The sequence below is a fragment of the Pseudomonas sp. BF-B-30 genome, assembly GCF_019956305.1.
GTDB classification, from domain to species: Bacteria; Pseudomonadota; Gammaproteobacteria; order Pseudomonadales; family Pseudomonadaceae; genus Aquipseudomonas; species Aquipseudomonas jessenii.
In genome coordinates, this window is the sequence record NZ_JAHBDG010000019.1 from 1 (window position 1) to 56,920 (window position 56,920).

General features: G+C 58.4%; 53 protein-coding genes and 2 pseudogenes (1 of these 55 cut by a window edge). 36 read left to right on the forward strand and 19 right to left on the reverse strand.

Annotated elements, in window-relative coordinates; translation table 11 throughout:
• Positions 1 to 308: 308 nt before the first annotated feature.
• Positions 309 to 1,319 carry a DNA-binding protein gene (locus KGB29_RS11880; protein ID WP_150814109.1) on the forward strand — a complete coding sequence of 337 codons (1,011 nt, stop codon included), beginning with the start codon at positions 309 to 311 and terminating at the stop codon, positions 1,317 to 1,319.
• Here the strand turns inward: KGB29_RS11880 and gorA are convergent.
• A complete protein-coding gene (gorA, locus tag KGB29_RS11885) occupies positions 1,316 to 2,674 on the reverse strand; it encodes a glutathione-disulfide reductase (protein WP_090455468.1) in 1,359 nt (452 codons plus the stop codon). The genes KGB29_RS11880 and gorA overlap by 4 nt on opposite strands.
• 130 nt (positions 2,675 to 2,804) lie before the next feature.
• Positions 2,805 to 3,644: a UTP--glucose-1-phosphate uridylyltransferase GalU gene (gene galU / locus KGB29_RS11890; RefSeq protein WP_007975949.1), complete on the reverse strand. Its 840-nt coding sequence runs from the start codon at positions 3,642 to 3,644 to the stop codon at positions 2,805 to 2,807.
• Between the two features lie 288 nt (positions 3,645 to 3,932).
• Between galU and KGB29_RS11895 the strand changes: the two genes are divergently transcribed.
• Entirely contained in the window at positions 3,933 to 4,121 is a 189-nt protein-coding gene (locus KGB29_RS11895; protein ID WP_007985505.1) for a hypothetical protein, read from the forward strand.
• Positions 4,122 to 4,258: 137 nt separating this feature from the next.
• Entirely contained in the window at positions 4,259 to 4,540 is a 282-nt protein-coding gene (locus tag KGB29_RS11900; RefSeq protein WP_057714661.1) for a hypothetical protein, read from the forward strand.
• Between the two features lie 11 nt (positions 4,541 to 4,551).
• Here the strand turns inward: KGB29_RS11900 and KGB29_RS11905 are convergent, their stop codons facing one another.
• Together KGB29_RS11905 and KGB29_RS11910 are read right to left on the reverse strand one after the other, a co-directional pair.
• Entirely contained in the window at positions 4,552 to 4,782 is a 231-nt protein-coding gene (locus KGB29_RS11905) for a hypothetical protein (protein WP_008053025.1), read from the reverse strand.
• Between the two features lie 72 nt (positions 4,783 to 4,854).
• Entirely contained in the window at positions 4,855 to 5,211 is a 357-nt protein-coding gene (locus KGB29_RS11910; protein WP_057714660.1) for a hypothetical protein, read from the reverse strand.
• Positions 5,212 to 5,412: 201 nt separating this feature from the next.
• On the opposite strand from KGB29_RS11910, the gene KGB29_RS11915 reads away from it, so the two are divergent.
• From KGB29_RS11915 to ada, 5 genes are all read left to right on the forward strand, one after another.
• Positions 5,413 to 5,715: a DUF1883 domain-containing protein gene (locus tag KGB29_RS11915; RefSeq protein WP_007912251.1), complete on the forward strand. Its 303-nt coding sequence runs from the start codon at positions 5,413 to 5,415 to the stop codon at positions 5,713 to 5,715.
• Between the two features lie 37 nt (positions 5,716 to 5,752).
• Positions 5,753 to 5,920, forward strand: a complete 168-nt coding sequence (locus KGB29_RS11920) for a hypothetical protein (RefSeq protein WP_191624874.1) — start codon at positions 5,753 to 5,755, stop codon at positions 5,918 to 5,920.
• 117 nt (positions 5,921 to 6,037) lie between these two features.
• Positions 6,038 to 6,742 (forward strand): 2OG-Fe(II) oxygenase, encoded by a 705-nt coding sequence (locus KGB29_RS11925; RefSeq protein ID WP_150814108.1) that lies wholly within the window; start codon positions 6,038 to 6,040, stop codon positions 6,740 to 6,742.
• Positions 6,732 to 7,412 (forward strand): DNA oxidative demethylase AlkB, encoded by a 681-nt coding sequence (gene alkB / locus KGB29_RS11930; RefSeq protein WP_150814107.1) that lies wholly within the window; start codon positions 6,732 to 6,734, stop codon positions 7,410 to 7,412. The genes KGB29_RS11925 and alkB overlap by 11 nt, the downstream gene beginning before the upstream one ends.
• 87 nt (positions 7,413 to 7,499) lie before the next feature.
• Positions 7,500 to 8,564 (forward strand): bifunctional DNA-binding transcriptional regulator/O6-methylguanine-DNA methyltransferase Ada, encoded by a 1,065-nt coding sequence (ada, locus tag KGB29_RS11935; protein WP_150814106.1) that lies wholly within the window; start codon positions 7,500 to 7,502, stop codon positions 8,562 to 8,564.
• Here the strand turns inward: ada and KGB29_RS11940 are convergent, their stop codons facing one another.
• Positions 8,565 to 9,548: an MDR family oxidoreductase gene (locus tag KGB29_RS11940; protein ID WP_150814105.1), complete on the reverse strand. Its 984-nt coding sequence runs from the start codon at positions 9,546 to 9,548 to the stop codon at positions 8,565 to 8,567.
• A 154-nt stretch (positions 9,549 to 9,702) separates the two neighbouring features.
• Between KGB29_RS11940 and KGB29_RS11945 the strand changes: the two genes are divergently transcribed.
• The 7 genes from KGB29_RS11945 to KGB29_RS11975 all read left to right on the forward strand — a co-directional run bounded on the left by KGB29_RS11945 (position 9,703) and on the right by KGB29_RS11975 (position 14,624).
• Positions 9,703 to 10,770: an NAD(P)H-dependent flavin oxidoreductase gene (locus KGB29_RS11945; protein ID WP_150814104.1), complete on the forward strand. Its 1,068-nt coding sequence runs from the start codon at positions 9,703 to 9,705 to the stop codon at positions 10,768 to 10,770.
• A 122-nt stretch (positions 10,771 to 10,892) separates the two neighbouring features.
• A complete protein-coding gene (gene modA, locus KGB29_RS11950) occupies positions 10,893 to 11,660 on the forward strand; it encodes a molybdate ABC transporter substrate-binding protein (protein WP_150814103.1) in 768 nt (255 codons plus the stop codon).
• A complete protein-coding gene (modB, locus tag KGB29_RS11955) occupies positions 11,661 to 12,341 on the forward strand; it encodes a molybdate ABC transporter permease subunit (protein ID WP_150814102.1) in 681 nt (226 codons plus the stop codon).
• A 3-nt stretch (positions 12,342 to 12,344) separates the two neighbouring features.
• Positions 12,345 to 13,424: a molybdenum ABC transporter ATP-binding protein gene (gene modC, locus KGB29_RS11960; RefSeq protein ID WP_150814101.1), complete on the forward strand. Its 1,080-nt coding sequence runs from the start codon at positions 12,345 to 12,347 to the stop codon at positions 13,422 to 13,424.
• 126 nt (positions 13,425 to 13,550) lie between these two features.
• Positions 13,551 to 13,772, forward strand: coding sequence for a hypothetical protein (locus KGB29_RS11965; protein ID WP_150814100.1), 222 nt, complete (start codon positions 13,551 to 13,553; stop codon positions 13,770 to 13,772).
• Positions 13,773 to 13,902: 130 nt separating this feature from the next.
• A complete protein-coding gene (locus tag KGB29_RS11970) occupies positions 13,903 to 14,133 on the forward strand; it encodes a hypothetical protein (RefSeq protein WP_057714650.1) in 231 nt (76 codons plus the stop codon).
• A 206-nt stretch (positions 14,134 to 14,339) separates the two neighbouring features.
• Positions 14,340 to 14,624: a hypothetical protein gene (locus KGB29_RS11975; protein WP_150814099.1), complete on the forward strand. Its 285-nt coding sequence runs from the start codon at positions 14,340 to 14,342 to the stop codon at positions 14,622 to 14,624.
• Between the two features lie 17 nt (positions 14,625 to 14,641).
• Here KGB29_RS11975 and KGB29_RS11980 read toward each other — a convergent pair whose 3' ends face one another.
• Positions 14,642 to 15,307 (reverse strand): TetR/AcrR family transcriptional regulator, encoded by a 666-nt coding sequence (locus tag KGB29_RS11980; protein ID WP_218543986.1) that lies wholly within the window; start codon positions 15,305 to 15,307, stop codon positions 14,642 to 14,644.
• A gap of 177 nt (positions 15,308 to 15,484) precedes the next feature.
• Here KGB29_RS11980 and KGB29_RS11985 point away from each other — a divergent pair, with 177 nt between their 5' ends.
• The 3 genes from KGB29_RS11985 (at position 15,485) to KGB29_RS11995 (ending at position 17,224) form a co-directional block, all read left to right on the forward strand.
• A complete protein-coding gene (locus tag KGB29_RS11985) occupies positions 15,485 to 16,327 on the forward strand; it encodes an NAD(P)H-binding protein (RefSeq protein ID WP_150814097.1) in 843 nt (280 codons plus the stop codon).
• Positions 16,328 to 16,420: 93 nt separating this feature from the next.
• A complete protein-coding gene (locus tag KGB29_RS11990) occupies positions 16,421 to 16,615 on the forward strand; it encodes a hypothetical protein (RefSeq protein WP_150814096.1) in 195 nt (64 codons plus the stop codon).
• A 426-nt stretch (positions 16,616 to 17,041) separates the two neighbouring features.
• Positions 17,042 to 17,224 (forward strand): hypothetical protein, encoded by a 183-nt coding sequence (locus KGB29_RS11995; protein ID WP_057714641.1) that lies wholly within the window; start codon positions 17,042 to 17,044, stop codon positions 17,222 to 17,224.
• Positions 17,225 to 17,496: 272 nt separating this feature from the next.
• Here KGB29_RS11995 and KGB29_RS12000 read toward each other — a convergent pair whose 3' ends face one another.
• From KGB29_RS12000 to KGB29_RS12015, 4 genes are all read right to left on the reverse strand, one after another.
• A complete protein-coding gene (locus tag KGB29_RS12000; protein WP_057714639.1) occupies positions 17,497 to 18,102 on the reverse strand; it encodes a hypothetical protein in 606 nt (201 codons plus the stop codon).
• 228 nt (positions 18,103 to 18,330) lie between these two features.
• Positions 18,331 to 19,878 carry a phospholipase D family protein gene (locus tag KGB29_RS12005; protein ID WP_150814095.1) on the reverse strand — a complete coding sequence of 516 codons (1,548 nt, stop codon included), beginning with the start codon at positions 19,876 to 19,878 and terminating at the stop codon, positions 18,331 to 18,333.
• 16 nt (positions 19,879 to 19,894) lie between these two features.
• Positions 19,895 to 20,044: a hypothetical protein gene (locus tag KGB29_RS12010; protein WP_159390070.1), complete on the reverse strand. Its 150-nt coding sequence runs from the start codon at positions 20,042 to 20,044 to the stop codon at positions 19,895 to 19,897.
• Positions 20,045 to 20,383: 339 nt separating this feature from the next.
• Complete coding sequence (locus KGB29_RS12015) at positions 20,384 to 23,221, reverse strand: AMP-binding protein (protein ID WP_223507711.1); 2,838 nt, start codon at positions 23,219 to 23,221, stop codon at positions 20,384 to 20,386.
• A 163-nt stretch (positions 23,222 to 23,384) separates the two neighbouring features.
• Here KGB29_RS12015 and KGB29_RS12020 point away from each other — a divergent pair, with 163 nt between their 5' ends.
• The gene (locus tag KGB29_RS12020) at positions 23,385 to 24,689 is read left to right on the forward strand and encodes an MFS transporter (protein WP_150814094.1); all 1,305 of its coding nucleotides are present in this window, start codon (positions 23,385 to 23,387) and stop codon (positions 24,687 to 24,689) included.
• Positions 24,690 to 24,900: 211 nt separating this feature from the next.
• Positions 24,901 to 25,716 (forward strand): diaminopimelate epimerase, encoded by an 816-nt coding sequence (gene dapF, locus KGB29_RS12025; RefSeq protein ID WP_150814093.1) that lies wholly within the window; start codon positions 24,901 to 24,903, stop codon positions 25,714 to 25,716.
• Positions 25,717 to 25,873: 157 nt separating this feature from the next.
• Here dapF and KGB29_RS12030 read toward each other — a convergent pair whose 3' ends face one another.
• Positions 25,874 to 26,848, reverse strand: a complete 975-nt coding sequence (locus tag KGB29_RS12030; RefSeq protein ID WP_150814092.1) for a TerC family protein — start codon at positions 26,846 to 26,848, stop codon at positions 25,874 to 25,876.
• Between the two features lie 280 nt (positions 26,849 to 27,128).
• Between KGB29_RS12030 and KGB29_RS12035 the strand changes: the two are divergent.
• Both KGB29_RS12035 and KGB29_RS12040 read left to right on the forward strand, forming a co-directional pair.
• Positions 27,129 to 27,284: pseudogene (locus tag KGB29_RS12035) on the forward strand (VOC family protein); the annotation flags it as partial.
• A 36-nt stretch (positions 27,285 to 27,320) separates the two neighbouring features.
• The gene (locus KGB29_RS12040; RefSeq protein ID WP_150814113.1) at positions 27,321 to 28,187 is read left to right on the forward strand and encodes a patatin-like phospholipase family protein; all 867 of its coding nucleotides are present in this window, start codon (positions 27,321 to 27,323) and stop codon (positions 28,185 to 28,187) included.
• Between the two features lie 175 nt (positions 28,188 to 28,362).
• On the opposite strand, the gene KGB29_RS12045 is transcribed toward KGB29_RS12040, so the two are convergent.
• Positions 28,363 to 29,319, reverse strand: coding sequence for a GlxA family transcriptional regulator (locus KGB29_RS12045; protein WP_090455525.1), 957 nt, complete (start codon positions 29,317 to 29,319; stop codon positions 28,363 to 28,365).
• A gap of 115 nt (positions 29,320 to 29,434) precedes the next feature.
• Here KGB29_RS12045 and KGB29_RS12050 point away from each other — a divergent pair, with 115 nt between their 5' ends.
• The 6 genes from KGB29_RS12050 (at position 29,435) to KGB29_RS12075 (ending at position 36,942) form a co-directional block, all read left to right on the forward strand.
• A complete protein-coding gene (locus KGB29_RS12050; RefSeq protein ID WP_223507712.1) occupies positions 29,435 to 29,647 on the forward strand; it encodes a hypothetical protein in 213 nt (70 codons plus the stop codon).
• The gene (locus tag KGB29_RS12055) at positions 29,596 to 30,435 is read left to right on the forward strand and encodes an SLAC1 anion channel family protein (RefSeq protein ID WP_263597717.1); all 840 of its coding nucleotides are present in this window, start codon (positions 29,596 to 29,598) and stop codon (positions 30,433 to 30,435) included. The genes KGB29_RS12050 and KGB29_RS12055 overlap by 52 nt, the downstream gene beginning before the upstream one ends.
• Positions 30,436 to 30,500: 65 nt before the next feature.
• Positions 30,501 to 30,827, forward strand: coding sequence for a DMT family transporter (locus tag KGB29_RS12060; RefSeq protein ID WP_150814091.1), 327 nt, complete (start codon positions 30,501 to 30,503; stop codon positions 30,825 to 30,827).
• A gap of 422 nt (positions 30,828 to 31,249) precedes the next feature.
• Positions 31,250 to 35,482, forward strand: a complete 4,233-nt coding sequence (locus tag KGB29_RS12065) for a DUF5801 repeats-in-toxin domain-containing protein (RefSeq protein ID WP_223507714.1) — start codon at positions 31,250 to 31,252, stop codon at positions 35,480 to 35,482.
• 811 nt (positions 35,483 to 36,293) lie between these two features.
• Positions 36,294 to 36,671 carry a hypothetical protein gene (locus tag KGB29_RS12070; RefSeq protein WP_150814089.1) on the forward strand — a complete coding sequence of 126 codons (378 nt, stop codon included), beginning with the start codon at positions 36,294 to 36,296 and terminating at the stop codon, positions 36,669 to 36,671.
• Positions 36,661 to 36,942, forward strand: coding sequence for a hypothetical protein (locus tag KGB29_RS12075; protein ID WP_223507715.1), 282 nt, complete (start codon positions 36,661 to 36,663; stop codon positions 36,940 to 36,942). The genes KGB29_RS12070 and KGB29_RS12075 overlap by 11 nt, the downstream gene beginning before the upstream one ends.
• Here the strand turns inward: KGB29_RS12075 and KGB29_RS12080 are convergent.
• Entirely contained in the window at positions 36,935 to 37,138 is a 204-nt protein-coding gene (locus tag KGB29_RS12080) for a hypothetical protein (protein ID WP_057714624.1), read from the reverse strand. The two genes, KGB29_RS12075 and KGB29_RS12080, sit on opposite strands and share 8 nt — an antisense overlap.
• Positions 37,139 to 37,571: 433 nt before the next feature.
• On the opposite strand from KGB29_RS12080, the pseudogene KGB29_RS28880 reads away from it, so the two are divergent.
• From KGB29_RS28880 to KGB29_RS12095, 3 genes and pseudogenes are all read left to right on the forward strand, one after another.
• Positions 37,572 to 37,882 (forward strand): annotated as a pseudogene (locus KGB29_RS28880) (integrase); the annotation flags it as partial.
• Between the two features lie 1,515 nt (positions 37,883 to 39,397).
• Positions 39,398 to 41,227 carry an AAA family ATPase gene (locus tag KGB29_RS12090; protein WP_223616407.1) on the forward strand — a complete coding sequence of 610 codons (1,830 nt, stop codon included), beginning with the start codon at positions 39,398 to 39,400 and terminating at the stop codon, positions 41,225 to 41,227.
• A gap of 119 nt (positions 41,228 to 41,346) precedes the next feature.
• The gene (locus tag KGB29_RS12095) at positions 41,347 to 42,699 is read left to right on the forward strand and encodes a phospholipase D family protein (protein WP_223616408.1); all 1,353 of its coding nucleotides are present in this window, start codon (positions 41,347 to 41,349) and stop codon (positions 42,697 to 42,699) included.
• A 1,612-nt stretch (positions 42,700 to 44,311) separates the two neighbouring features.
• On the opposite strand, the gene KGB29_RS12100 is transcribed toward KGB29_RS12095, so the two are convergent.
• The 4 genes from KGB29_RS12100 to KGB29_RS12115 form a co-directional block, all read right to left on the reverse strand.
• A complete protein-coding gene (locus tag KGB29_RS12100; RefSeq protein ID WP_223616409.1) occupies positions 44,312 to 45,421 on the reverse strand; it encodes a CaiB/BaiF CoA transferase family protein in 1,110 nt (369 codons plus the stop codon).
• 95 nt (positions 45,422 to 45,516) lie between these two features.
• Positions 45,517 to 46,602: a Zn-dependent alcohol dehydrogenase gene (locus tag KGB29_RS12105; protein ID WP_223616410.1), complete on the reverse strand. Its 1,086-nt coding sequence runs from the start codon at positions 46,600 to 46,602 to the stop codon at positions 45,517 to 45,519.
• Between the two features lie 78 nt (positions 46,603 to 46,680).
• On the reverse strand, positions 46,681 to 47,802 hold the full coding sequence (locus KGB29_RS12110) for an acyl-CoA dehydrogenase (RefSeq protein ID WP_223616411.1): 1,122 nt from the start codon (positions 47,800 to 47,802) through the stop codon (positions 46,681 to 46,683).
• Complete coding sequence (locus KGB29_RS12115; RefSeq protein WP_223616412.1) at positions 47,799 to 48,941, reverse strand: acyl-CoA dehydrogenase family protein; 1,143 nt, start codon at positions 48,939 to 48,941, stop codon at positions 47,799 to 47,801. Before KGB29_RS12115 ends, KGB29_RS12110 begins: the two co-directional genes overlap by 4 nt.
• Before the next feature lie 142 nt (positions 48,942 to 49,083).
• On the opposite strand from KGB29_RS12115, the gene KGB29_RS12120 reads away from it, so the two are divergent.
• Positions 49,084 to 49,872 carry an enoyl-CoA hydratase/isomerase family protein gene (locus KGB29_RS12120; protein WP_223616413.1) on the forward strand — a complete coding sequence of 263 codons (789 nt, stop codon included), beginning with the start codon at positions 49,084 to 49,086 and terminating at the stop codon, positions 49,870 to 49,872.
• 10 nt (positions 49,873 to 49,882) lie between these two features.
• Entirely contained in the window at positions 49,883 to 50,530 is a 648-nt protein-coding gene (locus tag KGB29_RS12125; RefSeq protein ID WP_223616414.1) for a TetR/AcrR family transcriptional regulator, read from the forward strand.
• 57 nt (positions 50,531 to 50,587) lie between these two features.
• On the opposite strand, the gene KGB29_RS12130 is transcribed toward KGB29_RS12125, so the two are convergent.
• Together KGB29_RS12130 and KGB29_RS12135 are read right to left on the reverse strand one after the other, a co-directional pair.
• Positions 50,588 to 52,000 (reverse strand): coniferyl aldehyde dehydrogenase, encoded by a 1,413-nt coding sequence (locus KGB29_RS12130; protein WP_223616415.1) that lies wholly within the window; start codon positions 51,998 to 52,000, stop codon positions 50,588 to 50,590.
• 78 nt (positions 52,001 to 52,078) lie between these two features.
• Positions 52,079 to 53,791, reverse strand: a complete 1,713-nt coding sequence (locus KGB29_RS12135) for a hypothetical protein (protein ID WP_223616416.1) — start codon at positions 53,789 to 53,791, stop codon at positions 52,079 to 52,081.
• Between the two features lie 296 nt (positions 53,792 to 54,087).
• On the opposite strand from KGB29_RS12135, the gene KGB29_RS12140 reads away from it, so the two are divergent.
• The 3 genes in view from KGB29_RS12140 to KGB29_RS12150 are tightly spaced (at most 42 nt apart) and all read left to right on the forward strand, a layout consistent with a single transcriptional unit that may run on beyond the window.
• The gene (locus tag KGB29_RS12140; protein ID WP_223616417.1) at positions 54,088 to 55,227 is read left to right on the forward strand and encodes an acyl-CoA dehydrogenase family protein; all 1,140 of its coding nucleotides are present in this window, start codon (positions 54,088 to 54,090) and stop codon (positions 55,225 to 55,227) included.
• Positions 55,228 to 55,257: 30 nt separating this feature from the next.
• Positions 55,258 to 56,445: a lipid-transfer protein gene (locus tag KGB29_RS12145; RefSeq protein ID WP_223616418.1), complete on the forward strand. Its 1,188-nt coding sequence runs from the start codon at positions 55,258 to 55,260 to the stop codon at positions 56,443 to 56,445.
• Positions 56,446 to 56,487: 42 nt separating this feature from the next.
• Positions 56,488 to 56,920: the 5' portion of a MaoC family dehydratase N-terminal domain-containing protein gene (locus tag KGB29_RS12150; RefSeq protein ID WP_223616419.1), read on the forward strand. Its footprint extends 5 nt past the window's final position; 433 of the gene's 438 nt are visible here — the first part of the coding sequence; it begins with the start codon at positions 56,488 to 56,490; the stop codon falls past the right edge of the window.

Here is a 56,920-nt window from a genome sequence, read left to right on the forward strand (position 1 = left end):
TCAAGCACCATGCTGGCAGCATGCAGCTTGAACTCGCGGGTATAGACCTTTCTTTCGTTCATGGAACCTCCAAGTTGGCGAAATCATATCGCCCTTAAGAGGTGTCCGGAATTATTAGGCCAGTTCAAGCTCGCTCCTACAAGGGTTGGCGTACGGAAACAGTGCGAGGAATACCTAGAAACTTCGATCACACGGGGTAATACCAGTATATCCCGTGTTAATCACATTCAGCATTTAACTTTTTACATTGAATGGTACAATGTGTATTTACGTGGTACGTACCACATTATCAAAACCCGGGAGATCTCATGGCACGCGGCGGTGTAAATAAAGCGGTGGTTCAAGCCGCTCGGTTGGCGATCCTCGCCCGCGGCGAAAACCCCAGCATCGATGCCGTACGCATCGAAATGGGCAATACCGGCTCGAAAACCACGATTCATCGCTACCTCAAGGAGCTCGATGACCGGGTCGAACCTGTCGAGGCACCCACAGAACCGATCGACGACGAACTGATGGCGCTGGTGGCACGGCTCGCGCAAAGACTCAAGGAGCAGGCGCAAGAGCCCATCGACCAGGCACGCGCGCAGTACGAAGAACAACGCAAGGCGCTGGAAAACCAGCTCGGCGAAGCGCAAGAGGACAACAGCGAACTGCACCAGCAATACGAGTTTCAAAGCCTGGCGCTGACTCAGGAATCCGAGGCCCTGCAAGAAACCCGAGCCATGCTGCAAACGGAGCAAACCCGCAACGCCGGGTTGAATCAGGCGCTGGCCGATTTCGAATTGCGTTTGAAGGACAAGGACGAGCAGATCCGCTCCCTTGAAGAAAAACACCTGCACACTCGCGACGCACTGGAGCACTACCGCAATGCGGTCAAGGAACAGCGCGAACAGGAAATGAGTCGCCACGAAGGCCAGGTGCAACAGATACAGATGGAACTGCGTCAGGCGCAACAAAGCGCACTGGTACGCCAGGATGAAATCACCCAGCTGCACCGCGACAACGAACGCTTGCTGACTGAAAACCGCGGCACGCTGCGCGAACTGAGCCTGCTTCAAGAACAGCTCAAGCAAAGCAATACCCGTCAGGATCAGTTGCTGGAACAGGCCACCCGCGTCGACGGTGAGCGCACCCTCCTCCAGGAACGCCTGCGCGTCGCTCTGCTGGAAAGCCAGGCACTCAAGCAGAACGTCGACGAGCAGTCGCAGCTCAACAGGTCACTGGAAATGGATCTGGCCAAGACCCGGGCGGATCTGGAAGAACGCGTACGTCTGGCCGCGACCCTTGCGGCAGCGGCAGACGCAGCGAAGGACGCTTAACCGGCGACCGGCGTACGCATGGTGACGAACTCTTCGGCGGCCGTCGGGTGCACCCCGATGGTTTCGTCGAAGTCGCGCTTGGTGGCGCCGGCCTTCAAGGCAATCGCCAGGCCCTGGACGATTTCACCGGCTTCCGGGCCGACCATGTGGCAACCCAGGACCTTGTCGGTGTTGGCGTCCACCACCAGTTTCATCAGCGTGCGCTCCTGGCATTCGGTCAGGGTCAGCTTCATCGGCCGGAAGCGGCTTTCGAAGATCTGCACCTCGTGACCGGCTTCGCGAGCTTCTTCCTCAGTCAAACCGACGGTGCCGATGTTCGGCAGGCTGAACACCGCCGTCGGGATCATCTTGTAATCCACCGGACGATACTGCTCTGGCTTGAACAGGCGTCGCGCCACCGCCATGCCTTCAGCCAGGGCCACCGGCGTCAGCTGAACACGACCGATCACATCGCCCAGCGCCAGGATCGACGGCTCGGCGGTTTGATACAGCTCATCGACTTCGACAAAGCCTTTCCTGTCGAGTTTGACCCCGGTGTTTTCCAGCCCCAGATTGTCCAGCATCGGACGACGACCCGTGGCGTAGAACACGCAATCGGCTTCCAGCTGGCGACCATCCTTGAGCGTGACTTTCAGGCTGCCATCGGCCAGCTTGTCGATGCGCTCGATGTCCGCGTTGAACTGCAGGTCCATGCCGCGCTTGGTCAACTCTTCCTGCAAATGCTTGCGCACGGAACCATCGAAGCCGCGCAGGAACAGTTCGCCGCGATACAGCAGCGTGGTCTTGGCACCCAAACCATGGAAGATCCCGGCGAACTCGACCGCAATGTAGCCACCGCCCACCACCAGCACCCGCTTGGGCAGCTCTTTGAGGAAGAACGCCTGGTTGGAACTGATGGCATGCTCATGCCCCGGAATCTCCGGAATCTGCGGCCAGCCGCCGGTGGCGATCAGGATGTTCCTGGCGGTAAAACGCTCACCATTGATCTCGACCTGATGCGGATCGACGATCTTCGCGTGACCTTCATGCAAGGTCACGCCGCTGTTGACCAGCAGGTTGCGATAAATGCCATTGAGGCGATTGATCTCGCGGTCCTTGTTGGCGATCAACGTCGGCCAGTCGAACTGCGCCTCATCCAGGCCCCAGCCAAAACCGGAAGCCTGCTCGAAGTCTTCGGCAAAGTGCGCACCGTAGACCAGCAACTTTTTCGGCACGCAGCCGACGTTCACACAGGTCCCGCCCAGGTAGCGGCTTTCGGCCACGGCCACTTTCGCACCGAACCCGGCGGCAAACCGCGCAGCCCGCACACCGCCGGAACCGGCGCCAATCACATATAGGTCAAAATCGTAGGCCATTTTCAATCTCCTCGGCAGGTGACCAGCATACCCGCAGACATTTGTTGGGCAAGCGCTGCAGTCGATATGGGGCCTGAAAATGAAAAAGCCACCCGAAGGTGGCTTTTCAATACAGTCAGGTCGAAAGCGATCAGTACGCCTTGCCCGTCTTGTAGAAGTTCTCGAAGCAGAAGTTGGTCGCGTCGATGTAGCCTTCGGCGCCGCCGCAGTCGAAACGCTTGCCCTTGAACTTGTAGGCAATCACGCAACCATCCTGCGCCTGTTTCATCAGGGCGTCAGTGATCTGGATCTCGCCGCCTTTGCCTGGCTCGGTTTGTTCGATCAGGCTGAAGATGTCCGGCGTCATGATGTAACGACCGATGATCGCCAGGTTCGACGGGGCATCTTCCGGTTTTGGCTTCTCGACCATGTTGCGCACGCGGTACAGGTCGTCACCGATCAGGTCGCCTGCAATCACACCGTATTTGCTGGTTTCTTGCGGGTCTACTTCCATGATCGCGACGATGGTGCAGCGATACTGCTTGTACAGCTTGACCATCTGCTTCAGTACGCCGTCACCTTCCAGGTTGACGCACAGGTCATCCGCCAACACCACGGCGAACGGCTCGTCACCGATCAGTGGGCGACCGGTCAGGATCGCGTGGCCCAGACCTTTCATTTCGGTCTGACGGGTGTAGGAGAACGAGCACTCATCCAACAGGCGGCGGATGCCGACCAGGTATTTCTCCTTGTCGGTGCCTTTGATCTGGTTTTCCAGCTCGTAGCTGATGTCGAAATGGTCTTCCAGGGCGCGCTTGCCGCGACCGGTGACGATGGAGATCTCGTTCAAGCCGGCATCCAGTGCCTCTTCGACGCCGTACTGGATCAGTGGCTTGTTTACCACCGGCAGCATTTCCTTGGGCATGGCTTTAGTCGCTGGCAGGAAGCGAGTACCGTAACCGGCTGCTGGGAACAAGCATTTCTTGATCATATAAGTCCTTGTAACGGCTGTGTGTACGAGTTTCGGCGCAGTCTAATCAGGCGGCGTGTACCTTACAATGCCCCGCGCTGGCTAACCGATGCCAACATAGAGAAATATTCTTGCCGATAGTTCCCTGCGCGGGTGTGCAGGTTACCGGACAAACTCTTATGCATAGCAGAGATTCGCACAATTGCACGCTTTCTACCGCAACTGACATCCCGCCATCCCCCCAATGGCACCTGCTGCGTGCGTTTGGCGGTATCATGGCGCGATTGAACCAGACAACGAGGCAAGTAGATGTCGGCAGTAAAAAGCGTCAACGGATTCCTGATCAATCAGGAGAAAGACGGCCAATGGTGGGTGGCCAGTGTCGCCGGTGAAAATATCGCCGGGCCTTTCCCTTCCGAAGCCCTGGCAATCGAAGTGGCCTCGGTGCTGGAGCTTGAGCACCCGGAACCCAAGCGACGCGGCAAGGACAAGAGCTGATCGACGCCCGATGCGAAAAGCCCTGGCATAGCGCAGGGCTTTTTTATGAATACTGAAAAAGAAGTGGCCTTTGGCTATAACCTTTTGAATCCGGCGCTGTCTCAGCCTTAGCCCACCCCCCTGACGATGATCAAGCCATGAATAAAGTTTTGCCTTTGCTGACGGTATTGGCCCTGAGCGGCTGCGCAACGTCGGAACAAACCTACCTGGCTAACGGAGAGCAGGGTCTATCGATTGACTGCTCCGGTGAAGCCAACTCCTGGGCTGCGTGCTACGAAAAGGCCGATGCGTCCTGCGCGGGCACCGGCTACAAGATTGTCGGAACCGATGGTACCCCCTCGCTCAAGGAGAGCGAAAAGACTCTCGGCGCCGACGTCGGTAACTACAAGAGCCGCAACGTCGTGGTGATCTGCAGGTAACCCGCCGCGCCCTACATATGGATTTCGGCGAATTTGATTCCAAGCCCGCGCACGGTATCGATCAGATCATCAAGGCGGCTGAAGGACTCGACTTCATCATTGTCATCCACCAGGAAATAGCTGCGCCCGGCGCTTTTCTTGAAAAACACGATCCATTCCCCCAGCTCCGCCGGATTCTGAATCACATGGGTGGCAGAGATTAAACCCTCTGCATGCCGCTCCCGGACCTGCTCTCGCTTCATTTTCGACTCCAGAAATAACGATGCCGCCAAAGCAGGGCTTTGGCGGCATCGGTGCTGATGGTCGATAGTCTATCAGCCGGAAATGCACTCGTTGGCAGCCTTCTGTACATCCTTTGGCCGCACCGGGACATTGGACATGCTCTCGTGCAGCTTGATGCTGCTGCCGCCGGAGCGTTCTTCGATGTCAAACACGGCAGACGGCCCCACGGAAAACTTGAGCGGCACGATCACGCGCAAGCCATCCTTGTGCGACTGGATCTGCAAGGCGCCTCGGCTATCGGCCAGTTTTTCGCTCAGGCATTGCGCGTATTCATGGGGCTTCTTGCCAGAAATCACGTTCATCGTCGGCAAGGACTCGTTGATGTCCGAGACGTTCGCGCAACCACTGATCGTCAATGCCATCGGCAACAACCACAAACCCCACTTCATACCAAACCTCCGTTAAAGACCCTCGGACAGCGCAACTGCGATTTTTCTCCGAGACAAACTGCTTTATCGCTCATCAAATGTGAAATAAGCGTTTTTAATTGTAGAAGCGGCCGGATAATAAGGCCTTCGGGCTGATAAACTGCGCCAATCGCCCATGCTATCGTTTTGATTTTGTAGAAAAAGCCCTTCTGGAGGCGCCTCATGAAATTTATCCATCAGCGCGAGCACCTCAATGAAGACGACATCGTCGTCATTCAATGCTCCCAAATGTGCAACATCCGCTTGATGAACGACGCCAACTTCCGCAGCTTCAAGAATGGCGGTCGTCACACCTATCACGGCGGTGCATTCGACACATTTCCGGCCCGCATCACAGCCCCGAGCACCGGTTTCTGGAACATCACGATCGACACCGTCAACCGCCGCGCTATCAGCGTGACGCGCAAACCCACCCTGACGCACTCGATCAAAATCATTCGCCGCTCCAGCACGAAACTGAGCTGATCAGCGAACCCGAAACACAAGACAGGCAGATACAACCGTGGCCCAAACGACCAAGTACGTCATCAAATACAAACTCAACGGTGAGCGCCGCTTCGAGTTTGCCCAGCTTGAAAACGGCACCCCGGAAGAAGCCAAGGCGGCGCTGGATGCCATTCATGGACAGGACGACGTCATCAGCGAAATCAGCGTCAGCAAAGCGCTGTAACACGATCCGGAGCGACAATGGACGTCGGCTCCCGCTCGCAGTTCGACCGCAAGCAGCGGAGTGCCAGCTTTATTTTTGCCTTGCAGACTGACCACCTCCATAACAAGAGGCCCGGCAATGAGCGAGCAATATCTGGACAGGCTGGACTGGCCCCGGCTGGAGCAGCAACTTGATCAGGACGGCTGCGCCGTCATCCCGTCACTGCTGAGTCACAAGGCTTGCGGGCAGGTCAGCGCCTGGTACCCTCGCACCGAACTGTTTCGCTCCCACGTGGTGATGGCTCGCCACGGGTTCGGCCGAGGCGAGTACAAGTATTTCAACTACCCGTTGCCGCAACTTGTGGCCCGCTTGCGCAGCGCGCTCTACCCACGACTGGTGCCCATCGCCAATCGCTGGCATGAACAGATGGGCTTGCCGGAGCGTTTTCCTGAAACCCTTCCAGCCTTCCTCGAACGTTGCCATGCCGCTGGTCAGAACCGTCCGACACCCTTGTTGCTGCAATATGGTCCGCAGGACTACAACTGCTTGCATCAGGATCTGTACGGTGAGCACGTTTTCCCGCTGCAAGTGGCGATCCTGCTGTCAGACCCGGATCAAGACTTCACCGGCGGCGAATTTGTCCTGACTGAACAGCGCCCGCGAATGCAGTCACGCCCGATGGTCATCGGCCTGAAGAAAGGTGACGGGTTGATCTTTGCGGTCAACCAGCGTCCGGTCAAAGGCACTCGCGGTTACTACCGCGTTACCCTGCGTCACGGCGTGAGTCGCCTGCACAGCGGCAAACGGCATACCCTTGGAATCATCTTCCACGATGCGTCATGAACCCATGAATCCGCAGACTTTCGATCTGTTTGCCGATGCAGAACCCGAGCAACAGCCCAGGCGCGAGCAGATCGGCGAACAGTCCTACGTGCTCAGAGGCTTCGCCCTGCCCTGGCTGGAGCGTTTGCTGCCTGCCCTGGAAGAAGTGCTGGCGGCCGCGCCGTTTCGGCAGATGGTCACACCCGGCGGTTTCACCATGTCGGTCGCCCTGAGCAGTTGTGGCCAATTCGGCTGGACCACTGACCGCAGCGGTTATCGGTACACCCGCCTCGATCCAGACACCGCAAAGCCCTGGCCAATGATGCCCGAGGTGTTTTTCCAACTGGCACAAGCGGCGGCGCAGGCAGCAGGGTTCACCGGTTTTGCGCCGGATTCCTGCCTGATCAACCGTTATATCCCCGGGGCAAAAATGTCATTGCATCAGGATAAGGACGAACATTCCTACGCCGCCCCCATCGTTTCGGTATCCCTGGGTTTGCCGGCGATGTTCCTGTTCGGCGGTTTTGCGCGCAGCGACAAAAGTCAGCGCGTTCCCCTGCTCCATGGCGACATCGTGGTCTGGGGTGGCGTAGATCGCCTGCGTTATCACGGCGTGTTGCCGATCAAGGACGGTCATCATCCGAAACTGGGCGAGCAACGCATCAACTTCACCTTCCGTACCGCCGGATAAAGCCTTCGAATTTGACCGCAAGCGCCGGAGTGTGTGGCAACCGCCCCACGGTTAATGTGCAGGCAACCCCTCAATGGACGTGACGCCATGACAACCCGATCGACCAAAATCGCCACTGAAAACGATCCGCGTTGGGCCGCCGTGGTTGCGCGCGATCCCAAGGCTGACGGGCAGTTTGTCTATGCCGTGAAGACCACAGGCATCTACTGCAACCCCAGCAGCCTCGCGCGCTTGCCCAAGCCACACAATGTCGAATTCTTCGATAGCGCCGAACAGGCCCGGGCCGCGGGTTATCGCCCGAGCAAACGCGCGACGAAGGATCAGAGCGAACTCGCCGCGCAACATGCCACAACCGTGGCCGCCGCGTGCCGCCAGATCGAAAGCGCGCAAACGCTGCCCGCCCTGGGCGAATTGGCCGAGGCGGCGGGCCTGAGCAGCTTCCACTTCCATCGCGTGTTCAAAGCCGTCACCGGCCTGACGCCCAAGGGCTACGCCGATGCCCATCGTTCACGCAAGGTACGCGAGCGACTGGCGCACGGCGGCTCGGTGACCGATGCCCTGTATGACGCCGGCTTCAACTCCAACAGCCGGTTTTATGAAGCGGCAGACCAACTGCTGGGAATGAAACCCGGGGACTACCGCGCGGCCGGTCAAAACAACGACATTCGTTTTGCCGTCGGCCAGTGTTCGCTGGGCGCGATTCTGGTGGCGCAGAGTGAGCGCGGGGTCTGTGCGATCCTGCTGGGCGATGATCCGCACCAACTGGTCTGTGATCTGCAAGACAAGTTCCGCCGCGCCAACCTGATCGGTGCCGATCATGAGTTCGAACAATTGATTGCCCGGGTCGTCGGCTTTATCGAGGCGCCGGCCATTGGCCTTGATTTGCCGCTGGACGTACGCGGCACGGCGTTTCAGGAGCGTGTCTGGCAAGCGCTGAGGGAGATTCCCGTGGGCAGCACCGCCAGCTATGCCGATGTCGCCCAACGCATCGGTCAACCAAAAGCCGTTCGCGCCGTGGCCCAGGCCTGTGGCGCGAACAGCCTGGCCGTGGCGATCCCTTGCCATCGCGTGGTGCGTAGCGATGGCAATCTGTCGGGCTATCGCTGGGGTGTCGAGCGCAAACGGCAGTTGCTGGAGCGCGAGTCGCAGTGATCAGCGATTCACATCCACCACCACGCGCCCGCGCAACTGCCCGGCAAGCAAGCGTGGCGCGGCTTCGATGGCTTCGCTCAAGCCGATTTCGTGACTGATCAGCGGCAACAGGTGGAAGTCCAGATCCCGGGCCAGGCGATTCCAGGCCTCCACACGTTTGGCTTTGGGCTGGGTCACGCTGTTGATGCCGACCAGAGTCACGCCGCGCAAGATGAACGGCGCAACGGACGCCGGAAAGTCCATGCCCTGGGCCAGACCGCAGGCCGCGACGGTGCCATTGGCCTGGGTGCTGGCGCACGCGTTGGCCAGGGTGTGGCTACCGACTGAATCAATGACCGCCGCCCAGCGCTCCTTGGCCAACGGCTTGCCCGGCGCGGACAAGGTGGCGCGATCGATGATTTCGCTGGCGCCCAGTTGCTTCAGGTAGTCGTGCTCCGAGGTCCGTCCGGTGGACGCGACCACCCGGTAGCCGAGCCTGCTCAGCAAGGCGATGGCAAAACTGCCGACGCCACCGTTGGCGCCAGTCACCAGAATGTCGCCCTGCCTGGGCGTCACGCCGTTGTGCTCCAGTGCCAGGATGCACAGCATGGCCGTGTAGCCCGCCGTACCGATGGCCATCGCCTGGGCCGCGGTAAACGCCTTGGGTAGCGGTATCAGCCAGTCACCGTTCACGCGAGCCTTCTGCGCCAATCCACCCCAATGCCCTTCACCCACGCCCCAGCCATTGAGCAGGACCTGGTCACCGACCTTGTAGGACGGATGCCCGCTGACTTCGACGACACCGGCCAGGTCGATGCCCGGCACCATCGGGAATTTGCGCACCACCGGACTGCTGCCGGTAATCGCCAGGCCATCCTTGAAGTTCAGCGTGCTGTAGGCCACACGCACCGTGACGTCGCCCTCGGGTAACTGAGCGTCCTGGATCTCTTGCAGTGTGGCCCGGTAACCGCTGTCGTCTTTGTCGATCAAAATGCCTTTGAACATTACGGCCTCTCAATGGAATCAGTCTGTGGGTGGTGCAATTGAAATAACACATAAGCCTCACCCGCTGAAATGACGACTGGCCTTGCGCCAGTCGTTGCGTTACAAATCCTGTTCTACCGCCCCTACCCGGATTCAACGTCGGAGACCACAGCACATGAACCAATGGCCAGATACCCGCATTCTTGACCTGCTCGGGATCGAACTGCCGATCATTCAGGGGCCGATGGCCGGTGCCACAAACTCTTCCATGGTGATTGCAACCTGCAATGCCGGCGGCCTGGGCTCGATGCCAGCGGCGATGCTCAGCACGGATCAACTGCGCGAAGAGCTCAAAACCATCCGCCAACACACCCGGCGCCCGATCAACGTCAACTTCTTCTGTCATCAGCCACCGGCTCCGGATGAGCAACGCGCGCAGGACTGGAAAAACCTGCTGCAACCTTACTACCAGGAACTCGGCGCCGACTTCGATGCGCCGACACCGGTGTCCAACCGGGCGCCGTTCGATAACGCGGCCTGCGAAGTGATCGAAGCGTTTCGCCCTGAAGTGGTGAGCTTTCACTTTGGCCTGCCGGAAAAATCCCTGCTCGACCGGGTCAAGGCCACCGGCGCGAAGGTGCTGTCCTCGGCCACCACCGTCGCAGAAGCCGTGTGGCTGGAACAGCATGGTTGTGATGCAATCATTGCCATGGGCTACGAAGCCGGGGGCCATCGCGGAATGTTTCTCAGCGATGACCTGAGCAGTCAGGTGGGGACTTTTGCCTTGGTGCCCCAAGTCGTCGATGCGGTGAAGGTGCCGGTGATTGCCGCTGGCGGCATCGCTGACGCACGAGGCGTCGCCGCGGCCTTCATGCTCGGTGCTTCGGCGGTGCAGGTGGGTACGGCGTACCTGTTCACGCCAGAGGCCAAGGTCAGCCCTTCCCATCACAAAGCCTTGCGCACCGCCCGGGAAAGCGAGACGGCCGTCACCAACGTGTTCACCGGCCGCCCGGCCCGGGGCATCCTCAATCGGGTGATGCGTGAGCTGGGGCCCATGAGCGCCAAGGCCCCGACCTTCCCCCTTGCCGGTGGCGCGTTGATGCCGTTGCGGGCCAAAGGTGAAGCGGACTTCAGCAACCTGTGGGCCGGCCAGGCATTTACCCTCGGGGTCGAATTGACCACCGAGGCACTGACTAGAAAGCTGGCTGAAGAAGGATTAGCGAGACTGCTGGGTCGTCCCTGAGCTTCACTCCCATCAAAATTGTATACAATTTTGCGGTAACACATTCCGTTCAAAGGCAATTCGCTATATATTTTTGTACATAACGATTAACCTGCTGCAATTGCCTTTAACGGAGCCGTTTCATGACCATTCGTGCCTCACGTTTTGCCCCGACCTGCCTGGCGAGCCTTCTCGCCGTATTCGCCTTCGGCTCAGCCCAGGCGGACGAAGTCCAGGTGGCCGTCGCCGCCAACTTCACCGCGCCCATCCAGGCCATCGCCGCTGATTTCGAAAAAGACACCGGGCATAAACTGGTCGCCTCCTTTGGCGCCACCGGCCAGTTCTACACCCAGATCAAAAACGGCGCGCCGTTCGAAGTGTTCCTCTCGGCAGACGACAGCACCCCGAAAAAGCTTGAAGCCGAAGGCGACTCCGTCAAGGGTTCGCGCTTCACCTACGCCGTCGGTACGCTGGCGCTGTGGTCGGCCAAGGAAGGCTACGTCGATGCCAAGGGCGATGTGCTGAAAAAGAACGAATACCAGCACCTGTCCATCGCCAACCCCAAAGCCGCGCCTTATGGCCTGGCGGCGACCCAGGTACTGGCCAGGGAAGGTTTGACCGACAAGGTCAAGGACAAGATCGTTGAAGGCCAGAACATCAGCCAGGCCTACCAGTTCGTCTCCACCGGCAACGCCGAGTTGGGTTTTGTCGCCCTGTCGCAGATCTACAAGGACGGCAAGATCACCAGCGGTTCGGCCTGGATCGTTCCCGCCAGCCTGCACGACCCGATCAAGCAGGACGCGGTGATTCTCAACAAGGGCAAGGACAACCCGGCCGCCAAGGCACTGGTTGACTACCTAAAGGGGCCGAAAGCGGCAGCTGTCATCAAGTCCTACGGTTACGAAATCTAAATGTCGCTATCGAGTGCCGATTTTTCCGCCATCTGGCTGACCCTGAAACTGGCGTCCCTGACGACCGTCATCCTGCTGATTGTCGGCACTCCGATTGCGTTATGGCTGTCGCGCACCCGCTCCTGGTTGCGCGGTCCGGTCGGGGCGATTGTCGCCCTGCCCCTGGTGCTGCCACCGACGGTGATTGGTTTCTATCTGTTGCTGGCCCTCGGCCCTCACGGGTACCTTGGCCAGCTCACCCAATCACTGGGCCTTGGCACCCTCACGTTCAGTTTTGCGGGGCTGGTCATCGGTTCGGTGCTGTATTCGATGCCGTTTGTGGTCCAGCCGCTGCAAAACGCTTTTTCCTCGATTGGCACGCGCCCGCTCGAAGTGGCCGCGACCTTGCGGGCCAATCCCTGGGATACCTTTTTCAGCGTGACACTGCCCCTTGCCCGCCCCGGTGTCATTACCGCGGCCATTCTCGGCTTTGCCCACACCGTCGGCGAGTTCGGCGTGGTGCTGATGATCGGCGGCAATATTCCCGAGAAGACCCGCGTGGTCTCGGTGCAGATCTACGATCACGTCGAAGCCATGGAGTATGCCCAGGCCCATTGGCTGGCCGGGGCAATGCTGGTGTTCTCGTTTGTCGTCCTGCTGGCGCTGTATTCCAGTCGTAAAACCAAAGCGGGCTGGAGCTGACCGATGATTCAAATGCGTCTGAAACTACGTTACTCGGGCTTCGCCCTGGACGTCGATCTGCAGGTGCCTGGCCGTGGCGTCACTGCGCTTTACGGCCACTCCGGCTCTGGCAAGACCACTTGCCTGCGCTGCATCGCCGGCCTGGAGCGGGCCGATCAAGGCTTTGTCCAGGTCAACGATGAAATCTGGCAAGACAGCGACAACCGGATCTTCGTCGCACCGCACAAGCGCGCGCTGGGCTACGTGTTCCAGGAAGCCAGCCTGTTTCCTCATCTGTCTGTGCTGGCCAACCTGGCATTCGGCCTCAAGCGCATCCCCAAGCCGCAGCGTCGGGTCGACATGGCCCACGCCACCGAGTTGCTGGGCATCAGCCATTTGCTGGACCGGCACCCGCAACACCTTTCAGGCGGTGAGCGACAGCGCGTCGGCATCGCCCGCGCCTTGCTCACCAGCCCGAAACTGTTGTTGATGGACGAGCCTCTGGCGGCGCTGGATGCCCAACGCAAAGGTGAAATCCTGCCCTACTTGCAACGCCTGCACGACGAACTCGACATCCCGGTGCTGTACGTCAGCCACTCCCAGGATGAAGTCGCGCGGCTGGCCGACCATATCGTGTTGCTCAGCAATGGCAAGGCACTGGCCAGCGGCCCGATCGGCCAGACCCTGGCACGCCTCGACTTGCCGCTGGCAATGGGGGATGACGCTGGTGTGGTGATCGAAGGTCGCGTCAGCGCTTATGACGCCGACTATCAATTGCTGAGCCTGCAATTGCCCGACACCACCCTCAACATCCGTGTGCCTCATACGCCACTGGATGCGGGCCAGGCACTGCGCTGCAAGGTCCAGGCGCGGGATGTGAGCCTGAGCCTGGACAATACCGGGCAAAGCAGCATTCTCAATCGCCTGCCGGTCACTGTGGTCAGCGAAATGAGCGCCGACAACGCCGCTCACGTGCTGATTCGCCTGGACGCCGCCGGCACGCCATTGCTTGCGCGGATCACGCGTTATTCCCGTGATCAACTGAACATCCATCCCGGCCAGCCACTCTGGGCACAAATCAAAGCGGTCGCGGTGCTGGCGTAAATCCGAAGGCACGACTGCACCGGGGCGAGGTCAGCGCCTGAATCGACGAATTGACCTGCCTGTTTTTTGCACGATCACCAATGGCTTCTATAGTTGAACTGAACACGTATCCGCTGCGGAGACGCCATGGAAGACATTTTCGTCGTGAAACGCTGCAACAAGATCATCATCCATGGTCGCCGTGCGGGTGAAAATGACCACCTGCCACCGGATGCCGCGGTCTGGTACCGCATCGCCGATACCCGCACCCAAGGCTTCATCGGAGATGGCTACGATACTGAAGAAGACGCTGTGCGTGTTTGCCGTCAGTTGAACGCTCAATCACAAGTGACAGCCCGACAAAGTTGACGGCTCGTCACCATTTTTTAACGGGTCTATACTGAGATAGTTGAAGGATCAGTAACCCTTTCGGCAGAAAGCTCGCCCCAGGCGGGCTTTTTGTTGCCACACCCAGGTTTCTTGAACGGAGGTGCCTCCCATGTCCGAAAAAGAGTCCATCACCACCCTGCTCACCTTGCTGGACTCCCGTCAGGCTCGCCTGGCCGCAGCCTGCAAGGAAATCGCCGACTGGGTCGATCATCAAGGCGGACACCCCACCGCCCTCAGAATTCGTGATCGCCTGAATGACATTGAGAAGGACACGCCGCTGATCCGGCACACGCTGTCGTCTCTCAAGCCTGTCGACCGGCCTCTGCCCCGGTTCAGATGATCCGTCACGGATTCGCGGTGCGGGAAAAGGCCCTGTTCGGGCAGCATGATTGGTGACCGTACGTCTCCACACCCTTGGCTGCCTGCTGGATTTCCATCCCTTCTCACAACCCGGCCTGGAACCGGGATTTTTTGTTGCGCAAAACCAATCGAACGTCCCCGCTCACGTGGAGTCAACCGCTCACACGTCACGAAGGAGACGTTCCAATGGTCACTCATTTCAAAGTCAGCGGGCACCTGGCCTGCGGTCACCACGGCAACAACCTCGTATCGACCCGCGAACTCAACCGGGTGAAATGCCGAAGCTGCCGAAACACTGACGCCTACAAAGAAGCCCGCAAGGCTGAGCGCAACGCTACCCGCCGCGCAGCACGCAAAGCCAAAGCCGTGCACACCGCCAATGACTGGCGTTCAGCCTGGACCGAGCGGCTGACCGCGATGGCCGGCCTGCAACGACTGCCCCGTGGCTTTGGCGGCCAACCCTTCGTTTAGGGAGCATGAAGTAGCCGTCACGGCGAGTCGATGTCCCTGCGCGCGGGCTCCATGATCTCGCGCAGGGACATGCGCTTGAACGCCTCGACCAATGCTCGCCCCTCAACGGGTGCACAAGTGACAGCCAACCGCATGGTCGCCTCGCCCAGGTGCCAGATCAAAAACGCGGACTCCTCGACCTGTTGCTCGTCGCAGTCGGGATACACGCGTAGCATCGCCTGGGCCAGCAGGGCTCCGGCAACCCGGCTCTCCCCCAGTTCCAGCTGCAACAACTGCTTGTCGGCCTGCATGCCGGACCAGATGTCACGCATCACCGGTGTCGCCATCACGATCTCGTAATACTGATCGAGCAACTGCGAATAGGCGGCGCGCAAACCCCGCGCATCCTCGACAGCCTCCATTGCATCTGCAATGCAACGACGGCTTTCAGCGTTATAGCGTTCGGCCAGCGTACGGATCACGGAACTCTTGTCAGGGAAGTACTGATAAAGGGAACCGATCGAGATCTCGGAGCGCTCGGCGATTTCACTCATCTTGAGTTGATCGCAGCCCTTGTCCGCAATCAATTGAGTGGCCATGGCCAGAATCCGCTCCTGACGATCGCGGCTGCGCTGTTGCGTGGGATTGCGTCGAACCGCTTCTGCAGCAGGCCGTTCGAGGGTTTCAGAGTTTTTTTTGCGCACAAGTGAATTCCCGATCAAAAACGTGACATGTACTCACCTTAGCATCGCCACTCCCTACGCCCAACAACAGATGCCGCACGTCGGGGAATTCGACCTGATGGGTTGACGGCGAAACATGAGCATCTATCATCTTTTAAACATGAGCATCACTCACATTAATCGATGGAGATGAACGCGATGAAAACGGCCCAACCCATCACGCTGGTCCTCGGCGCCACCGGCAAAACCGGACGGCGCATCACACAACGGCTCGAGGCTGCAGGCTTGCCCGTTCGCCGGGGTTCGCGCGATGCCAATCCACCCTTCGACTGGGAAGATCGATCGACCTGGGACGCCGTGATCGATGGCGTTCATTGCGTCTACATTTCCTTTCAACCGGACCTCGCCGTTCCAGGCGCCGTTGAAACCATCCAGGCGTTCACCGACCTGGCGGTGAAAAGCGGCGTCCGCAAACTGGTCTTGTTATCCGGGCGCGGCGAAGTTGAAGCGCAACAGGCCGAACGTGTCGTACAGGACAGCGGGATTGACTGGACGATTCTGCGGGCCAGTTGGTTCTGCCAGAATTTCAGCGAGGCACACTTTCTTGAACCCATTGTGCAAGGTGAGCTTGCACTCCCCGTCGGCCAGGTCGCCGAGCCCTTTGTCGATGCAGAAGACATCGCCGAGTGTGCCGTCGCGGCACTGACCCAACCCGGACACACCAACCAGCTCTATGAACTGACCGGCCCTCGGGCGTTGACCTTTGCTCAAGCCGTGACCGAGATTGCCCATTCCACCGGTCTCAAGATCGAATTCGTGGCCGTACCTCGGGACGCCTATCGACAGGCAATGGAACAGGAACAGCTTCCTCCGGCGTTGATCGACCTGGTGTTGTATCTCTTCACGACTGTGCTGGACGGGCGCAACACACCCGTGGCCGATGGTGTACAGCGGGCGCTGGGACGGCCGGCGCGCGACTTTGGCGACTACGTACGGCGCACTGCCGCTACGGGCATCTGGGGCAATGGCAGTCCGACGTAAAGCAGTGGCGGGAACAGGCTTCGTGGACTAGGGTTTTTTGGCGTATCGAAGTGCGGCGCCTTTATTGGCAGGAGCCTGATCAAGGAGGAACCCATGTCACTCAAACGTAGTGCTGAACAAACCTACCGCCAGTGGTCGACCCCGATCCTGTTGGAACTCAAGGAGCGAGAACATCAGATGAACCCATCAGACCGCCAGGCCCTGGAAAACGTACTGCTGGAAAGAAGGCTGATCGATACCGGCAACCCGGCCGGCAGCGATCGCCGCAAGGCAGACCCGACGTCCTGAAAAGCATCAGGCAATCACGATCAAGATAGAAATAATGGAATAGAAAAAAACAAGGGCTTGCATCCGCTTTCGCTTGCAAGCCCTTGCTTTAGAGAATGCCCAATCGAACGCAAACACGGTTCCAACGTCTGAATCCCCCCGCCGCCGTAAATCCATTTTTGATAATTATTAATTTCCAAACACTCCCCTCTATCGGCTTTAAATGTGCCAGGAGGAGGGTTAGCCATGGTAGGGCCCGCAGGTGACGTTTTTGACGAAAGCTTCGACTGCCATCAAAACCGCATTTGCAGAGGCTGACTTTCCTGAGCAGATTTACTGTTTTGTCCCGCGTCGTCACCCAGGCCACGCAGACAAACATTCACACACCGCACTTCGGTTTTCCCCGGTTCGAGACCAGGCTAAACCACCACATGGAGGGATTCCAGGATGCTGATAAAAATCGAGAAAGCGAGCAAACCGGAAGGCTGGAATGTATGGATGAACGCGTGGTGCGTTGAGTTTCGCAGCTACGCAGAGGCCTTGGCGTTCGTGATCAGATTGGAAGGCCGGATCAATGCACCTCACCCCTTGCCTATCAGCACCGCCAGACTTCTTTTGGAACAGGCTTGACCTCGCGACGCCATCACCGAGAAGCTATCCACGACGTCATATCCGTATTTATTAATCTGTCTTTGATAATTATTGATTTCGCTCGCCCCACTCCCTCGACTTTAAATATGCGTCGAGGGGGCGTTGGCCAAGGTGAGGTTTACAGGTGACACCTTTAACGGACGCTTCGAATACAGCCAGTCTGCATTTGAGGAGGCCGACCTTCCTCACCATGTGTAATACCTTGCCCCGCATCTTCCCCCAGGAGGTGCGGGGTTTTTTTCGTAAATGCGTTAAAACCACCCGCTACGATCATCTTCCAACTCTTGGCGACACACTTTAAGTTGAGCGTTGTAAATCTCTGACTGCTTTTGCACTTTCTGGGCAACCTGCATCAGCCACGGTTTACTGCGATAGGTATTGCGGCTAAAGCCCCCACGCCCCTCGTGATAGGCCAGGTACTGATTGTAGGTGTCCCATTTGGAGATTCCGAGCTGACGTTGGGTGCCAGTGGTGTACCAACCGATAAACATGATCGCGTCGTCAAAGCTGTCACGCGAACCACCGTTGCCAGTATTGTCCTTGTACTCACCCCACACCGGGTCTTGAGCCTGCGCATAACCGTAGGCCGAACTGACTCGCCCCCAGGGGATCACCCAGAGCAGGTAGTCACGAGGCGGCAATGCGTCCGCCACGTAACTGCTTTCCTGCTTCATGATTGCCATGGCCACATGCAGAGGCGTCCCATATTCACTCTGCATTTGCAGCGAGTCCTCATACCAGTCGGGATACTCACGGTAAATACTGCAGAGATTGCCTTGGTCTTTTGGCGGCGTGGTCGTGCACCCCGTTAAAAACAGCATCAACAAAGCCAACAGCAGAACCTGTCCTTGTTTCATTCATTACCCTCAAAAATAAGGGCATAAGGTACCCTCCGTTTACTGCAAGGCGCCTGAGTCAGGCAGGTGCAGGCAAAAACGTCAGAAGACATCCAGCTTGATCGCGTCACCCTTATCGAGAGGCTTCTTTGTAAGTCCCTATTGCACGGCGGCCTGACGCAAGCCCTGCGCTCTGATTGAATGCTCACACGTGGGCGTGAGGTCAGTGGGTGTACTCCGGGTTTCGATCTAGAGCATTTTCTCCAGGCCGATCTTGTCGCTGAGCCAGGCCTTGAAGCTGCGCCACTTGCCGCCGGGCTCCTTGCGCAAGGTATGCAGGCGGTCGTCGTCCTCGGTGAGCCAGACAATTTCGCCGTTTTCCAGTCGGGCCTGGTAACTCCGGGCCGGCGCCATGCCCTCAAGCGCCAGCTGGCGTACGTAGCCGGCCAGTTCGGGACTATCGACCAGCACCCCGACTTCAGTGTTCCAGAACACTGAACGCGGGTCGAAATTGTACGAGCCAACGAACACTTTCTGTCTGTCCAGGATCATGGCCTTGGTGTGCAGGCTGGAGTCAGAGCCACCACTGAAACCAAACGAGGAGCTACGACCAGGATCGTCCGGCTGGCGCCGCAGCTCATAGAGTTTCACGCCATGTTCGAGCAGAGTCTTGCGATACGGTGCATAGCCGCCATGCACCGCCGGCACATCGGTGGCCTCCAGTGAGTTGGTCAGCAGGCGCACATCAACGCCGGCATCGGCACGACCCAGGAGATAGTCCATGCCCGGCTTTTGCGGGACGAAATAGGCCGAGATCATGATCAGCTCGCTATTGACGCTATCGAGTTCAGGCCGCAGCTGTGTGGCCATCAATAGCGCGCGTGCCGGTTCGCCGCTGGCCAGGACCTTGCTTGGAGCGTCCCACATCGCCTTGCTATGGGCCCAGATCAGCTGCTTGCGCCAGGTCTCGAGTTGCGGTTGAGTCTGGTAGGTCATGAGATGGTTGTACAACGCCTTGCTCTCGATTCGTGATGTCTGGAGCGATTGCTCCAGGCGTTGGCGGCTTTCGAGCAAGTCTTGCGCTGTTGGCTTGTTGAGCTGGAAGTCACTGATCGACTGGCTCAAGGCGCTGTTCCAGTACTGATCGAAGCTGTGCCCCAATTGCTCGGCGACCGGGCCGATGCCCAGCAGGTCCATGTCGGTGAAGTTGAGGTCGGGCCTGGCGTCGAAATATTCATCCCCCAGGTTGCGTCCGCCGACGATGGCTGCGCTGTTGTCGGCCAGCCACAGTTTGTTGTGCATGCGTCGGTGTTGTTGGGAAAGATCAAGCAGGCGGCCCATGGTTCGAGTGACCACGGTGCTGCGCCCCAGATGCAAAGGGTTGAAGACGCGGATATGGATGTTCGGGTGCACCGCCAGGGTAGCGATGACTTCTTCCTGGCCGTCGCTGGCAGTGTCATCGAGCAAGATGCGTACCCGTACGCCGCGATCTGCTGCCAGCAGCATTTCATGTACCAGCGCCCGAGTGCTGAAACCGTTATGCACGATGTAGTACTGCAGATCGACGGCTTTCTGCGCATTGCGGATCAACTCGGCGCGCGCCCGGAATGCTTCACTGCTGTTGGGCAGCAAGCGAAAACCCGAGCGCCCCTCATGCTCGGCGGCCTGAGCCTGGATCGAGCGCCCGAACGCCGAATCGCTGGCGGGTATCGCCTCGCTGAATTCGTGAGGCAAGCGCGTGGTGGCGCAGCCGACGAGCAGCAGCGCGAACAGCATGGCGCAGAGAAACCGGGACATGGGCAAGGACTGCTCCTCAACCACAACGGGTGTAGTTTTTGAACTCAACATCCAGCCAGTACTGGCTGCCGAGCACATGCAGCCCTCGATAATCCGCACGACTTGTTCCAGTAAAGCCCGTTTCAAGCAGTGTGTCGAAATATTCCAGCAGCTGCGCCCAGAGCATGAAACCGCCCTGGGCCGGGTGCAGGCCCGCCCTCCGCTGTAGCGCCGGGCTGGGTCGAGCAGTTTGGGTCAGCCGGTGTCGCTAACAACGTACGCGGTGCCCTGGAAGCCATCGATAAGATTGAAGAATTCATCAAGATGATGCTTGTGGTGATGATGGCACCGGAGTGACTGAGTCGTTTTCGGCCCTTCGCGACAGGCAGCAGTCAGCCAAAAGCGGGCGCTCACAGCGGATGTCGATATCAGACTTGTTCAGTAGAGGATAAGAATCCAGTTTAGATTTTGACGTGTGCCCACTCTATAAACGACTCTGGAAAAACGACGGCAGCAAAGTAGTCGTCTAACCTGGGCGCTGGGCTCGTTCCGATTCATCCAGGTGCTCTAGCAGCACCGCTATCGTCGCATCCCGCAGCTTGATTGCCTCCATCCAGTCCGGCCCGTCTGCCAACAGCGGGGGACAGACGTTGACGTGGATTGCACCGTGGCGCGGGTACCACTGACCGTCGCGCAGCACCTTGCGCGTGCCGCAGATTGCGACCGGCAGCAGTGGCACGCCGGCACGCGCAGCGAGTACGAAGGCGCCCATGTGGAACGTTCGCAATCCTGGCTCGCGGGTGAAGGTTCCCTCGGGAAAGAACACCAGGGGCTGGCCAGCCTGCAGCGCCTCGGCCAGGGGCTCGGTGTCTGCGGCGCTGCGCTGCAGGTCGAAGCGTTCGACAAAGCGGGCGCCGAGCTTGCGCAGGAACCGGCCGGCGATCCACTGGCCAGCCAATTCGCGCTTGGCAACGAAGCTGAACTGTGGCGGTAGGGCCGCGCTGAGAATGACACCATCGAGGTAGCTGGCATGGTTTGCGGCCAGCACGCTCACCGAGGAGGAAGGCAGGCGTTCGAGTCCCGTGACACTAAACGGAACACCCGCCAGGCGCAGAAACAGCCGGGAGGCCGTACGGGTAAAGCTGCGACACCAACGCTGGCGCGGCAGGATCGCAACGACCAGCCAGGTCAGCGGTGTGACCAGCCAGAACAGCAGCCAGATGTAAGTGGCATACAACGCGGCGCGGCAGGTCTGCCAACTGCGACCGAAATGCCCGCGCAAGGCCTGCAACACCAGGCGCAGCAGCTGGCGCCAAACGGCCAGGTGCGGCCGCCCCACTTCGCCGCGCTCATACAGTTCACGACTGGCAGCACGGCGAAGCTTTCCGCTGGAGGTTTTCAGTACGCTATGCGGTGGCGCCAGAACGATATCGTCGGGCGCCACACCGGTGAGGTCGAACACGATACGGTTGACCTCCTGCTGCAGCTGTTGCCGCGCAGCAGCGTCCTTCTCGTAGCTTTCCGCCAACACCACCAGGCGCTCGGTGCCGGTGGCCGGCTCCGGACTGCCGAACACCGCGATGCAGCCTTTGCGCAGCCCGGGCAGATTGCCGACCGCTGCTTCGACATCGTAGGGGTAGATGTTGCGCCCGGCACGGATGATCAAGTCCTTGGCGCGGCCGGTCAGGTAGACCTCGCCGCCGGCCATGTAGGCGAAATCGAGCGAGTCGAACCAGCCATCGCGCAGCACCCGGCGGGTCTCTTCGGGGTTGCGGTAGTAGCCTGCCGAGGTAGACGGCCCGCGAAATTGCAGGTGCCCTTCGCTGCGTTCGGGCAGTTCGATTCCACTGCCATCGACAATACGAATCTGATGGCCCGGCAGTGGTCGACCGCTGGAGACGAAGCGCAGCGTTGCGCTGGCATCCGCTTCGACGGGCAGTGCATTGCCACGGGCCTGGAACGCGTCGCGCTGTACCCGGTCGATCAGCGGTCCTCGGTCCAGGGGAGGAAAGGCCACGCCCAGCGTAGCCTCGGCCAACCCATAGACCGGCGCCAACGCGGTAGGGGCCAAGCCGTAGCGTACGAAACGTTCGGCGAAGCGCTGCAAGGTCTGCGGGCTGACCGGTTCGGCACCGTTGAAGGCCAGGCGCCAACTGCTCAGGTCCAGACCCTCGAGATCGTCGTCAGCGAGTTTGTTCAGACACAGCTCGTAGGCGAAGTTGGGCGCCGCCGACATCGTGCCTCGGAAGCGGTCGATGGCCCATAGCCAACGCGCCGGCCGTGCCAGGAAAGCCAGCGGCGACATCAGCATCAGGCTGTAGCCGTAGTACAGGCTGCCCAGCCAGGCACCGATCAATCCCATGTCGTGGTACATGGGCAGCCAGCTGACGAACACGTCTTGCGGTCCCACCTTCAGAGCCCTCCCCATGGCGCGCAGATTGGCCAGCAGATTGGCGTGGCTGACCATCACACCCTTGGGCTGGCCAGTACTGCCCGAGGTGTACTGCAGGAAGGCGATGTCATCCGGTTGCCGCGGTGGTGTGATGCACTCGCCCCCCTCGCCTGTCAGCTCGGCCACGCTGGCAATGCGCGTCAGGCTCGGGACCTGCGGCTGTAGCAACCGGGCGAGCAGCTTCGCTTGCGTCACGGTAATCAGCACTTTGGCCTCGGCGTTGCGCAGAATGCCGGCCTGGCGGCGCAGATGATCCTCTATCTGCGACAGGCGCAGCGGTGGGTAGATGGGCACCGGCACACCACCGGCCAACAGAATGCCGAAAAAGCCCTGGAGAAAGTCGCGGCCTGTGGGCAGCATCAGGGCCACGGTCTGACCGGCGTGCAAGCCACTGCGTTGCAGCCCTGCGGCAACGGCCAAGGCACCCTGGTGCAAGGCGCCATAGCTAATATCTTCCTGCTGGTCACTTTCACCTAGCAGGCGCACGTGGAGATGCTGCGGCTGCTGGCGCACATGCCAGTCCAGTACCTCGATCAAGGTCCGCGCGGCGTCTGGCGGCTGCCCCGTTGCTATCAGGGTCTCGCTGGAGTCGCTGGAGGGCAACGGACGTACGGCCTCGGCGCCATGCCTGCTGTGCAGCACGCGCAGTATGTCGGTGGGGGTGTCTGCCGAGGCGAACAGGTTTTCCGGTAAGCGCACACCGAATTCGTGCTCGATACGTGACCAGAGCTCGACTCGAGTCAGGCTGTCTACGCCCAGATCCCGATCCAGCACGCTGTGCAAGGTGACTTGCAAACCTTCTGCCGCTTGCGGGCGCAGCTCGACCACGGTACGCCGGACAATTTCGAGCAATTTTTCCGCGTCCCCATCGCAACGGGGAACGGCACGGGTTTCTGGAGGCGGACGAGGCATCGGCAGCCCCTCATGACAGAACACTCTGTGTGTAGATCCTTGCCAACTGCCATTATGCGCCTACGGAGGCGACTGGGAATGCCATCATCAGCTGCAGCGCTCGCAGGATGGGTGAGCCGGGGCTAGGCTTCTGAAGAACGCAGCCCCTGCAGAGAGATCTGCCATGCCAGCCAGCCTTGCCCCCGGAGTGACACGCCGAGAAATCTGGGCCTGGGCGATGTTCGATTTCGCCAACTCCGGCTACACGACCGTGGTGATCACCGCCGTGTTCAACGCCTACTTCGTCGCCGTGGTCGCCAAGGGCGAAGCCTGGGGTACGCTGGCCTGGACCAGCGCCATATCCCTCTCTTACGCCCTGATCATCCTGACCGCTCCGCTGATCGGTGCCTACGCCGACGCCTTCGCCTGCAAGAAGCGTCTGCTGCTGTTCAGCACGGTCGGTTGCGTCGTCTTTACCGCTGGACTGGCGTTGGCCGGGCCGGGGGAGCTCGGCGTTGCGATTCTGTTCATCGTGCTATCCAACTACTGCTTCGGCAGCGGCGAGAACCTGATTGCCGCCTTCCTGCCCCAGCTCGCCCGTGCGGATGCCTTGGGCAAGGTGTCCGGCTGGGGCTGGGGGTTGGGTTACATTGGCGGTTTGGTCAGCCTGGGCGCCTGCCTGGCCTTCGTTAGCTGGGCCCAGGCGCAAGGCCAGACGGCGGCGCAGTTCGTGCCGGTGTGCATGCTGATCACTGCGGTCTTGTTCGCGTTGGCCAGCGTACCGACCTTCCTGTTCTTGCGTGAACGCAGCCTGCCGCAGACAGGGAGCAGCGACAGGCCTATCCCGCAGGCGGCGCTGGCGCGCTTCGCGCAGACGCTGCGCGAAGCCGACCGCTATCGTGACCTGCTGCGCTTCCTTGCCTGCACCGTCTGCTACCAGGCCGGTATCTCGGCGGTGATCACCCTGGCTGCCATCTATGCCAATCAGGTCATGGGCTTCAATACCCAGGACACGCTGCTGCTGATCTTCGTGGTGAATATCACGGCCTCCATCGGTGCCGTGCTGTTCGGTTGGCTGCAGGATCGCCTCGGCCATCGCACCACGCTGGCGCTGACCCTGCTGGGCTGGCTCGGCATGGTCGGTCTGGTCTGGGTCGCGCGCGGCCCCGGGCTGTTCTGGCTGGCGGCCAACCTCGCTGGTCTGTGCATGGGCGCCAGCCAATCGGCCGGACGTGCGATAGTCGGTCTGCTCGCGCCGCCGACGCGGCTGGCGGAGTTCTTCGGCCTCTGGGGGCTGGCCGTCAAACTGTCGGCAATCCTCGGCCCCATGACTTACGGTCTGACCAGTTGGCTGTCCGGAGGCGATCACCGCCTGGCGATGCTGATTACCGGCAGCTATTTCGTTGTCGGCCTGCTGATCCTGGCCGGCGTCAACCTGGAGCGCGGGCGGCAGGTAGCTGTCAGCCATACCGAGAGTCTCGAAAAGTGAAAGGGACTCCCTGCATCGGGTCGGTCTTCGCCTGTCGAAACTGACCTAATTCGGCCAAAAGCAGCCGGTGACGAATCAAACACAACGATGTGTCCGGTCTGCCAAACACATTCGCCTAATGAGTTTTCACATAGCTTGAAAAAATCATGCGAATAGGGATAGATCGCTTTGAAACGTCAACTCATCACATGTCCCGCTGCCAGGTCTATTTATGCCGCTCAGCTTTCATAAAATGCACGCCAATGGCGATGATTTCGTTATCGTCGACTCGCGAAAATCACCGAATCCAATCACCAGCAATATGGCTCGTCTAATGGGAGATCGGAACCGAGGAGTCGGCTTCAATCAACTCGCGGTGGTGTTTGATTGCGATGATGCAGATGCGCGTTTGATGTTCTGGAATGCAGATGGCTCAACGCTGGATGCTTGTGGCAGCGCAACGCGCGGGGCCGCTGATATGCTGATGCGTGAATCCAATATGACTTCGGCAGCACTGCGAACCAACCGTGGCCTGCTGACTTGCGAACGAACTTCAACCGGCGCCATTTCTGTAAACATGGGAAAGCCACTTTTGGGTTGGTCGGATGTTCCTCTGGCTTTGGAAATGGACACTTTAGTGATGCCACTTGCCGGTCACCCAACAGCTTGCAGCATGGGAAATCCGCACTGCACCTATTTTGTGGATGATCTGACAGCCGTTGAGATTGCAACGATTGGACCGGGAGTTGAAACCAACCCCTTGTTTCCCCTCAGGACGAACGTGCATTTCGTCCAGATCATTGACCGAAAGCACATCCGGTTGCGAATTTGGGAGCGCGGGGGCGGTATCCCGCTGGGTTCAGGCTCCTGCTCTTGCGGCGCCGCAGTTAACGGAATTCGTCGTGGCTTGCTAGACAATTGCGTTGAGGTCGAATGTGACGGCGGAGCTGTAACGGTTCAATGGGATGGCGAGGGATCAGTTTTTCTCACCGGGCCGGTAGAGACGACTTTTTCAGGAACAATCGCGGATGCTTTGTTGAAAGCTTGATTTTCAGGTAGGCCGCTATTGGCCGACTTTTGCCTGTCGCCACCGTCTGCTTTGGGTTGTGGATTCAACCGGTCGATGACTATGCCGATCAGTCGACCATCACTGTCGCGCTCAGCTAGCGTCGGTGCCGCCATCGCCCGTTCTTGCCTCAAATTCATCATTGTTCTCCCGTAACCCGTGTTTTGCTCTTCGTCAAAGTCAGGCTCAACAGTACCGAAATCAAGATGATGCCGCCGACTGTGGTCAGCGACCATTGGATCGGCATGTGCCACCACGGCGCGACCAGCATCTTGCCGCCGATGAACACCAGTACGATGGCCAGACCATATTTGAGCAAGTGGAAACGGTAGGCCATGTCGGCAAGCAGAAAATACAGTGCGCGCATGCCCATGATGGCGAAGATGTTGGAGGTGAACACGATGAAGGGGTCGGTGGTGACGGCGAAGATAGCCGGGATGCTGTCGACCGCGAACACCAGGTCGCTGGCCTCGATCAGTACCAGCACCGGGAACATCGGCGTCGCCCAGCGCAGGCCGTTCTGGCGCACGAAGAAGCGCTCGCCGTGAAAACCGTCGGTGATGCGAAGATGGCTACGCAGCCAGCGCAGCAAAGGGTTCATTTCGAGGTCTGGTTGCTGGTTGGCGAAGATCAGCATCTTGAAGCCGGTGATGAGGAGGAAAGCGCCAAAGACATAGAGCAGCCAGGCAAACTCCTGCACCAGCCAGACACCGGCGAAAATCATACCGGCGCGCATGATGATGGCGCCGAGCACGCCATAGAGCAGGACGCGGCGCTGCAACTCTGGCGGCACGGCGAAATAGCCGAAGATCATCACGAAAACGAACATGTTGTCGATCGACAGCGACTGCTCGATCAGGTAGCCCGTCAGGAATTCGAGCGTTGTACGCTGGGCCACTTCGGCGCCGAACATGCCGCGCAGATACCACCAGAGCAGGACGGAGAAGACCAACGCCAAACTGGTCCAGGCGATGACCCAGGCCAGCGCTTCGCGTACTGAAACACGATGCGCCTTGCGCCCGCCGAAGACGAAAAGATCCAGCGCCAGCATGGCGAGGACGAACCCGATAAAGGCGACCCACATCCAAGATTGGCCGACGCTAATGGTGGTCATTTAACTATCCAAGGTTGGCCGATACTCATATAGCGCCGCACGATCACCCGCCCCAATGCGGGCGGCGCAGTGACTTAAGCTGTAGGCCAGGCGCTTGCTGAAGTAATCTCGAAACCGCGGCATTGGATGGCCATTTGCATGACTGTCTCCGCATGAAGTAAATGGGCTGGAAGAGGTCATGCTAACGGGCATGTAGCATCAGTAAAAATCGTTTATTCGTTGCGAATTGTTCGTTTTTTACGAAGTGTTGATTCAGATGCTCGGCTACCGGCAATTGCATAACCTACAAATTGATGTTGAGGCTGTCGCACCCGTCACCCAAAAACTTGATCCGGTTGGATTTCCTCTCTATCGAGAATGCAAAGACACCTGGTATCGGGCTGACAATGTAGAAGTAGGCCAGCGCGAATTCATCGTCCTGGACCCCGCCAGCTACACTCATTCGATACATTTCCGCACAGAGACTTCCGCCATGACGACCAAAACCGCAATCGTATTCGCTGGCGGTGGCAGTTTGGGGGCGGTGCAGGTGGGAATGTTGCGGGCCCTGGTCGAAACCAATGTTCGATTTGACATGGTGATTGGTGCTTCGGTAGGCGCTATCAACGGTGCCTACTTTGCCGCAAGACCCGATTCCGATGGCGTCCAGGCACTCGCCGGATTCTGGCGCGGGCTGAGTAAAACTGACATCTTCCCCCTCTCTTGGTTCGATACCTGTAGAGGATTGATCAAACGGCGTGGCTATCTGTTGCAGCCGTCGGCCTTGAATCGGCTGCTGGGTCAGGCACTGCCCATTCACCGCATTGAGGATGCGGTGCTGCCCCTGTACATCGTCACCACCAACCTGCTCAGTGGTGCCGAGACGGTCCTGTCCAGTGGCGAACTCGAGCAGGCGTTACTGGCAAGCGCTGCCATTCCGCTGGTGTTCCCCTGCGTACAAATCGCCGATCAGTTTCTGGTTGATGGCGGCGTGGCAAGCAATACACCTATTTCGACTGCCGTAGCCTTGGGAGCCACCAACGTCGTGGTAATCCCCACCGGAGTGAGTTGCGACCTGACGCAACCTCCCCGAGGACTGGTCGCCTTGGCCCTGCACACCGTCAATCTGATGAGCATGCGCCAACTGGTGAGCGACATCGAACACTTCCGCACTGTCACCAGTCTGCACATCGTCCCGCCCTTGTGCCCGGTGGATGTCTCGGTTTTCAACTTTGACCAGACCGAGTCTTTGCTGCAGCGTGCCTATGAGCAGACCCTTCGGTGGCTGGAACGTGGGGGGCTCGAACGCACCAAGGTCCCTGGTGCCCTTTCCATCCATTCGCATGCCCATGAGCATTGAGTGATGTGAATTACCAAAACAGCGAACCTTCAGGCCGCAGCACCCAGCGATGCCTGCGTTTCAAAATCAACCCAAATCAGCTCGCCCTACCCGCCCTAAATGCCGCCATCCTGGAGCTCACGCTTCGGGTTGCCCATGATGTGGCGGCAACGTTTAGCGATGAGGCCCCTCTACATTACACCGATGAAAACCGCTTTCGATAATCACTGGGACCAACCCCGAGACGCCGCATGAATGCCCTCCTGAACCCGTCCGTATTGGCATAACCTACTGTATCGGCCAAGCGCTTGAGTGATACGTCCGAGTCTTCGATTAACCGTCTGGCCGCATCGATGCGCGCCAGTTCGACAAATTCGGCCGGGGTTGAACCGGCTTCGGCCTTGAAGGTACGGGCGAAGTTGCGCTCGCTCATACCGGCGCGGGCGGCCAGGATGGGTACGCTCAAGTCGGCCTTCAGGTGTTCCACAACATAATCCTGCACGTCTCGGATCACGCTGCGTTCGGCGGTTTGTGCTGCCAATTGCGCACTGAACTGCGATTGTCCGCCGGGCCGCTTGAAGAACATCACCATTTCACGGGCAACGCTGAGCGCCAGTTCTCTGCCGTGGTCTTCTTCGACCAGCGCCAAAGCCAGGTCCATGCCCGCCGTGACCCCTGCCGAGGTGTAGATGTTGCCATCCTTGATAAAGATGCTGTCCGGGTCGACATGGGTTTGCGGGTGTTCCCTGGCCAGCTTTGCGCTGGAGTTCCAGTGAGTGGTGACACGGCGTCCGTCAAGCAGCCCGGCGGCGGCCAGCAAAAAAGCACCGCTACAGACGGAGCCGATACGACGTACGGATTTCGCCTGCCGGCGTAGCCATTCCTGCAATGCAGGGTCCAGGGCAATTTCATCGATGTGTGGACTGCCAGCGACAAGCAAGGTGTCAATCTTGCCTTTATACGTTTCAAAGGTGTCGTCGATGGCAAGCTTCAAACCACTTGAGCTTTTGATCATCCCTTTGCCGGTGCCGATCACTTCAACCCGATAGGCGCGTGGGTTGCCCAGTTGCCTGGCTGCTTCGGCGAAGACATCGGCAGGTCCGACAACGTCCAGCAGTTGCACGCGGGGGAAGGCCAGGAGGGTTATGCGCATGATGTCTGTCCTCGTCGAATCATTGGCTGAATACGTCGCTTAATGACTATTTCAGCCAAAGTCTGTTTGGCTGAAAATAGCCCCAACAGCAAATTCAGTCAAACGGGAGACTGCCATGAACACTGCATATACCCCCACGGTCGCTGCCGCTCAATCGGTGCAAACCAGCAATACGTCCATCAAAAACCTGCCTGTCAATCTGTTCGGCTCGGTCATGGGTCTGGCCGGTCTGGGACTGGCTTGGCGCTTGAGTGGTCAGTATTACGGCGTCGCGGTGTGTTGGGTGAAGCGATTGGCGCCCTGGCCGGCGTGGTATTCGTGCTGTTGACCTTGGGTTACCTGGGCAAATGGGTGAAACATCCAGAAGCGGTAAGGGCCGAGTTCAACCATCCGATCGCCAGCAACTTTTTCGGCACCGTCACCATTGCACTGTTGCTGCTTTCGGCAGTCGCCGCGCCCCACAACGAATTGCTCGGACGGGCTCTCTGGATACTGGGCAGCGCACTGACGGTGTTGCTCGCAGGCCTCGTGGTTTTTCGTCTGTTGTCGGGCAATCAGGATTCGTTGAATGCCGTACCTGCCTGGTTGATTCCGGGTGTTGCCACCCTCGATATCGCGGTTACCGGTGCGCATATGCCCATGGCCTGGGTTGCTGAGTTCAACCTGTTTGCCCTCGCCGTGGGTGCGGTGCTGGCGCTGGTTTTCTTCACCCGGATCTTTTCGCGGCTGGTGCATGAGACAACGCTGGCCAAAGGCATGGTGCCTTCGCTGATGGTCCTTATTGCCCCCTTTGAAGTCGGTTTCCTGGCGTACACCAACGTGTTCGGCGAGATCGACAGGTTTGCCAGCGTATTGTTCTACTTCGGCCTGTTTCTGTTCGTGGTGCTCGGCTTCAAAGTGTTCCGTCGCGATGTGCCCTTTACCCCTTCGTGGTGGGCAATCAGCTTTCCCATCGCGGCCCTGAGCAATGCCGCGCTGAAATATGCACATGCCCAGGACAACACCGCGCTGATGGTAATCGCTGCTGTAATTCTGTTGTTTCTCACCGTGGCACTGACCGTGTTGTTGGTGAAAACCCTGATCAGCCTGTTCAGCGGCAAACTGTTGGCCAACTGACCTTTTACCTCCCTTTGGCGAGCCTTGACCGGCTCGCTTTTTTTTGCCCACACAGGTTTCATCGAATGACTTACAACGCATCGTGGTTACTGCTGATCGTTGCCGGACTCCTGGAGATTTTCTTTGCGGTCGGCTTGAAATCTGCCAATGGCCTTGAAAGGCCCTGGCTGCTGGTCGGCACGGTCGTAGTATTGGCCGGCAGTTTGAGCCTGTTGACGATGGCTTTGCGGGTGCTGCCTGTAGGAACCGCCTATGCGGTCTGGACCGGCATCGGCGCTGCCGGCACAGCCGTCGTTGGAATGTATTGGATGGGTGATGCGGTATCGTTCTGGAAACTTGTCTGGATCGGCATGATCCTGCTGAGCGTCGCCGGACTACGCTGGGCAGCATGAACAGGGCAAATAATTAATTGATTAACAGCCCCATTTTTTTAGTCCAGTGAGGAACAGGAAACATAGACGAACGGAGTCACTCGGGTTTCGTAGACGCAGTCGAACGTCTACTGATTTCAGAGTCTTAAATCCATGTCGCCTTACTACCCGGCCGCCTGAGCAGGTTCAACCTCAGTTCGACGCGCTGGAGGTTAAAGCCCCGGCAACCTTGAACACCCGCACCATGCCCTCATTCACAAGCGGAATATTCGACTCCGCTCCTTCGCGTCATCCCGTCTCCCCTTCCCAGTAGTCTGAATCTCCTGCCCCGCCTGGGAGTATCGGCCGATGTATATCGCCCGGCGTTTATCCATAGTTGTGGCATGTACCAAAAAAAGGTCCGCGGTCCGGCCTTGGTGACTGCAATTGCTTTGGAGAAAGTCATGGCTACTCAGAAAAAAAACTCATCGTCAACGAACGATCAGATCGCACTATTCACCCAGCCCCTCACCACTGACCTCAACGAGTCATTGGTGACAACGTCGGTTACAGCCAGCGCTCTGGGCGTCGTGGCGACCGGCGAGGACGTGACCCTGGATGAAACGGCCGGATTGCAGAACGCCACTGCCACGCCAACCCCTGCGGGGGACGCTGACGACAACGACATTCTGGTGGCGTCCCTGCCCACGACATTCGCTAACCGTTTGGCCGGACTGGGGGCAGGCACCGCCACGGGTGCGGCCTTGAGCGGCTATACCGGTGCCGCGGGCAACACCGGCAGCGATGCATTCACCGTCACCGCCGCGCCCGGAGGAAGCATTACCGATATCAGCTTCACCGACAGTTCAGGCGCACCGCTCAATGGCCTGGACAGCGGACTCGATACCCTCGATGGCACCAGCATCCTTCTCTATACCGATACGAACGACAACAACATCGTCGTGGGCCGAGCCGGGGGCCCGGCCGGTGCGATCGTGTTCGCTGCCTACATTGAAGAAACCGGTTCGCCGGTCACGGGCGGCAAGATCTGGACCGTGGAGTACCAACCGCTCAAGCATCCCGATATGACGAATGCCGATGATTCGCTCAATCTGCTGAATAAGGTTTTCATCGGAGCCAGTGAGGATTTGGTATTCAGCCTGGCCAATGCGCCCTCCGGTCAGAACCTGTTCCTGATGTTCACGAAGGCGAACCCGAACGTTGTCGATGTCGGTGGTGTGTTGCGGATCACGGATCCCACCATCATCGCCACCGGCAAGGACCCCGCAGACCAGTCAAGCGGCGTCAACATAAACACTGGCGACACGATCAATACCAGCCAGGCGGGTGGCCCGACCACCTTCGGCACCAACAATCAGATGATTGTGGAGCAAGAGGGCATCCGCTTTTCGTTCGTCACGGGTGCCAGGCAGAATGTGACCATTCCCAACCTGGATCAGAACGAAGCCGACCTTGAATCCAACGTCGACTTTACCGACGTCTACAACACGAAGTCGGCCAATTTCGACGTCGTGCAATTGCAAAGCGGCAAGAGCGCTATCGTAAAAATCAGCGCATTCAGCACCGCGGCTGAACCTGGCGTGAATTTCATCAATGGATACGCAGGCGATACGTCGGTGGCCATCACCAATGTTCGCGTGATCAACAATAGCACCGGGCTGGTGATCGAGAATTCAGACGGATCGGTGAATGATCCGGCCATTACCATCAGCTTTGCTGCAGGGGTCGCAACCCTCACCGGCATTAAAGCCGGCTACCAGATTGAATACACCACTACGGCGGATCACAACCGCGTGCTGATCGAGAACGGGGCGGCCGTCACTGCCAAGGGCAATGACCACGCCGACTTTGATATCGGTGGTTTCACGCTGGTCAAAGCCTCTGTTACGACCACCGAAATCGGCTCCAAGATGATCTTCGACGACGACGGGCCGAGCATCAGCACCACCGGCACGGAGCCGACGCTGACGGTGGACGAGACGGTACTGGCGACCAACGACACCCAGAGCTTTGCCGCCAACTTCACCTCGGCGTTTGGCGCCGATGGTGCCGGCACCCTGACCTATGCGCTGGGCGTGGTGGCCGGAGCTTCCGGGTTGACCGACACGGAGACAGGCGAGGCGGTGAACCTGTCGCTCAACGGCACCGTGGTCGAAGGCCGCACGGCCCTCGGCAACCTGCTGGTGTTCACGGTCAGCGTGGCCGCCAATGGCAGCGTCACGCTGGACCAGATCCGCGCCGTGGTGCATCCCGACCCAACCAATCCGGATGACTCGACGAGTTTGACCTCGGACAACCTGGTGACGCTGACGGCGACCACGACCGACGGGGACGGCGACAGCGCCCAGGCGACGCTGAACATCGGGCAGAACCTGGTGTTCAAGGACGACGGGCCGAGCATCACCACCACCGGCGTGGAACCGACACTGATGGTGGACGAAACGGTACTGGCGACCAACGCCACCCAGAACTTTGCCGCCAACTTCAATTCGGCGTTTGGTGCCGATGGCGCCGGCACCCTGACCTATGCGTTGGGCGTGGTGGCTGGAGCTTCCGGGTTGACCGACACGGAGACAGGCGAGGCGGTGAACCTGTCGCTCAACGGCACCGTGGTCGAAGGCCGCACGGCCACCACCAGCCTGCTGGTGTTCACGGCCAGCGTGGCCGCCAACGGTGATGTCACCCTCGACCAGCTCCGCGCTGTGGTGCATTCCAACACCACCAATCCGGATGACTCGACGAGCCTGACCTCGGACAACCTGGTGACGCTGACCGCGACCATTACCGACAAGGAGGGCGACAGCGCCCAGGCGACCCTGAACATCGGGCAGAACCTGGTGTTCAAGGACGACGGGCCGAGCATCACCACCACCGGCACGGAGCCAACCCTGACAGTGGACGAGACGGTACTGGCGACCAATGATACCCAGAGCTTCGCCGCCAACTTCACCTCGGCGTTTGGCGCCGATGGGGCTGGCACCCTGAGCTATGCGCTGGGCGTGGTGGCCGGGGCTTCCGGATTGACGGACACGGCCTCGAACCAGGCGGTGAACCTGTCGCTCAATGGCACCGTGGTGGAAGGCCGCACGGCCACGAGTAATCTGCTGGTGTTCACGGTCAGCGTCGCCGCCAATGGCAGCGTCACGCTGGACCAGCTCCGCGCCGTGGTGCATTCCGACCCAAGCAATCCCGATGATTCGAAGTCGTTGACCTCGGACAATCTGGTGACGCTGACGGCGATCAAGACCGACGGGGACGGCGACAGCGCCCAGGCAACGCTGAACATCGGGCAGAACCTGGTGTTCAAGGACGACGGGCCGGCACTCAGTTTCGGCAACCTGATCGGGACCGGTAGCGTCCTTGCGCAATCCGGGTTCTGGAGTATGGCGACGGGAGCCGACGGGCTGGGGGCGGCCGGTCTGGATATCTCGTTGGTCAATAACCAGTTCACCCTCGTCAGGCCAGACAACACGACCACGACCGGGACCGGCACGCTCAGCGAGCTGTCGCCATCACCGGATGTCAATGGCGCGTACCGGTTCGCGGGAACCTTGACCGGTGATTTCGACAACAACGCCGCAACGGCGAATACCACCGTCGACTACACGTTGACCGCCTATGCCGATGGTCGCTATGCACTGGATCTGGTGCAAGGCTTCAGTTCGACGATCGTGCTCAGCAGTGCCGACGGCTCGCTCGCTGCCGGTGGCCCGGATTCGGTGCGCACATTGTTGATTCCGCAGACGAGTAACCCGGCTATTCCTTCGACATCCGAGGAGATCGTGTTCTTTTCCGCGAAGGCGCTGGCGTCGACTGCGGACATCCTGACCGGTATCGGGCTCGGAGCACCCGACCCCACCGAAGCGGCGCTACAGACCAACCCCCTGCCGGGGTACATCGACCCGGCGGCCATGAACGTCAGCACGTCCGGCATCGGCGTCGCCAACAACGTGTTCCAGGGCGATAACCTGGCGGCAATCAGCGCCGCCGATGAAAGCTTCGTCATCAATCCAGAGAGCCTGCTGACGGGAATGAAGGTCTTCATCGACAACTCCGTGGCGGGTTACAACACCGCGACCGAAGACCTGTACTACAGGATCTACTACGAGAATGGCACGTTTTCAGACCGCATCGAGGTGAACACCCTGACGCCGGAGGCTGGCGGGCAGGTGTCCTTCCTCATTCAGAAGGAGGGTACGCTGCTGATCGACGCGGTTCAGCTGACGATGGGCCGGGGTGATATCAAGATTCCGGTGATCCAGTTCATTCAGCAGAGCGAGAGTCTGGCCAGCGATGTCCAGCTGGCGTTCAGCGCGACGCTGACGGACAAGGACGGGGACTCGGCGACGAGTACGTTTGACGCCAACCTGTTCGCCAACGACCCGGCCAACGCTTCCTTCGACTTCACGCTGGTTGGCACGGGCGGTGAGCAAGATGCGTTCAACATCGATCTGTCAGTCAATGAGAACCTGTACCAGGTCACCGGCTTCGATGCGGGCCTGGGCGTGCGGGACAAGCTGGTACTCAACGGCGACCCGAACGCCGTTGTCCAATCGATCAACAACACCGGTGCAGACAGCGTCGTGACGGTTGCCGAGACGGGCGGACAAACAACGACCATCACCTTGGTCGGGGTTGATGTTCTGAATACCGACGTCTTTTTTGGCAGTGCTTGAAGCTTTGCGCGTGAACGGATGCGAGGGTGGCCTAGGAAACCACCCTCGCATTTTTTTTGCAGTTCAGATACGAGATCCCCTTGATCCCATGCGCTGTGAACTGGCGAGCAGCACAAGGCTTAAAGAACGCCGCTGCGTGCATATTGGGGTCCGTTTGTGTGTTTGCACGCAAAAACAGCAGATGGACCTCTGCCTGCACCCTCCCCTTAGGTGCTTCAGGCTTTTCATGTTGACCCATCGATCTGCAGGCTTTTTCCGCCCCACATTCGCGTACACAGCCCCCAACCTGGGCCTGTTTTAGCCGGGTGCAGGTATGCAGAAAAAACGACACATTCAGACCGCAGGCGTGGCTGGAGGACGACGGCGCGCGCCTGGTCAAAAATCCCTCCTCCGCCCCCAAGTACGCCAAGGCGCAGCATCTGGTGCAAGAAACGAATGCCTGGCCGGGGAGATCAGAACCGAGGAAGCGACGCAGTGGGTGGCCGACGTGAACAACGAACGGGCATGGATCATGCTTGAGTATGGGAGACAGTTCAGGGGTTGATCGAGATCCGCTGCAAGCCTTGCCGGCGATCGATGGGCTTTGACTACATTCAAGGAGCGGTGCAAAACGCTGAAGCGCGGGCCGCAGCAAAAAGGTAGCCCGCGCATTACGAGTAACGGGGGCTATGTTCAATTGCCCGGTACAGACAAGGCGCTGCTGGTTGAAAGCTGCGCCGCTGATGGCAACGAAGCCCCCAAACCGCTGGTGCACCAGTGCATACATTTTGCGGCTTAAGAGTGAACACGCTAATCAGAAAGGAAGTTCGGCATGCTGTTTTTCAAACCCGAGCGACAACTAGCGCTTGAACTAGACCTCGAGGGACTATCGCTCCGTCTCAAACCCCTCAGTACCACCATCAAGCTGATGACGTCTCACAGGTTGCGGAAGTATCAACGGGCCCTGGAAAACGACATAGGCGGACTACCTGGGTTTATGGCGTTGTCGGTTGAGGGAAAAGTCAACTACATGATTCCCATCATTTCGCAAATGAACGAAGCCAGAGATCAGCAGAATGAAGTCGATTTCATAGCGGCCTACCTGACCGTCATGCTGCTGGAAAGCATCAGCTGCGGCTATCATTCGACGATGAACTTGGTCTTTAGCGGGATGGAAAGTCTCGCCGCGTTCCGGTGGGATGAGTCATAAAAAAACCATCCAACAAGAAACTCTGGAAGCCCTTATCAACAACCACGTGCTGGGCGAGCGCCACGACTTCGAGGAGTGGCAGGAGACGGTGTCCACGCTCCTCATCAATCTGGCCAAAGCACCTGCCGATCAGTCTGTCCGCTTCGCCAACATGTCGCGACCTGAAATCGTAGTTTCTGAAAAGTGGTCGCGAAAGCTAGTAGGGTTCGCCAAGACCGGTGTCGAAATCTGGCGGTCTAGCTACTGCGCTGGCGCAGTCTCAACTACTTGACTTGATCATATGCATCATTCATCACTTTAATGGCGTTTAACACATGCGGATGTTCAGCCCAGCGGTATGCAGCATTTCCAAGTAAGCCGGCTGTCGCGTTGTCCATCAGGCTTTTTACATCAAGCCCGCTGGCGACGGCCGCTCCAATAATTGCTACAAGCGCTTGCTCTAGTGCAATTTCGCGATCACTAACCACTGCATCTCCTTAAACCGACCCCATGCCGGCCTGAAAGATTAATCGCTCACCCACAACCAAATTGCCACTACACCCTGTCGCATCCGGTCACGGAGTACGGCGCTTGAACCACCCTAACCCTTTTCGCGTGCTTTCCACAATCAATCGATGCTTTGTAGTCTCGATACGCGTAATCGCAGGCACTTGGCTCGACCGAGAATGGATCAACAAGCATTGTTGGGTGCGCTCGGTGTGAAAGATCTGTCTTGCTACCGTCATCTCCTCAATCAACTGCCGATTGACTGAGTAGTAGCCACAGTTCGGACATCATCAAAATTGGTCATCGGAAAAGCTTACTCGGCGCTCTCGCGACATACGAGACAGGACGAACTGCCACCTCCACTCACCCACTTTCTGCCGCCAAGCACGGTATGGAGACGCTCAGGAACATCCAGGCCAACGGGTGACCGACATTCGATTGATGGATGAGCGAGACGTCCGCGAAGGGCAGATATGGGTGCTGAGGATGGCACACCAATGTCGGTGGCGATGTTACGAGGAAGGTTTGACTTGGCCAGGGAAGCGCCTTGTGTCGCAAAGTCCGAGTTTCAAATGCGCGATTTACGCTCCAAAGCCGGTACGGACAAGGCCGAATCAAGCGGTGACATTTTGCAGGCCAGGGATCAACTTGGGCATACGACCGTTGTAATGACCGAGCAGTACATCCGCAACAGAAAGGGGAAGAAAGTCTCACCAACCAAGTGAATTGCGGACCAATCCAATAGTTGCGGACCAGAAACGAACAAGGGTTTGCCTAGCTTTCGCTCGCAAACCCTTGATTTATATGGTGCCCGAAGCCGGAATAGAACCCTTGGCTGAAGGCCGCGCGAATAGAGGGCTCTATTAGTTTGGATGATTTGCTTGCCCCCAAATCTGCCCCCAAAAAAAATTATGCCCCTGTTTGATACAGGTCGATGGCAGGGGGTCGTTCCCTCAAACGACACCCCTACTAATTAATCAGCCTGTACGCACATTGCAGCTTTTTAGCCGCGCTTGCGGTCGGGGCCCCCTCAATTTTGGGAGACGCAAAGTCGCCTCTGGCTGACCAGCAACCTCTGTCATCCAAGCGGAATTCGGTACTCTCACCCTCCCCTGTTCATGCCATTATTCCGCCAGTCATGCCCTTTTTATGCAGTCGTGCCCATGCCCAAGGCTGGGCACAACTGAGGGCACGAGGGCACGGCTGAGGAAAAAGTGCTCTCCGGAATGTGGGCATGTCGACTCAAGTTTGACCAGGTGAATGGCACCGACTCCGTTTAAAACGGATGCAGCAAATGATTCGGCACAGTCCGATTTCCAAATAGGAGAACGTTGGACGATATCGTGCTAACGGCGCGAGCAACCCAATAAGCGCACCATAGATTGTCCGTCATCCAATGTGTGACTGATTTCAAAAAACGGGGGAACAGGGGAGCAGTGGGAGCAGTGGGAGCAACCAATGTTTCCGAGGCTTTCGCCGGGGAAACCTGAACCCCAGTGTTTTTGGGGGAACAGAGGCTGCCAGATCGACGGAGCAGCCACTTGAGTTAACCAAGAGTTAACTGAGTAAAGTAGTCGGTTAACCCTTGGTTAACCGCCATGAAAGCCCCAGCCCGCCTGCCTATCAGCCGATTTAACCGGCCAATTCGAGCGGTTAACCAGTTAACCGAGTAATTTAGTCGGTTAACTCCTTAGTTAACCGCCCTGAAAGCCACGGCCCGCTTAGCTCTCAGGCGAACTGAAGAATGCCATAGTTAACCAGCTAAAATGCTTAGTTAACCGGGCTACAAGCCACGGCGCGTAAGGCTTTCAGCCCAGTTAACCAACCGAGTTAACCAGTTAACTAACTTTGGCGGGCTGCCGCTAACAAATTTACGCGAGTCTTCGCACCCGTTCATCTCACAAAATGCCAGGGTCCCCGGCGTGTTCATAGAAAACGTAGGCCGCTGTTTAGCTGAGGGCAACGGAATTGCACGTACTTGTCCGTTTAGGTGAATTGCTACCGTCATTAGCTACCTATATGCACAAGAAAAATGACTGGTCGTATGGGGTAGATTGCGATCCACGCAGGCGAGTCACCCGAGGGGTATTGGAAAGGTAATGGACGCTAACAAAGCAGTGAACTAGCCTATTGCCAGTATCGTGACAATAAAAAGGTTGCTATTGGTACCCGCTGATCTCGTACGGCGTGTGGCTTACCAGCGGCTAGACAATACTCTCGTTTTGATAGGGATATCCTCCATGCGCATCAAATCCATCAAACTCACCAATTTCCGTGGTTATCGCGATATCACCGTCATTCCCATTGCCGAAGCCATGACTGGCATCGTTGGGCGCAATGACTATGGCAAATCGACAATCCTTGAAGCATTAGCCATTTTCTTCGAGACCGACGGCGCCAAGGCGGACAAGAATGATATGAATTGCTTCTGCCTGGCTGAGGGGGGAGAGCAGTTTGAAATCGCTTGTGAGTTCGAAGAGCTTCCTGAAGCGCTAGTGTTGGATGAGGTCGCCGAGACCTCGCTGGCCCAGGAGTATCTGCTCAATGCCGAAGGGGCTCTGGAAATCGTCAAAACTTTTAAGGCCGCTACCGGCAAGCAAGATAAAACAGCGATTCGTTGCCAGCATCCCGTCAATCCGGCACTGAGCAACCTGCTCAGCTTAAAGATGATCGATCTGAAAAAACTCGGTGAGCAGATGGGTGTTGCAGATGCGGTGGTGGACAAGCGTGTAGCCGCACTTTGGCGGCAGTCAATTCGCAATGCCGCGGCACCGATAGTCTGTCAAGAAACGCTGCTGGATGTGGACAAGGGGTTGTCCACCGACAGCAAGTCTATCTGGGGCAAGATTCAAGACCTACTACCCACCTTTGCCCTTTTCAAAGCTGATCGTGAAAGCAGTGACGGTGACGCCGAGGCCAAAAATCCGTTGCAGCAGGCCGTCAAGGACGCTCAAGCAGTACTGCAGGAGCAGATCAGCGCACTGGAGCAGCAGATTGAAGCAAGCGTGCTGGATGTGGCCACTCGTACCTTGGATAAACTGCGAGAAATGGCCCCCGAACTAGCCAATGAGCTAACCCCACGCTTCAAGGAAAAGCCGAAATGGACCTTCAGCTTCACCTTGGACGGTGAATACGGCATCCCAATCAACAAGCGCGGCAGTGGGGTGCGCCGATTGATCTTGCTGAATTTCTTTCGCGCTGAAGCGGAAAAAGCGGTGGTAGGTTCGCAGCGCAATGTGATCTACGCAATCGAAGAACCAGAAACCTCCCAGCATCCCAACTACCAGATGATGTTGATGAAGGCACTGCTGGCGCTGTCCAACCAACCCAACCGGCAAATTATCGTCACCACCCATGTACCAGCACTGGCAGGCCTCATACCTATTGACGGTATCCGTTACGTCACAAGGGATGAACGAGGTAATCCAATCGTCAAAATGCCGGATGCAGATGTGCTCAAAGAAGCTGCTGAAAGTTTGGGTGTTTTACCCGAAAGCGGCATGGAACGGGCCGCCGGCATCATCTTGGTAGAGGGAAAGTCTGACATCACCTTCCTTCGCCATATCGCCACAGTCTTGAAAGCAAATGGCAACCTTGCTCACGATCTGGATGACAAGCGACTCGTACCTATTCACGTGGGTGGATGTGGCAACGTCAAACATTGGGTAACGCACAAACTTGCCGACGAACTGGGTTTACCTTGGTGCGTATTCCTCGATTCTGATATCGGTGGAGATCCTGGGCAGGTAAAGGCTAATCAGAAGCGCAAGCAGGAGGTCGAAGGATCAGGGCGTCCGTTCTACTCGACGCGCAAACGCGAGATAGAAAATTACATTTGCCCTAGTCTGGTCAAAGCTCAGACCGGGCACTCTTGCAACTACACCGATACCTGTGACGCGAAGACAATCATCGGTGTTGGTGTGGGCATGAAGCCAGATGATGTGTCTGACCGCTTCTGGCCTTTGATGACTGCAGAGCAGATCATCCAGCGTTCGCTATATCGGGACGGTGATGAAGAGAAGTCTGAGCTGAAAGAATTGATGGATGGTCTGTTATCACTTGCAGACTGATTCGTATGAGTTCATGCAGGGCGAGTAATTCCCGTCTTAATCCGCTCGATGGCCCATTACATTTCTGAACCGTCCTGGTCTGTCCCTTGGCGCTTGAAAAAAACTGAAAGGCTTCAACTTTGAAACTGATCGCAAACCGCGTCAATGGAACACATCTTAGGGATATCTTGCCCGCGCTCTCGGGAGAGGTGCAGGTGGATAGCGTGCTGGCTGCCGTGGCCTACGGCGGGAGTGCATCTGATATCACTAAGGACCTTGTGGGTCACGCAGTCTCCAATAAATTACGATTGGATTTATGGATGCGTTACGACCATACGGTGCCGGTCTCGGTTGAGTTTCTCAAGCGTCTGTTCAAGCACCAGCAGGACAACGTGTTCACTCGATTCGTGCCGGACTGCTTTCACCCCAAGGTCATCTGGTGGAAGGGCTATGGTGCCTATATTGGTTCGGCCAACCACACGGACAATGGCTGGCTTACCAATATAGAAGCGGGTGTTTTTCTCAGCGAGGATGAGCTAGTTGCCAATGGCATGGACACTCAGCTGGAGGATTTCTTTGAGTACTTGCGTGAGCTGGATGTCACCATCCCCATCTCTGCCGACTACATTGCCGAAATGGAGCGTCTCAGCGCATTGAACAAAGACGTTTACGCTGCGGCGAAAAAGGCCAGAAAGCATGAGGAATGGCAAGGTCCTAGTTTTGTGGCAAACAAGGCCGCATTTGATCGGCGTAAGGACAACTTCAAAAAAGAGTGGTTGGACACCCTGGGGATACTGCAGGGTATCCAGCAACAGCTCTCAGACTACCGCCCTATTTGGGTCGATGAAAACGTACCGCCGGCCTGGCAGGTAGATCAGTTCCTCCATGCCTACTACTACAACCATGTGGGCGATGACTTGCGTAAGCCTTATGAGGATTACTACAAACGAAATCATGCTGATCCTCAATCTGCGTTGAAAGCTGAGCTGGAGTGGTGGCATGGCCTACAGTCCGCTCCCTCTTCCGAAGATGTCACCTTTTACCAAAACGCTCCGAAAATCCGCGTGCTACTCGACAAGGAAAAAGTGCTCAGTTTGAGCGTCGATGAGTTTGAAATCCTGTGCAGAAAAACTCATGCCACGATGAACCATGTCATCAAGGTACCTATGTCTGTGTTAGGCCGTCCTGGTGTGCAATCCATGGACAAAGAGGGGCGCGTGAAGCTATTCGCGTCGCTCATCATGAGTGAACGGAACAGTAACGGATGGGACATCCGCAAGCTGCTGCACTACGTGCTTTATGGAGGTACTGATTCGGAAATCTGGGAGCGCATCTACTACGCAGGCCGTGATGCGAACTTCAGTATCGCCCGCTACGGCTTGAACTCCATTGCTGAAGTTGTTGGCTGGGCAAGACCTGAGGTGGTGCCGCCTAGAAATGGTCGTACCAGTAAAGCCTTACGTGCCTTGGGGTTTGATGTGAAGGTCTATTGAGCAAGCCTTCTCTGAATATGCCACTGTTCGAAGCTAAGCCCTACTGACCATAGGTGTGATAACGCCTCTGTATCGCATCACTTCAGCAAAACGAACCAAATATCATAAGGTAGTCATTTGCGAGACCAGATAATCAAAAAGATCGTCCATCGAGACATCAGCATAGAAGCTTACGATGAGTACTCATCTTTTAGCCTCAGCTCGCCTGCAGCTATCACCGAAGTGGTTAGGAATACTTTAGCTTCGATACCGCCTGCTTTTGGCTCATGCGTGATGATAAGCGCGGGTCTCGTTGCTGCACTCCGGGCACTCCACTCGATACCCGCAGTCGCCATGCTTGGGGATTTGCTTATAGAGGATATTCCGGTCTTTAAGTGCAATGGAAACCTCCCAATGCCCCGCTATGACGGCGAGGTGATTGAGGCCTCTTGGGACGGGCACTGTTGGGTGGAAGTCGCAGGCATGATTTGTGATTTATCGGTATTTCGGTCCGCATACGCCATCCAGCGACCTAGCCTATTGAAAACTTTTGTCCTTGAGCAATTCGGGACCGGAAAAGGAGCGCTCATGTCCTATCCTGAACAGCTGCCCCAAGGAATGGAATTTGTTCCTAAACACGCATTAAGTGATTTTCAGATCAGGTGCGTCTTAGAGGGCCTTTCAAGGCAAAAAGCGGAAAAGTCTAATCAATAGCTCACTATGCGATATCGGAGCAAAAGCAATCTTTGTCGTGGGGTTCAAGCACTCGGACTCCATACTCAGTTTTAGGCATTTTAAATCCTCACCTTTGGTTGTTTTCTGAAAGCCCTTGCAGCCCTTATTTTGCAAGGGCTCCAGAGGATTACCGGAATCTCCGGATCTAACACTCGTCTACACAAGCCGTGACCAAATTGACCCGTATCTAACGACCCAAACGGAAATCGATCAGTCTGGCCCTCCCCTGAATGGTTATTTCGCCATCGTGGGCAGCCAATCTGCGATACACCAACCAAGGCCATTCAGCCATCAACATGGTTGGCCTGAGTCGTTGCGGTTAACAGGGCCGAAAAACCCATAGGGTGCGGGGTTCGCGGTGATCGACTAAACAACAACCAACCACCGAAAAAAGGTCATATGTACCGAAGACGCGGGGCCCGAATTACCCCCTAGGGCCACCCATCCGGGAGGACCCTTGAAATTCAAGGAAGTCCATGATTCAGACGTAATGACGGAAAAGATCGTGCAGCAGCGTATGTCATATGGATAAATCAGACATCGGAAGAATTTCCGACCTTTCCTACGTCCGCAAGCCTCCGAGACAGGGCTGACTTTTAGATGAGGAGCATCGAAGTACTGCCGGGGTGCCGGAAATGCATCCCGTTGCCCAAGGCCTTAGCCAGGCCCGGGATCACCCGCTTTGGCGCTTTGAATCCTCTTATAAGATTAATTTTGGTTTTCGACTTCAGGCCTTACACGGGGCTGTCTATAGCGCTTTCGGCCTTTGTCGGCCATCTTGCTCCTGTCTTGCTCAGCAATGGGCTTTTCCCGTGGATTGACTCTCAACCATGGTTGATTCTGGAATGATCTTGCAGCCCACCTGTTCTAAGCCTTCCAGTGCGTTACTAGTGATGCTTCATGCCCAAAGTCCCTCGCCATTGGCATCAAGCGACTCCATGACTTGCTCCGTATGTTCACCACGGATCGGTGTCGCCCCAGGGGTGACCCTTTGACCGTCGAAGCGCGGCGCGGGGCGAGCCTGTAACATGCCGTCGCGCTCGAAGTACACATCCCTATGGACCATGTGAGGATGTCCGGATGACTCCTGCGGGCTGAGCACCGGAGCGAAGCACACGTCTGTCCCCTCGAGCAGCTCGCCCCATTGCTCACGTGTACGGCTGCTGAAGATTGTCTCGAACGCCGAACGCATTTCTCCCCAACGACTCATGTCCCATTGCCGGATGAAGCGAGGGTCGTCGACCAGCTCCAGCTTTTCCAGGAGTAGCGCATAGAACTGTGGCTCCATGGCCCCCAGGGAAATGTAATGGCCATCCGCGCAACGGTAAGTGCCATAGAAATGGGAGCTGTCATGCATGCTCTTGCCCCGCTGCTCCTGAATTCCGCCACGGGGCGCCATCGACATCAACAGCTGCATCATGTGCGCCGAGCCATCGACGATGGCAGAATCGACCACGGTGCCTTTACCCGTTGTACGCGCATTGAGGATGCCCGCCAGCAGACCGATTGCCAGATAAAGAGCTCCACCGCCAATGTCGCCGATCAACGTGATGGGCGAAGACGGCGCTTCGCCCTCGGTCCCGCAGTAATACATCGCCCCTGACAGCGAGATGTAGTTGTTGTCATGACCTGCCGCCTGAGCCATCGGGCCATTCTGACCCCAGCCCGTCATGCGCCCGTAAACCAGCTTCGGATTCCGCGCCAGCAGAACCTCCGGCCCCAACCCGAGACGCTCCATCACACCCGGGCGCATGCCTTCGATCACCGCGTCCGCGCTTTCGACCAGCTTCAGTACGGTCTCGCGCCCCTCGGGTGTTTTCAGGTCGGCTACCACGGAGCGCTTTCCACGATTCATCACGCTTTTCGAAACTTTCTTCTCGCCTGTAACAGAGACCGCTTCGCCACGTTCAACAGCGATGACTTGCGCCCCCAAATCTGCCAGATGCATGGCACAGAACGGCCCGGGACCGATGCCGCATATTTCTACGATTTTGATGTCGCCAAGCATGGCTACCCTCTTCTCATCCAGTTGTGTATTGCCGGTCGGGGCCAGGGTATTACCGCGTCTGCGTGCACAACCCCGCCCGACCATTCACCCGACACTCACTGGTCGAAGACAATCACCGAACGCGCCAGCTCGCCGCGACGCATCTCGTCGAAGGCAATATTGATGTCTTCGAGTTTGATGCGCTGCGAAATCATCTCGTCGAGTTTGAGCCGGCCCTGCATATAAAAGTCGGTCAGGCTCGGCAGATCGACCGGAAAACGGTTCGAACCCATGATTGACCCTTGAATACGGCGGGCCTGCAGAAGCTGGAAAGGATCGAGCTCAAGCTTGGTGCCCGGCTTCATCATGCCGATGATCGTCGCGCAGCCACCACGTTTGAGCATGCCGAATGCCTGCTCGGCCGTCTGCTTGAGGCCGATACACTCAAATGAGTGATCAACGCCGCCTCTGGTCAGCTCGATGACCTGTTGAGCCGTATCGCCATTCTTCGCATTGATGACATCGGTGGCGCCAAACAGCCTGGCCAGTTCCAGCTTCGAATCGAGCATGTCGATGGCAATGATGCGGCCGGCACCGGCCAGTACCGCACCATTGATCGCAGCCAGGCCGATGCCGCCACAACCCAGTACCGCCACGGTTTCGCCCGGACGAACTTTGGCGGTATTGAATACCGCGCCGGTGCCTGTAGTCACAGCGCAACCAAGCAGCGCGGCGCGGTCGAGCGGCATGTCACGGCGGATAGCGACCAGAGCATGTTCATGAACCAGCATCTGTTCGGCGTAGGCGGACAGGTTGGCAAATTGCGGCATGGGCTTTTGCACGTAGGTCAGGCGTGGTTCGTCACCCTTGCTGCGGCGGGTTTCCGGCGATACGCACAGCGACAAGTGCCCAGTGACGCAATGGGCGCAATGGCCGCAATAAACCGACAGGCATGTGACCACATGATCACCCGGTTTGACGGTGCGTACGTCCGAGCCCACCTGTTCGACGATACCCGCCGCCTCGTGACCAAGCACCACTGGAGCCGGATGCGGATACATCCCGTCGACGACATGCAGGTCCGAGTGACAGACACCTACAGCGACAGTGCGCACCAGGACTTCACGTGGACCCGGTTTGCTGATCCCGACTTCCTCGATGGTCAAAGGGGAACCCGGCGTGTGGAATACGGCTGCTTTCATGATTTACCTCGATGGAAATTGTTGTTTTTGTTTTGGTTACGTAAGCGCTCAGGCTCACGCCACGAACAGGCTGGAGCTTCACAAGCTTCGATCGGTCAGCCCTGCCCAGAAGCCCTCGGAACCTGCGGCAATTGCCGCCTGCCCCAGCACCTTGGCCCAATGTGCATCACTACCGAATTCATCTCGCCAGGACCAAAGGCGACGCGTGGCGAAATGCAGGGTGTGTTCATAGGTAAAGCCGATAGCGCCGTGCACCTGATGTGCCACCGAAGCGGCCAGTGTCGCCGCTTCACCGGTACACACCTTGGCTACGGCGATGTCGAATGCCAGGGTGCTGTGGCTACCTGCCGTGCCGAGGAAAAGACCGCTCGCACTGCGCAAGGCAACTTGCACAGCCATGCGCGCAGCCCCAGTGGCACCGGCCATCTGCGCTAGGTATTGCTGCAGTACCTGTTGTTTGCCGATCGGCTTGCCGAATTGCACACGTTCATTGGCATACATCACTGCTTTGTCGATGACAGCTTCAAGCGTGCCAACCAGAGTGCAAGCGCGCACCAATGCACCGAGATGCCAGACCGGATCTTGCAGATCGGCCAGTTGCAATTGACCGATGGCCTGACTACTGGCGTCGGCGAAAACAAGCGTATCGCGCTCTTCATCGGCAAAATTGCTACCGGGTGCCAAGGTAATAGCCGCCTGACGCAGGTCGGCCAGCGCCAGGTTCTGGCCATCGGCAACGACGGCCCAGCGACAACTGCGTGCCCACGGTACATTGACGGCTCGGCCGTCGAGGCGTGCACTGTTTTTATCCAGTCGCAGATCGCCCAGACGACCGGCCTGAATCAGGGTGATCGGACCTTCCGGCACTTCCATCCCGGCGTGTGCCAGTAGCGCTGCACCGAGCATGGTTTCTGCCAGGGGCAGCGGCGCCTGCCAATAGCCGATGGCGTGCAGCACCGGACTGGCGTCCAGCCAGCTGGCACCGCTGCCACCCGCGGCTTCTGCTACCAGCGCGCCGGGCAGGCCATTGTCGACGACCATCTGCCATAGCGACTCGGCCCGGTGGCCGTCATCGAAGCGTTCGAGCAATTCACGGGTGACTTGTTTGGCGAACAGACGCTCGACGCTGTCGGCGATCATGCTTTGCATTTCTGAAGGGGCGCCGTCATCCACACCCTGGTGATTGATTGTTGTATTCATCGCAGTCCAAGACCTCCGGCGATAATGCCGCGCAGAATTTCACGAGTACCGCCACGCAACGAGAAGGACGGCGCACTCTGAGTCATGAAGCGCATCACCTGGTCGAGATCGGAATCGGGCTCACGCTGATCACCGAACAGATCGTGAGCGACGTCCGGAATAGCCTGTTCGAGCAAGGCACCCTGGTCCTTGACCACTGTCGCCGGGATCGCCGGATTTTCTCCACGGGCGAGCATGCCGGCGACACCCAGCGACATCTGCCGCAGCGCGGCATAGCGTGCCGCCAGACGGCCGAGGCTGACCGCATGTCGAGTGTCTTGCGGGTCTGCCTCGTCCAGCATTGCCAGATACAGCTGGGTACTACTCAGGTAGCGCTCAGGACCACTGCGCTCCAAGGCCAGTTCCGCAGTGACCTGTAGCCAGCCATTGCCCAACTCGCCAATGACGAAATCATCGGGAACGAAGACGTTTTCCAGAAATACTTCATTGAAGTCATGCTCGCCGAGCATGTTGTAGATCGGGCGCACGGTCACGCCGGCGGCCTTGAGGTCGATGAGCAGTTGCGACAAGCCTGCGCGGCGATTGCCCTCTTCCTTCGGCCCGGTGCGCAGCAGCGTGATCATGTAGTGGGCCAGATGAGCGCCCGAGGTCCAGACCTTGCTGCCGTTGACGATCCAGCCGCCATCAGTTTTTTCCGCACGGGTGCGCACAGCCGCCAGATCGGAACCGACGTCGGGTTCACTCATGCCGATCGCCAGAAGCGTTTCACCGCGGGTGATGCCCGGGACGATCTGCGGGGCCAATACTTCCGGAGAAAACTTTATCAGCAACGGACCGCTCTGGCGTTCGGCCACCCAGTGCGCGCCAACCGGCGCACCTGCCGCAAGCAGTTCTTCCAGAACCACGTAACGCTCCAGCGCACTGCGCTCCTGGCCACCGTAACGCTTGGGCCAGGTCATGCCCAGCCAGCCGCGCTCGCCGAGCTTGCGGGTGAATTCCGGTACAAGACCGACGAGCCCTTTGGCACGATCGGCCGGCGAGTAGTGCTTGAGCTCTTCAGCGAGAAAAGTACGGACTTCTGCACGCAGCGCCTGCGTCGTGGCGTCCAGCCTACAAGGCCTGATATCGAGTGCCTGCATGGTTTCTGCTCTTTGAATTTTAGGGACAGGCGACCAATGTCGCTTGTTGGCTGACCAACAAGCGACTAAGCTATCAGCATTCTAGTAAAGGGATCAAGCGCCATCGATCCAGTCTGTTTTCCCGTCCCATTCGGAGCATCTGATGACCACCCTCGCCTCCTTCACTCCCGGCCGTGGCTTGACCCTTGAACTGCAAGGACACATCGCCACGCTCGAATTCAGCCGTCCGCCGCTGAACTTTTTCGATCAGGAACTGATCATGGATCTGCTCGCCGCACTGGAGTATCTGGATCAGTTGCCGACCTGCCGCGTCGTTATCCTGCAAGCCGAAGGAAAGACGTTTTGTGCAGGTGCCGACTTCAGTGGATTGGCGCAGACCGGTGAAAAAATCCGTCCTCGCCAGCTGTACAAACACGCCGTGGGCCTGTTCCGCACGGCCAAGCCATTGATCGTCGTGGTAGAGGGTGCCGCCATCGGTGGAGGCCTGGGCTTGGCACTGGTCGGCGACTACCGCGTCACCAGCGAGAAGGCCCGTTTTTCTGCCAATTTCAATCGCCTTGGCATGCACCAGGGCTTCGGCATTTCTGTTACGCTGCCGCGCGTCGTTGGCCTCCAGATGGCGTCTCTGTTGATCGCCACCGGCCGTCGTATCGATGGCGCTGAAGCCGTCCGTATCGGCCTGGCGGATGTGCTTGCGGCGCCTGGCGAAGAACGTCAGGCTGCTCGCGCCCTGGCTGAAGAAATCGCCCTGAGTGCACCCCTTGCCGTCATGTCGAGCCGCCAGACGCTACGTGCCGGCCTCGCCGACTCAGTGGATGCAATCATCGACCGCGAGGCCACCGAGCAAGAGTGGCAGGTCCTCACCAGCGATTTTGCCGAGGGCAACAAGGCGATGCGCGAGCGTCGCGTTCCTGAATTCACCGGTAATTGATCATTCGCCTATGGACACTCCCGACCAAAGCCCCCCCAACACCACCCGTCGATCCAAGGTAGAAATGCGCGCCCAGGCAGAACACAGCATGTTAGAGGCGGCACGCCAGATCGTCGCGCGCAAAGGCTGGATTGGCATCACCTTGGCTGAGGTCGGTCTGCAAGCCGGATACAGTCGCGGCCTGGCAGCGCATCACTTCGGTACCAAGGCTGGCCTGCTACGTGCTTTGGCCGGGTTCGTAAATACCAGGTTCATGGACGTCGTCGAGGACAAGGTTCCCCGACGCGAGCCGGGACTGGACACTTTGCTCGGGTACATCGATGCATACTTCCTGCGCGACGACGCCGAGTGGACCAACGCCCGCGCTTTGCTCGCCTTGATGGCAGAGGGCGTGACGGTGGAGTCGGAGTCCGCAGCGATACTGGCCGAGTACAACCTTTCAGTGCGAATGACCCTGGCCGAACAGGTGGAAATCGGCATCGCCAATGGCGAGATCCCTGCCGACACCAATCCGCTGACAGCCGCCACTCTGCTGATTGGAACGATGCGCGGCATGATGCTCCAGCTGCTGCTCGATCCAACGACGGCTGACCCGGCACTGCTGCATAAACACCTGCGTCGACTCATCAAGACCCAACTGACCTCGCCCTGCGATTAAATCGCGGCAATAAAAAAGCGCCCACCGGTTCTCATCGGTGGGCGCTATCCATCCAGACTATCGCTTGATCATCGCGTCAACCATCTGCCGCACCTGATCGGTGAAGGGTGGCCGGGTGATGTCCGGACCGTCTGCGGCGCGCAGTACCGGCTTCGGATGGCTGAAGGTGACAAAGCCCTGGCGCCCCAGATAACTGCCCATCCCGCTGTTGCCAACCCCGCCGAAAGGCAGGCTGTCGACACTGGCGTGCAGGGCCACGTTATTGATCGTCACTCCACCCGAAACGGTGCGCTCGAGGACAAACTTTTCCTCGGCCGCATCGCTGCCGAAGTAGTACAGCCCCAGCGGACGCGGATGAGCGTTGATGTAGGCAACCACCTCGCGAATGTCCTTGTAAGGCTTGATAGGCAACAGCGGCCCGAAGATCTCGTCCTGCATGATCTTCAGCTCGTCACCCGGATTGCACAGCAAGGTCGGGATCATCTTGTGATGTGGCTGATCGGCGAAATCTTCCTGCGCCGGGTTCAACTCGATCAACTCGACGCCGGCCGCACGGGCCTCCCCAAGGTAGCCCAGCAGGCGTTCGTAGTGGCGGGTGTTGATTACCGAGGTGTAATCCGGATTGTCCTTGAGGCTCGGATAACATTTGGCGACCGTCGCTTTGGCATGCTCGATGAACTCCTCCATCGACTCTTCGGGAACAAACACGTGATCCGGCGCAAGGCAGACCTGGCCAGCATTCAATAGCTTGCCCGCCATGATCTTGCTCGCTGCTGCCTTGAGGTCAGCGGAACGCGAAACGATAACTGGCGACTTCCCACCCAGCTCCAGAGTAACGGGCACCAGATTCTCGGCGGCGGCGCGCATTACATGCTTGCCAACGCTGCTCGCTCCAGTGAACAGCAGATGGTCGAATGGCAGGCTGCAGAATGCCTGGCCGACCTCGGCGCCGCCGGTGACGATGGCTATCTCATCCTCGGCGAAGTTGGCGCTGAACATCCGCTGCATCAGTTCAGCACACTTGGGGGTCAGTTCGGAGACTTTGACCATCGCCCGGTTACCGGCCGACAGCGCACTGGCCAGCCCCTGGATCACCATGCCTATCGGGAAATTCCATGCCGTAACAATCCCTACCACGCCCAGCGGTTGGTACTGAATCCAGGCTTCGCCACGATCGGCGGCACGTTGCTCGGGCTGCATCCACTCGGCAATCCTGGCCTTGGTTTTTTTCAACGACGAAAGTGGACCCAGCAGGTCGATGATGCGAGTCAGGTCGTGGCTGCGATGGCCGAAGTCGGCCGCCGTCGCCTCAACGATTTCCTGCTTGTACTCAACCAGCATGCCGATCAGGCGATCGAACAATTCGCAGCGTTGTTCGGCAGTCCAGATGTCATTCGACAGATAAGCGGTCCGCTGCATGGCGAGGATTCCACGCATGCGCACCACTTCATGGTGTTCGATGTTGCTCATTGGAGGGTTTACCTTCTCATTGTGGGTTGATACGACCCTTCAGGTCGGCGCGGAGTACTGCTTCCGCGCCGCTACAGGTCAATCGAGTTTTTTCATTTTGGTGGTATCCAGACGGACCAGGCCGAAGGCCATGCCGTACTGAATCGCACCGGATTCGTTGACCTTGATCGCCGAGTACATGCCATTGAAACGCGGATCGCTGCCGGTATGGATCCTCAACACGGTGTCGCCGCTGTCGAGGTCCATGCCGATGTGGTAGCGGTCGTTCCAGTCGCGGGTGAAGTAACCATCAATGATCGCCATCCGGCCGCCACCACTGATCATCGGCACCGTGGAGATCGACGACACGTCGTTGCGCATCCACAGCTGTTTCCACCCATTACTGCCCTGGTCCCACTTCAACATCGCGACACCTTTCGGCCCCGGACGCGTGGCGCCGTTGAGCATGCTCACGTAGTAGTTGTCACGCGCCAGGTAAGGGGCATCCTTGCTGATGATGTTGTTGACCACGAAGGCGTAGTCGCCGTAGGTCGACACCGATTGCTCGGACTGCACGGTTTCCACGTCGGTGCCCATGTCCACTTGCTGCTGGTCAGCGATGCGTGCCGACAGCGTGCCGGGCTTCTGCTTCCAGCCAGCCGGCAACTGGTCGCGCCAGAAAGCCACCAGACGCATTTTCTGCGCGCCGTCGGTGATCACCACGAGTTTGTCTTCGTCCGGCCCGAAGCCCATCAGCGTCGGTGTCGACCCCGTACCGTCGGCGACTTTCAAGGCGGAGATACGGATGCCACGGTCATAGGCCGCTTTCCAGGCGCCACTGGCCTCGTCGCTGTGAATCTTGCCCTTGGCATCCACCACCAGGCGATACATGTTCTGGTTCGAGGCCACATAGACTGCCCCGCCACCCGCCTCATCGCCATTGGCAAATCCGTTGAGGAACAATTCGTCCGCGCCATCGACGGCGAAGGTATCGACGATTTCGAGGGTTTTCGGGTCGAGGGTAATGACCTTGCCGCCGACGGTGTTGAGCACCAGATAGCCGTTGAAGGTCATGCCCATGCCGAAGTTGAAATCGACCGGGAAATCAGTGCCACGCTTGACCTTTTCGTTGTCATACAGCGTTTCCGGCAGCACACGCACCAGTGGTGTACCCATGCCCGAGTCAGGCTTTTTCGGATCGAGTTGGTCGACACGGAAAATCTGCCGGCCACCGGCGCCGATGAAGGCATCTTCACGGGTCAACATCGAATAGAGGGCGCCGCCGCGCAACTGATCGTTGATGCTGCTGATCACTCGGTTCGGCTGTCCGCGCATGTAGTCGAGCAAACCCTGCTCGTCCTTGTTGTCGAGCAAGCGTTTGACATCCTGGGTCTGCTTCAGGCGTTGATCGTCGCTGACCTTTGCAAAATCGGGCAACTTCAGCGGCATTTCGGTGCGTGCCACTTCAACCAGCTTGCCGTCGACCTTGTTGTACTTGCGCAAGCCAAGGCCGGACCACCACCACGTGACCATGGTGTCACCGACCTTGTCGACGAAATGCGGCATGCCGCCCGCATCGCTGGGCAGGTATGTCACCGACTCCGGTGTCAGCTCGTAGGAACCACGCGGCACCGCAATCTCGGTGCTGTCTGTCTGCGCGCTGTTCCAATGCGCCTGGTTGCTGAAGCTCTGGGCCAGATAAGGGTTCATGGGGGGCGCAGTCTGGGCAGTTGCCATGACGGACAAACCCGCCAGCGCCAGGCCCGCGCCCAACTGTGCGAAGCGAAGCTTTGTGATTGTTATGCTTCTCATTGTGCAACTCCTTGAAGAAATGAACTCGGTGCCAAGGCGCTAAACGCGCTGGAGCAACACCTGCGACGCAGAGCCTACGAAGCCCCAGTCACTCACTCCCCCCCCCACGATGAGTAGGTCACCGCCGAAGGCTTGTCGGTAAAACGCCACCGTGAGTTCCCAGAACTTTCTTCCCCCCCCACCGTGGGGAGGGATACCGCGACAGCCGCCCCGGCAGCATTCCTCCAGTCCCTCGGACACATGGCTCACCCCCCAGGAGTCGCCTGCCGATCCTTTTACAGACACTGGAGTCCGTAATGCACATTCAACGATCCATCTTTCGCGAAGACCATGAAATGTTCCGCGAAACCGCCCGCCGCTTCTTCGAGCGCGAATGCGTGCCACGTCAGGCCGAATGGGACGAGGCCGGCAAGGTCGACCGCCAGACCTGGCTCAAGGCCGGCCGCGAAGGTTTGTTGTGCTCCATGGTTCCTGCGGTGTACGGCGGTGGCGGCGGAGACTTCGGCCACGCGACAGTCATCAATGAAGAAATGCACCGTGCTGGCGTGTCTGGCGTCAGTTTCGGCCTGCACTCGGACATCATTGCGATGTACATCGTGCGTTTCGGTACCGAAGAGCAAAAGCATCGCTGGCTGCCGAGCATCTGCAGTGGCGAAACCATCCTCGCCCTCGGCATGACCGAGCCGGGCAGCGGCAGTGACCTGAAAGCTGCGCGCACCACCGCAATCCGTGATGGCGACGAATACGTCATCAATGGCAGCAAGACCTTTATTAGCAATGGCCTGAACTGCGACATGGTCCTGCTGGCCTGTCGGACCGACCTGACGGCGGGTTCCAAAGGAATCAGCCTGATCATGGTGGAAACCAGTCGCGAAGGCTTCCGTCGTGGCCGCAAGCTCGACAAGGTCGGCCAGCGCGCTTCCGACACCGCGGAGATGTTTTTCGACGATGTGCGCGTACCCGTCGGCAACCTGCTGGGCGAGGAAGGCAAAGGCTTCGCCTACATGATGCAGGAGCTGCCACAGGAACGGCTGGGTATCGCCATCTATGCCGCCATTCACCTGGAGCGTCTGCTTGACCTGACCATCGAGTACGTCAAGGAGCGCAAGGCCTTCGGCCACTCGGTGTGGGATTTCCAGAACACCAAATTCAAACTCGCCGATGCCAAGGCCGCCTCCGTCGCGGTACGCACCATGATCGACTACTACATCAGCGAGCACATGCGCCGCAAGTTGACCGTGGAAGAGGCCGCCATCGCCAAGCTGTTCGCCACCGAGACCCTGTGGAAGCACCTGGATGACATGGTCCAGTTGCACGGTGGATACGGCTACATGCTCGAGTATCCGATTGCCCGCGCCTTTGTCGACCTGCGCATATCCCGGGTCTTCGGTGGCACCAACGAAGTCCAGCGCGACCTGATCGCTCGCAAGCTGTAAATCTCCTCCTCTTCTACCGAGACCAAAGACATGAGCGAAAAAGTTATCGTTGCCGGCGTCGGCATGATTCCGTTCAGCAAGCCGGGCGCCAGCCCGACCTACACCGAAATGGGCGCAGAGGCCTTGCGCCTTGCGCTGAAGGACGCGGGGATTGGCTACGACAAAATCCAGATAGCCTTCACCGGCTACGTGTTCGGCGACTCCACCAGTGGCCAGACCGCCCTCTACGAGGTAGGCCTGACCGGCATTCCGGTGGTCAACGTCAACAACAACTGCTCCACCGGTTCTACTGCCCTGTATCTGGCCCGCGCCGCCGTGGCCAGCGGTCAGGTCGAGTGCGCCCTGGCGTTGGGCTTCGAGCAGATGCAGGCCGGCGCGCTGAGGTCCCATTGGGATGACCGTCCCCGCCCCCGCGCACGCTTCCTGCACGTACTCGAATCGCTTACCGCCGATGCCGCGGACATCCCTCAAGCCTTGCGTGGTTTCGGCGGCGCTGGTCGCGAGCACATGCAACGCTACGGCACCTCGATGGAGGCCTTCGCCGCGATCCGCGCCAAGGCCAGCCGCCACGCCGCCAATAATCCGTTGGCGCTGTTCAAGAACGTGGTGACCACCGAAGAGGTGATGAACGACAAAGTCATCTGGCCCGGCGTCATGACTCGCCTGATGGCATGTCCGCCGACCTGCGGTGGCGCTGCTGCGATTGTTTGCAGCGAAGCCTTTGCCAAAAAACACGGCCTGCGCACTGACGTGGCGATCCTCGCCCAATCGATGACCACCGACGTGGTCGAGTCTTTCGATCCGCCGTCGATGATCAGCTTTGCCGGTTTTCACATGGCCCAGGCTGCGGCCAACCAGGTCTATGAACAGGCGGGCATTGGCCCCGAGGACATCCGCGTAGTCGAGTTGCACGACTGCTTTGCCCACAACGAACTGCTGAGTTACGAAGCGTTGGGCTTCTGCCCGATCGGTGGCGCCGAACGCTTCATCCTCGATGGCGACAACACCTACGGCGGCCAGGTCGTGACCAACCCGTCCGGCGGTCTGCTTTCCAAGGGCCACCCGCTGGGCGCAACCGGCCTTGCCCAATGCTATGAGCTGACCCATCAGCTACGCGGCACCGCCGGCAAGCGCCAGGTGGAAGGTGTGCAGATTGCCCTGCAACACAACCTGGGCTTGGGTGGCGCCTGTGTCGTCACGCTGTTTGGCAAAAACTGATCGCCCTGTTCAGGCGCGTTTTGACATAGGAGCCAAGTGAACATGGCAGACAAAAATCTGATCGGGCACAAAATCGACGTATACAGCGTCGACGTTGAAAAAGGTCGCCTGCGCTTCTTCGCCAAGGCCATCGGCGAAACCGATCCGGTCTACACCGACGAAGCCGCCGCCAAGGCCGCCGGCCATAAGTCATTGCCGGTCCCGCCCACTTTTCTCAAGTGCCTGGAAAGCGAAGGCCGCGATGTGGTGGAGCTGCTCAACCTGGTCGGCTTCGACCTTGGCCGGGTTCTTCACGCCGAGCAGTCCTTCGTCTATCACTCGATGGCCTACGCAGGGGATGTGCTGACGTTCGACGGCTTCATCTCCGACCTCTACGAAAAGAAAGGTGGCGCCCTGCAATTCGTGGTCATTGAGGCACGAGTAACCAATCAGGATGGCGCGCACATCGCCGATATCCGCTCCTCTCTTGTGCAGC

Excerpts from the sequence above, each read along its gene's own strand:
- KGB29_RS12045 (WP_090455525.1), bottom strand. The coding sequence starts at position 29,319 with ATGCGCATAACCCTCCTGGCCTTCCCCCGCGTGCAACTGCTGGACGTT.
- KGB29_RS12130 (WP_223616415.1), bottom strand. The coding sequence starts at position 52,000 with ATGAGCAACATCGAACACCATGAAGTGGTGCGCATGCGTGGAATCCTC.
- modB (WP_150814102.1), top strand. The coding sequence starts at position 11,661 with ATGTCGCTATCGAGTGCCGATTTTTCCGCCATCTGGCTGACCCTGAAA.
- KGB29_RS11910 (WP_057714660.1), bottom strand. The coding sequence starts at position 5,211 with ATGAAGTGGGGTTTGTGGTTGTTGCCGATGGCATTGACGATCAGTGGT.
- KGB29_RS11985 (WP_150814097.1), top strand. The coding sequence starts at position 15,485 with ATGAAAACGGCCCAACCCATCACGCTGGTCCTCGGCGCCACCGGCAAA.
- gorA (WP_090455468.1), bottom strand. The coding sequence starts at position 2,674 with ATGGCCTACGATTTTGACCTATATGTGATTGGCGCCGGTTCCGGCGGT.
- KGB29_RS12105 (WP_223616410.1), bottom strand. The coding sequence starts at position 46,602 with ATGAAAGCAGCCGTATTCCACACGCCGGGTTCCCCTTTGACCATCGAG.
- KGB29_RS12100 (WP_223616409.1), bottom strand. The coding sequence starts at position 45,421 with ATGCTTGGCGACATCAAAATCGTAGAAATATGCGGCATCGGTCCCGGG.
- KGB29_RS12005 (WP_150814095.1), bottom strand. The coding sequence starts at position 19,878 with ATGTCCCGGTTTCTCTGCGCCATGCTGTTCGCGCTGCTGCTCGTCGGC.
- KGB29_RS11990 (WP_150814096.1), top strand. The coding sequence starts at position 16,421 with ATGTCACTCAAACGTAGTGCTGAACAAACCTACCGCCAGTGGTCGACC.
- KGB29_RS11915 (WP_007912251.1), top strand. The coding sequence starts at position 5,413 with ATGAAATTTATCCATCAGCGCGAGCACCTCAATGAAGACGACATCGTC.
- KGB29_RS11940 (WP_150814105.1), bottom strand. The coding sequence starts at position 9,548 with ATGTTCAAAGGCATTTTGATCGACAAAGACGACAGCGGTTACCGGGCC.
- KGB29_RS12070 (WP_150814089.1), top strand. The coding sequence starts at position 36,294 with ATGCTGTTTTTCAAACCCGAGCGACAACTAGCGCTTGAACTAGACCTC.
- KGB29_RS11965 (WP_150814100.1), top strand. The coding sequence starts at position 13,551 with ATGGAAGACATTTTCGTCGTGAAACGCTGCAACAAGATCATCATCCAT.
- KGB29_RS12000 (WP_057714639.1), bottom strand. The coding sequence starts at position 18,102 with ATGAAACAAGGACAGGTTCTGCTGTTGGCTTTGTTGATGCTGTTTTTA.
- KGB29_RS12120 (WP_223616413.1), top strand. The coding sequence starts at position 49,084 with ATGACCACCCTCGCCTCCTTCACTCCCGGCCGTGGCTTGACCCTTGAA.
- KGB29_RS12090 (WP_223616407.1), top strand. The coding sequence starts at position 39,398 with ATGCGCATCAAATCCATCAAACTCACCAATTTCCGTGGTTATCGCGAT.
- KGB29_RS12135 (WP_223616416.1), bottom strand. The coding sequence starts at position 53,791 with ATGAGAAGCATAACAATCACAAAGCTTCGCTTCGCACAGTTGGGCGCG.
- KGB29_RS12125 (WP_223616414.1), top strand. The coding sequence starts at position 49,883 with ATGGACACTCCCGACCAAAGCCCCCCCAACACCACCCGTCGATCCAAG.
- alkB (WP_150814107.1), top strand. The coding sequence starts at position 6,732 with ATGCGTCATGAACCCATGAATCCGCAGACTTTCGATCTGTTTGCCGAT.
- KGB29_RS12060 (WP_150814091.1), top strand. The coding sequence starts at position 30,501 with ATGACTTACAACGCATCGTGGTTACTGCTGATCGTTGCCGGACTCCTG.
- KGB29_RS11995 (WP_057714641.1), top strand. The coding sequence starts at position 17,042 with ATGCTGATAAAAATCGAGAAAGCGAGCAAACCGGAAGGCTGGAATGTA.
- KGB29_RS11925 (WP_150814108.1), top strand. The coding sequence starts at position 6,038 with ATGAGCGAGCAATATCTGGACAGGCTGGACTGGCCCCGGCTGGAGCAG.
- KGB29_RS11905 (WP_008053025.1), bottom strand. The coding sequence starts at position 4,782 with ATGAAGCGAGAGCAGGTCCGGGAGCGGCATGCAGAGGGTTTAATCTCT.
- KGB29_RS11895 (WP_007985505.1), top strand. The coding sequence starts at position 3,933 with ATGTCGGCAGTAAAAAGCGTCAACGGATTCCTGATCAATCAGGAGAAA.
- KGB29_RS11970 (WP_057714650.1), top strand. The coding sequence starts at position 13,903 with ATGTCCGAAAAAGAGTCCATCACCACCCTGCTCACCTTGCTGGACTCC.
- ada (WP_150814106.1), top strand. The coding sequence starts at position 7,500 with ATGACAACCCGATCGACCAAAATCGCCACTGAAAACGATCCGCGTTGG.
- KGB29_RS11945 (WP_150814104.1), top strand. The coding sequence starts at position 9,703 with ATGAACCAATGGCCAGATACCCGCATTCTTGACCTGCTCGGGATCGAA.
- KGB29_RS12040 (WP_150814113.1), top strand. The coding sequence starts at position 27,321 with ATGACGACCAAAACCGCAATCGTATTCGCTGGCGGTGGCAGTTTGGGG.
- KGB29_RS12030 (WP_150814092.1), bottom strand. The coding sequence starts at position 26,848 with ATGACCACCATTAGCGTCGGCCAATCTTGGATGTGGGTCGCCTTTATC.
- KGB29_RS12050 (WP_223507712.1), top strand. The coding sequence starts at position 29,435 with ATGAACACTGCATATACCCCCACGGTCGCTGCCGCTCAATCGGTGCAA.
- dapF (WP_150814093.1), top strand. The coding sequence starts at position 24,901 with ATGCCGCTCAGCTTTCATAAAATGCACGCCAATGGCGATGATTTCGTT.
- modC (WP_150814101.1), top strand. The coding sequence starts at position 12,345 with ATGATTCAAATGCGTCTGAAACTACGTTACTCGGGCTTCGCCCTGGAC.
- KGB29_RS12015 (WP_223507711.1), bottom strand. The coding sequence starts at position 23,221 with ATGCCTCGTCCGCCTCCAGAAACCCGTGCCGTTCCCCGTTGCGATGGG.
- KGB29_RS12115 (WP_223616412.1), bottom strand. The coding sequence starts at position 48,941 with ATGCAGGCACTCGATATCAGGCCTTGTAGGCTGGACGCCACGACGCAG.
- KGB29_RS11900 (WP_057714661.1), top strand. The coding sequence starts at position 4,259 with ATGAATAAAGTTTTGCCTTTGCTGACGGTATTGGCCCTGAGCGGCTGC.
- KGB29_RS12110 (WP_223616411.1), bottom strand. The coding sequence starts at position 47,802 with ATGAATACAACAATCAATCACCAGGGTGTGGATGACGGCGCCCCTTCA.
- modA (WP_150814103.1), top strand. The coding sequence starts at position 10,893 with ATGACCATTCGTGCCTCACGTTTTGCCCCGACCTGCCTGGCGAGCCTT.
- KGB29_RS12065 (WP_223507714.1), top strand. The coding sequence starts at position 31,250 with ATGGCTACTCAGAAAAAAAACTCATCGTCAACGAACGATCAGATCGCA.
- KGB29_RS12140 (WP_223616417.1), top strand. The coding sequence starts at position 54,088 with ATGCACATTCAACGATCCATCTTTCGCGAAGACCATGAAATGTTCCGC.
- KGB29_RS12020 (WP_150814094.1), top strand. The coding sequence starts at position 23,385 with ATGCCAGCCAGCCTTGCCCCCGGAGTGACACGCCGAGAAATCTGGGCC.
- KGB29_RS12010 (WP_159390070.1), bottom strand. The coding sequence starts at position 20,044 with ATGCTCTGGGCGCAGCTGCTGGAATATTTCGACACACTGCTTGAAACG.
- galU (WP_007975949.1), bottom strand. The coding sequence starts at position 3,644 with ATGATCAAGAAATGCTTGTTCCCAGCAGCCGGTTACGGTACTCGCTTC.
- KGB29_RS11880 (WP_150814109.1), top strand. The coding sequence starts at position 309 with ATGGCACGCGGCGGTGTAAATAAAGCGGTGGTTCAAGCCGCTCGGTTG.
- KGB29_RS12075 (WP_223507715.1), top strand. The coding sequence starts at position 36,661 with ATGAGTCATAAAAAAACCATCCAACAAGAAACTCTGGAAGCCCTTATC.
- KGB29_RS12145 (WP_223616418.1), top strand. The coding sequence starts at position 55,258 with ATGAGCGAAAAAGTTATCGTTGCCGGCGTCGGCATGATTCCGTTCAGC.
- KGB29_RS11975 (WP_150814099.1), top strand. The coding sequence starts at position 14,340 with ATGGTCACTCATTTCAAAGTCAGCGGGCACCTGGCCTGCGGTCACCAC.